The sequence below is a fragment of the Curtobacterium sp. ZW137 genome (assembly GCF_003762905.1).
Taxonomy (GTDB): domain Bacteria; phylum Actinomycetota; class Actinomycetes; order Actinomycetales; family Microbacteriaceae; genus Curtobacterium.
Window position 1 is genome coordinate 568963 of the sequence record NZ_RJKS01000002.1, and the last position, 55826, is coordinate 624788.

General features: G+C 72.1%; 58 protein-coding genes (2 of these 58 only partly in view). 24 read left to right on the forward strand and 34 right to left on the reverse strand.

Annotation, left to right across the window (positions count from 1 at the left end; translation table 11 throughout):
- The 3 genes in view from EDF55_RS07885 to glp are tightly spaced (each overlapping or abutting the next) and all read right to left on the reverse strand, a layout consistent with a single transcriptional unit that may run on beyond the window.
- On the reverse strand, positions 1–10 hold the beginning of the coding sequence (locus tag EDF55_RS07885; protein WP_123654339.1) for a molybdenum cofactor biosynthesis protein B. 503 nt of this gene lie to the left of the window's left edge; only the first 10 of its 513 coding nucleotides appear in the window; it begins with the start codon at positions 8–10; its stop codon lies beyond the left edge, outside the window.
- On the reverse strand, positions 7–495 hold the full coding sequence (gene moaC, locus EDF55_RS07890; protein WP_123654340.1) for a cyclic pyranopterin monophosphate synthase MoaC: 489 nt from the start codon (positions 493–495) through the stop codon (positions 7–9). The genes EDF55_RS07885 and moaC overlap by 4 nt, the downstream gene beginning before the upstream one ends.
- The gene (gene glp, locus EDF55_RS07895; protein ID WP_123654341.1) at positions 492–1763 is read right to left on the reverse strand and encodes a gephyrin-like molybdotransferase Glp; all 1272 of its coding nucleotides are present in this window, start codon (positions 1761–1763) and stop codon (positions 492–494) included. The genes moaC and glp overlap by 4 nt, the downstream gene beginning before the upstream one ends.
- Before the next feature lie 96 nt (positions 1764–1859).
- On the opposite strand from glp, the gene EDF55_RS07900 reads away from it, so the two are divergent.
- The 6 genes from EDF55_RS07900 (at position 1860) to EDF55_RS07925 (ending at position 6470) form a co-directional block, all read left to right on the forward strand.
- Positions 1860–2750: an MTAP family purine nucleoside phosphorylase gene (locus tag EDF55_RS07900; protein WP_260235858.1), complete on the forward strand. Its 891-nt coding sequence runs from the start codon at positions 1860–1862 to the stop codon at positions 2748–2750.
- Complete coding sequence (locus EDF55_RS07905) at positions 2747–3817, forward strand: NAD(P)-dependent oxidoreductase (RefSeq protein ID WP_123654343.1); 1071 nt, start codon at positions 2747–2749, stop codon at positions 3815–3817. The genes EDF55_RS07900 and EDF55_RS07905 overlap by 4 nt, the downstream gene beginning before the upstream one ends.
- A gap of 205 nt (positions 3818–4022) precedes the next feature.
- Complete coding sequence (locus tag EDF55_RS07910) at positions 4023–4745, forward strand: glycosyltransferase family 2 protein (protein ID WP_123654727.1); 723 nt, start codon at positions 4023–4025, stop codon at positions 4743–4745.
- Positions 4742–5428, forward strand: coding sequence for a DUF2064 domain-containing protein (locus tag EDF55_RS07915; RefSeq protein WP_123654344.1), 687 nt, complete (start codon positions 4742–4744; stop codon positions 5426–5428). Before EDF55_RS07910 ends, EDF55_RS07915 begins: the two co-directional genes overlap by 4 nt.
- Positions 5425–6093 carry a bifunctional 2-polyprenyl-6-hydroxyphenol methylase/3-demethylubiquinol 3-O-methyltransferase UbiG gene (locus EDF55_RS07920; RefSeq protein ID WP_123654345.1) on the forward strand — a complete coding sequence of 223 codons (669 nt, stop codon included), beginning with the start codon at positions 5425–5427 and terminating at the stop codon, positions 6091–6093. Before EDF55_RS07915 ends, EDF55_RS07920 begins: the two co-directional genes overlap by 4 nt.
- Before the next feature lie 131 nt (positions 6094–6224).
- Positions 6225–6470 carry a hypothetical protein gene (locus EDF55_RS07925; protein WP_123654346.1) on the forward strand — a complete coding sequence of 82 codons (246 nt, stop codon included), beginning with the start codon at positions 6225–6227 and terminating at the stop codon, positions 6468–6470.
- Positions 6471–6568: 98 nt separating this feature from the next.
- Here the strand turns inward: EDF55_RS07925 and EDF55_RS18755 are convergent, their stop codons facing one another.
- The 8 genes from EDF55_RS18755 to EDF55_RS07960 all read right to left on the reverse strand — a co-directional run bounded on the left by EDF55_RS18755 (position 6569) and on the right by EDF55_RS07960 (position 12181).
- Positions 6569–6709, reverse strand: coding sequence for a hypothetical protein (locus EDF55_RS18755; RefSeq protein ID WP_185017220.1), 141 nt, complete (start codon positions 6707–6709; stop codon positions 6569–6571).
- Positions 6706–7368, reverse strand: a complete 663-nt coding sequence (locus EDF55_RS07930; RefSeq protein WP_123654347.1) for a contact-dependent growth inhibition system immunity protein — start codon at positions 7366–7368, stop codon at positions 6706–6708. The genes EDF55_RS18755 and EDF55_RS07930 overlap by 4 nt, the downstream gene beginning before the upstream one ends.
- A gap of 234 nt (positions 7369–7602) precedes the next feature.
- The gene (locus EDF55_RS07935) at positions 7603–8199 is read right to left on the reverse strand and encodes a contact-dependent growth inhibition system immunity protein (protein WP_123654348.1); all 597 of its coding nucleotides are present in this window, start codon (positions 8197–8199) and stop codon (positions 7603–7605) included.
- 37 nt (positions 8200–8236) lie between these two features.
- Entirely contained in the window at positions 8237–8560 is a 324-nt protein-coding gene (locus EDF55_RS07940) for a contact-dependent growth inhibition system immunity protein (RefSeq protein WP_123654349.1), read from the reverse strand.
- 243 nt (positions 8561–8803) lie between these two features.
- On the reverse strand, positions 8804–9127 hold the full coding sequence (locus EDF55_RS07945) for a contact-dependent growth inhibition system immunity protein (protein ID WP_123654350.1): 324 nt from the start codon (positions 9125–9127) through the stop codon (positions 8804–8806).
- Complete coding sequence (locus EDF55_RS07950) at positions 9124–10917, reverse strand: RNase A-like domain-containing protein (RefSeq protein ID WP_123654351.1); 1794 nt, start codon at positions 10915–10917, stop codon at positions 9124–9126. Before EDF55_RS07950 ends, EDF55_RS07945 begins: the two co-directional genes overlap by 4 nt.
- On the reverse strand, positions 10914–11303 hold the full coding sequence (locus EDF55_RS07955) for a DUF6507 family protein (RefSeq protein WP_123654352.1): 390 nt from the start codon (positions 11301–11303) through the stop codon (positions 10914–10916). The genes EDF55_RS07950 and EDF55_RS07955 overlap by 4 nt, the downstream gene beginning before the upstream one ends.
- Entirely contained in the window at positions 11300–12181 is an 882-nt protein-coding gene (locus EDF55_RS07960; protein ID WP_123654353.1) for a DUF6177 family protein, read from the reverse strand. Before EDF55_RS07960 ends, EDF55_RS07955 begins: the two co-directional genes overlap by 4 nt.
- A 70-nt stretch (positions 12182–12251) precedes the next feature.
- On the opposite strand from EDF55_RS07960, the gene pgm reads away from it, so the two are divergent.
- Entirely contained in the window at positions 12252–13871 is a 1620-nt protein-coding gene (pgm, locus tag EDF55_RS07965) for a phosphoglucomutase (alpha-D-glucose-1,6-bisphosphate-dependent) (RefSeq protein ID WP_123654354.1), read from the forward strand.
- A 24-nt stretch (positions 13872–13895) separates the two neighbouring features.
- Here pgm and EDF55_RS07970 read toward each other — a convergent pair whose 3' ends face one another.
- Both EDF55_RS07970 and EDF55_RS07975 read right to left on the reverse strand, forming a co-directional pair.
- Complete coding sequence (locus EDF55_RS07970) at positions 13896–15173, reverse strand: glycoside hydrolase family 125 protein (RefSeq protein WP_123654355.1); 1278 nt, start codon at positions 15171–15173, stop codon at positions 13896–13898.
- 46 nt (positions 15174–15219) lie between these two features.
- A complete protein-coding gene (locus EDF55_RS07975; protein WP_123654356.1) occupies positions 15220–15981 on the reverse strand; it encodes an alpha/beta hydrolase in 762 nt (253 codons plus the stop codon).
- A 147-nt stretch (positions 15982–16128) separates the two neighbouring features.
- Between EDF55_RS07975 and EDF55_RS07980 the strand changes: the two genes are divergently transcribed.
- Both EDF55_RS07980 and EDF55_RS07985 read left to right on the forward strand, forming a co-directional pair.
- Positions 16129–18594 (forward strand): MDR family MFS transporter, encoded by a 2466-nt coding sequence (locus EDF55_RS07980; protein WP_123654357.1) that lies wholly within the window; start codon positions 16129–16131, stop codon positions 18592–18594.
- Between the two features lie 202 nt (positions 18595–18796).
- The gene (locus tag EDF55_RS07985) at positions 18797–19081 is read left to right on the forward strand and encodes a GNAT family N-acetyltransferase (RefSeq protein WP_123654358.1); all 285 of its coding nucleotides are present in this window, start codon (positions 18797–18799) and stop codon (positions 19079–19081) included.
- A 9-nt stretch (positions 19082–19090) separates the two neighbouring features.
- On the opposite strand, the gene EDF55_RS07990 is transcribed toward EDF55_RS07985, so the two are convergent.
- The 3 genes from EDF55_RS07990 to EDF55_RS08000 form a co-directional block, all read right to left on the reverse strand.
- Positions 19091–19420, reverse strand: coding sequence for a hypothetical protein (locus EDF55_RS07990; protein WP_123654359.1), 330 nt, complete (start codon positions 19418–19420; stop codon positions 19091–19093).
- A 191-nt stretch (positions 19421–19611) separates the two neighbouring features.
- Positions 19612–20661 carry a biotin/lipoate A/B protein ligase family protein gene (locus tag EDF55_RS07995; protein WP_123654360.1) on the reverse strand — a complete coding sequence of 350 codons (1050 nt, stop codon included), beginning with the start codon at positions 20659–20661 and terminating at the stop codon, positions 19612–19614.
- A gap of 77 nt (positions 20662–20738) precedes the next feature.
- Entirely contained in the window at positions 20739–21608 is an 870-nt protein-coding gene (locus EDF55_RS08000) for an alpha/beta fold hydrolase (protein WP_123654361.1), read from the reverse strand.
- Positions 21609–21649: 41 nt separating this feature from the next.
- Here EDF55_RS08000 and EDF55_RS08005 point away from each other — a divergent pair, with 41 nt between their 5' ends.
- A complete protein-coding gene (locus EDF55_RS08005; protein WP_123654362.1) occupies positions 21650–22579 on the forward strand; it encodes an acetamidase/formamidase family protein in 930 nt (309 codons plus the stop codon).
- Between the two features lie 362 nt (positions 22580–22941).
- Here the strand turns inward: EDF55_RS08005 and EDF55_RS08010 are convergent, their stop codons facing one another.
- Positions 22942–23694 (reverse strand): SDR family NAD(P)-dependent oxidoreductase, encoded by a 753-nt coding sequence (locus EDF55_RS08010; protein WP_123654363.1) that lies wholly within the window; start codon positions 23692–23694, stop codon positions 22942–22944.
- A 126-nt stretch (positions 23695–23820) separates the two neighbouring features.
- Here EDF55_RS08010 and EDF55_RS08015 point away from each other — a divergent pair, with 126 nt between their 5' ends.
- The gene (locus EDF55_RS08015; RefSeq protein ID WP_123654364.1) at positions 23821–24270 is read left to right on the forward strand and encodes a MarR family winged helix-turn-helix transcriptional regulator; all 450 of its coding nucleotides are present in this window, start codon (positions 23821–23823) and stop codon (positions 24268–24270) included.
- The gene (locus tag EDF55_RS08020) at positions 24267–25613 is read left to right on the forward strand and encodes an MFS transporter (protein WP_123654365.1); all 1347 of its coding nucleotides are present in this window, start codon (positions 24267–24269) and stop codon (positions 25611–25613) included. Before EDF55_RS08015 ends, EDF55_RS08020 begins: the two co-directional genes overlap by 4 nt.
- Before the next feature lie 117 nt (positions 25614–25730).
- Here EDF55_RS08020 and EDF55_RS08025 read toward each other — a convergent pair whose 3' ends face one another.
- On the reverse strand, positions 25731–26627 hold the full coding sequence (locus tag EDF55_RS08025) for an alpha-E domain-containing protein (protein ID WP_185017222.1): 897 nt from the start codon (positions 26625–26627) through the stop codon (positions 25731–25733).
- Positions 26628–26948: 321 nt separating this feature from the next.
- On the opposite strand from EDF55_RS08025, the gene EDF55_RS08030 reads away from it, so the two are divergent.
- Positions 26949–27149: a hypothetical protein gene (locus tag EDF55_RS08030; RefSeq protein ID WP_123654367.1), complete on the forward strand. Its 201-nt coding sequence runs from the start codon at positions 26949–26951 to the stop codon at positions 27147–27149.
- Here EDF55_RS08030 and EDF55_RS08035 read toward each other — a convergent pair whose 3' ends face one another.
- The 6 genes from EDF55_RS08035 to EDF55_RS08060 all read right to left on the reverse strand — a co-directional run bounded on the left by EDF55_RS08035 (position 27150) and on the right by EDF55_RS08060 (position 33616).
- On the reverse strand, positions 27150–28076 hold the full coding sequence (locus EDF55_RS08035; RefSeq protein ID WP_311317147.1) for an NAD(P)-dependent oxidoreductase: 927 nt from the start codon (positions 28074–28076) through the stop codon (positions 27150–27152).
- Between the two features lie 217 nt (positions 28077–28293).
- Complete coding sequence (locus EDF55_RS08040) at positions 28294–28977, reverse strand: M23 family metallopeptidase (RefSeq protein ID WP_123654369.1); 684 nt, start codon at positions 28975–28977, stop codon at positions 28294–28296.
- Between the two features lie 350 nt (positions 28978–29327).
- The gene (locus tag EDF55_RS08045) at positions 29328–29654 is read right to left on the reverse strand and encodes a hypothetical protein (RefSeq protein ID WP_123654370.1); all 327 of its coding nucleotides are present in this window, start codon (positions 29652–29654) and stop codon (positions 29328–29330) included.
- 115 nt (positions 29655–29769) lie between these two features.
- A complete protein-coding gene (locus tag EDF55_RS08050; RefSeq protein ID WP_123654371.1) occupies positions 29770–30501 on the reverse strand; it encodes a 1-acyl-sn-glycerol-3-phosphate acyltransferase in 732 nt (243 codons plus the stop codon).
- Positions 30502–30598: 97 nt separating this feature from the next.
- Positions 30599–32446: a DNA helicase RecQ gene (recQ, locus tag EDF55_RS08055; protein WP_123654372.1), complete on the reverse strand. Its 1848-nt coding sequence runs from the start codon at positions 32444–32446 to the stop codon at positions 30599–30601.
- Between the two features lie 9 nt (positions 32447–32455).
- Positions 32456–33616: a CPBP family intramembrane glutamic endopeptidase gene (locus EDF55_RS08060; RefSeq protein WP_123654373.1), complete on the reverse strand. Its 1161-nt coding sequence runs from the start codon at positions 33614–33616 to the stop codon at positions 32456–32458.
- 36 nt (positions 33617–33652) lie between these two features.
- Between EDF55_RS08060 and EDF55_RS08065 the strand changes: the two genes are divergently transcribed.
- Entirely contained in the window at positions 33653–34597 is a 945-nt protein-coding gene (locus EDF55_RS08065; RefSeq protein ID WP_123654374.1) for an EamA family transporter, read from the forward strand.
- Between the two features lie 18 nt (positions 34598–34615).
- Here the strand turns inward: EDF55_RS08065 and EDF55_RS08070 are convergent, their stop codons facing one another.
- Positions 34616–35050 carry a GNAT family acetyltransferase gene (locus EDF55_RS08070; protein WP_123654375.1) on the reverse strand — a complete coding sequence of 145 codons (435 nt, stop codon included), beginning with the start codon at positions 35048–35050 and terminating at the stop codon, positions 34616–34618.
- A gap of 109 nt (positions 35051–35159) precedes the next feature.
- Between EDF55_RS08070 and EDF55_RS08075 the strand changes: the two genes are divergently transcribed.
- The gene (locus tag EDF55_RS08075; protein ID WP_260235860.1) at positions 35160–35957 is read left to right on the forward strand and encodes a class E sortase; all 798 of its coding nucleotides are present in this window, start codon (positions 35160–35162) and stop codon (positions 35955–35957) included.
- Complete coding sequence (locus EDF55_RS08080) at positions 35954–36133, forward strand: hypothetical protein (RefSeq protein ID WP_123654376.1); 180 nt, start codon at positions 35954–35956, stop codon at positions 36131–36133. Before EDF55_RS08075 ends, EDF55_RS08080 begins: the two co-directional genes overlap by 4 nt.
- Before the next feature lie 90 nt (positions 36134–36223).
- On the opposite strand, the gene EDF55_RS08085 is transcribed toward EDF55_RS08080, so the two are convergent.
- From EDF55_RS08085 to EDF55_RS08100, 4 genes are all read right to left on the reverse strand, one after another.
- On the reverse strand, positions 36224–39241 hold the full coding sequence (locus tag EDF55_RS08085) for an AAA family ATPase (RefSeq protein ID WP_123654377.1): 3018 nt from the start codon (positions 39239–39241) through the stop codon (positions 36224–36226).
- Positions 39241–40410 (reverse strand): exonuclease SbcCD subunit D, encoded by a 1170-nt coding sequence (locus EDF55_RS08090; protein ID WP_123654378.1) that lies wholly within the window; start codon positions 40408–40410, stop codon positions 39241–39243. The genes EDF55_RS08085 and EDF55_RS08090 overlap by 1 nt, the downstream gene beginning before the upstream one ends.
- Before the next feature lie 109 nt (positions 40411–40519).
- Positions 40520–41662: a signal peptidase I gene (locus tag EDF55_RS08095; RefSeq protein WP_185017226.1), complete on the reverse strand. Its 1143-nt coding sequence runs from the start codon at positions 41660–41662 to the stop codon at positions 40520–40522.
- A gap of 120 nt (positions 41663–41782) precedes the next feature.
- A complete protein-coding gene (locus EDF55_RS08100; protein WP_123654380.1) occupies positions 41783–42382 on the reverse strand; it encodes a hypothetical protein in 600 nt (199 codons plus the stop codon).
- Between the two features lie 267 nt (positions 42383–42649).
- Between EDF55_RS08100 and EDF55_RS08105 the strand changes: the two genes are divergently transcribed.
- Entirely contained in the window at positions 42650–43264 is a 615-nt protein-coding gene (locus EDF55_RS08105; RefSeq protein ID WP_185017228.1) for a MarR family winged helix-turn-helix transcriptional regulator, read from the forward strand.
- Positions 43261–43770: a mycothiol transferase gene (locus tag EDF55_RS08110; protein ID WP_123654382.1), complete on the forward strand. Its 510-nt coding sequence runs from the start codon at positions 43261–43263 to the stop codon at positions 43768–43770. The genes EDF55_RS08105 and EDF55_RS08110 overlap by 4 nt, the downstream gene beginning before the upstream one ends.
- A gap of 135 nt (positions 43771–43905) precedes the next feature.
- Here the strand turns inward: EDF55_RS08110 and EDF55_RS19215 are convergent, their stop codons facing one another.
- Positions 43906–45084, reverse strand: a complete 1179-nt coding sequence (locus tag EDF55_RS19215; protein ID WP_395870105.1) for a DEAD/DEAH box helicase — start codon at positions 45082–45084, stop codon at positions 43906–43908.
- On the opposite strand from EDF55_RS19215, the gene EDF55_RS19220 reads away from it, so the two are divergent.
- Positions 45062–46015 carry a hypothetical protein gene (locus EDF55_RS19220; RefSeq protein WP_395870108.1) on the forward strand — a complete coding sequence of 318 codons (954 nt, stop codon included), beginning with the start codon at positions 45062–45064 and terminating at the stop codon, positions 46013–46015. The two genes, EDF55_RS19215 and EDF55_RS19220, sit on opposite strands and share 23 nt — an antisense overlap.
- Positions 46016–46272: 257 nt before the next feature.
- On the opposite strand, the gene EDF55_RS08120 is transcribed toward EDF55_RS19220, so the two are convergent.
- Positions 46273–47127: a polyphosphate kinase 2 family protein gene (locus EDF55_RS08120; protein ID WP_260235861.1), complete on the reverse strand. Its 855-nt coding sequence runs from the start codon at positions 47125–47127 to the stop codon at positions 46273–46275.
- A 98-nt stretch (positions 47128–47225) separates the two neighbouring features.
- On the opposite strand from EDF55_RS08120, the gene EDF55_RS08125 reads away from it, so the two are divergent.
- Both EDF55_RS08125 and EDF55_RS08130 read left to right on the forward strand, forming a co-directional pair.
- Complete coding sequence (locus tag EDF55_RS08125; protein WP_123654385.1) at positions 47226–48230, forward strand: alpha/beta hydrolase; 1005 nt, start codon at positions 47226–47228, stop codon at positions 48228–48230.
- 111 nt (positions 48231–48341) lie between these two features.
- The gene (locus tag EDF55_RS08130; RefSeq protein WP_123654386.1) at positions 48342–48599 is read left to right on the forward strand and encodes a hypothetical protein; all 258 of its coding nucleotides are present in this window, start codon (positions 48342–48344) and stop codon (positions 48597–48599) included.
- On the opposite strand, the gene EDF55_RS08135 is transcribed toward EDF55_RS08130, so the two are convergent.
- From EDF55_RS08135 to EDF55_RS08145, 3 genes are all read right to left on the reverse strand, one after another.
- Positions 48596–51703, reverse strand: coding sequence for an efflux RND transporter permease subunit (locus EDF55_RS08135; protein ID WP_123654387.1), 3108 nt, complete (start codon positions 51701–51703; stop codon positions 48596–48598). The genes EDF55_RS08130 and EDF55_RS08135 overlap by 4 nt on opposite strands.
- 46 nt (positions 51704–51749) lie before the next feature.
- Positions 51750–52400 carry a DUF6518 family protein gene (locus EDF55_RS08140; RefSeq protein WP_123654388.1) on the reverse strand — a complete coding sequence of 217 codons (651 nt, stop codon included), beginning with the start codon at positions 52398–52400 and terminating at the stop codon, positions 51750–51752.
- 96 nt (positions 52401–52496) lie between these two features.
- The gene (locus EDF55_RS08145) at positions 52497–53951 is read right to left on the reverse strand and encodes a PLP-dependent aminotransferase family protein (protein WP_123654389.1); all 1455 of its coding nucleotides are present in this window, start codon (positions 53949–53951) and stop codon (positions 52497–52499) included.
- Between the two features lie 61 nt (positions 53952–54012).
- Between EDF55_RS08145 and EDF55_RS08150 the strand changes: the two genes are divergently transcribed.
- The 3 genes from EDF55_RS08150 to EDF55_RS08160 form a co-directional block, all read left to right on the forward strand.
- Positions 54013–54687: a YitT family protein gene (locus tag EDF55_RS08150; RefSeq protein WP_221180732.1), complete on the forward strand. Its 675-nt coding sequence runs from the start codon at positions 54013–54015 to the stop codon at positions 54685–54687.
- An 86-nt stretch (positions 54688–54773) separates the two neighbouring features.
- A complete protein-coding gene (locus EDF55_RS08155; RefSeq protein WP_123654390.1) occupies positions 54774–55667 on the forward strand; it encodes a DUF4097 family beta strand repeat-containing protein in 894 nt (297 codons plus the stop codon).
- Positions 55664–55826: the 5' end (the start) of a PadR family transcriptional regulator gene (locus tag EDF55_RS08160; RefSeq protein ID WP_123654391.1), read on the forward strand. The gene runs 410 nt beyond the window's last position; the window shows 163 of its 573 coding nt (coding positions 1–163); it begins with the start codon at positions 55664–55666; its stop codon lies beyond the right edge, outside the window. Before EDF55_RS08155 ends, EDF55_RS08160 begins: the two co-directional genes overlap by 4 nt.

A 55826-nucleotide genomic window follows, 5' to 3' on the forward strand; every position in this document is an offset into this window, starting at 1 on the left:
GCGAGGTCATCGTGCGCTCCAGTCTCCGGACCGACCACCGTGCTTCTCGAGCACCCGGACGTCCGTGATCGTGGCCGTCCGGTCGACGGCCTTCACCATGTCGTACACGGTGAGCGCGCCGATGCTCGCCCCCGTGAGCGCTTCCATCTCAACACCGGTGCGCGAGGTCGTGCGCACCGAGACCTGCACCACGACGCGGTCGTCGGCGCCGGTGATGTCCACTTCGACCCCGGCGATCGGCAGCGGGTGGCAGAGCGGCACCAGGTCCGAGGTCTTCTTCACCGCCATGATCGCGGCGATCCGGGCGGTGCCGATCACTTCCCCCTTGGGCAGCGAGCCGTCGAGGATCCGTGCGACCACGTCGGGGCGGGTGACGAGGGTCGCCGTGGCGGTGGCCGAGCGCGCGGTGACGTCCTTCTCGGAGACGTCGACCATGTGCGCGCTGCCGTCCGCCCGGACGTGCGAGAGGCCGGTCTGATCAGCGGCGGCGGTCATCGGATGCTCCAGACGGTCAGGGGGTCGCCGGGTTCGACGGCCGCGGTGCCGACGGGCACGTGCACCAGGTGCGTGGCGTCGGCGTAGTGGGCGAGGAGGTGCGAGGACGGACCGCCGACGAAGTGCACGCGGCCGTCTGCGACCCGGCCGCGGCGGACCTGGTGCTTTCCCTCGGGCGAGGTTGCGGCGGACGCGGCGGGCAGGGTCTGGGTCGGGCGGGCACCGGGCATCCCTGCGGCGCGGGCGAGCACCGGACGCAGGAACACCTCGAACGAGACGAGCGCCGACACCGGGTTGCCGGGGAACGACACGACCGGGACGGGTCTGCCGGCGAACTCGACGGTGCCGAACGCCTGCGGTCCGCCCGGCTGCATCGCGACCGGGGTCACGGCGAGCCCGCGCGGCTCGAGGGCCTGGCGCACGACTTCGTACGCGCCGGCGCTGATGCCGCCCGTGGTCAGCACGAGGTCGGCCCAGTCCCCCACGGCGGTCTCGAGCGCGGCGAGGAACCGGGCTTCGTCGTCGGGCACCCGGACGGTCCGCGACTCCACCCCGACCTCGGCGAGGGCCGCCCGCAGCGCGACCCCGTTCGCATCGTTGATCCCGGCGCCACCACCGCCGCCGTCGCCGCCGCCCGGAGCCTCTGCCGAAGCCCCACCGAGCTCCGATCCCGTCGACACGACGAGCGCCCGCGGCCGACGGACCAGCTCCACGTGGGTCACCCCGGCGGACGCGAGCGCCCCGAGCACGGCGGGCGTCAGTGCGGCTCCGGCGTCGACGATCGTCTTGCCGACGCCGAGGTCCGACCCCGTCGCCCGCACGAAGGTGCCCGGGGCGAGGTCCGCCGGCACGTCCACCGATGCCAGCGACAGCGCCGCCGGGAAGGCCCCTGGCGGTGTGGCTTCCACCGGGAAGACCGCGTCGGCGCCGTCGGGGATGCGGGCGCCGGTCATGATCGGCGCAGCGCTGCCCGGTGCCAGCGGCGCGGGGACGACCCCGGCCGGGATCGGGGCGACGACGCGCAGCGTCGAGCCGGCGTCCGCGGCCCGCACCGCGAAGCCGTCCATCTGGCTGTTGTCGAACGGTGGGAGCGGGATCGGCGACCCGACGGCACGACCGAGCACGCGGTACCCGTGTCCCGCGCCGGTGTCGGCAGCGAGGTCGTCGACGGCCACGGCCTCCGGACCGGTGAACTGCAGCGCAGACGGACGCACCGCGGGCTCGACGAGCGCTTCGATGTCCTGCCGATGCTGACCGATCGATCGCAATGGTGCCTCCGAATGACTCGACGCGCGGCCCCCGAGGCGGCCCGTGTCAGTAGCGTAACGAGCGCGCACGACGCGCCCAGACGAACCGGAGGACCTGTGGAGAACGACCTGCCCGCCACCAACCCGACTGCGACCATCGGCGTGATCGGCGGCTCCGGCCTCTACGAGCTCTTCGCGCCCGGCACCGCCGACGAGCTCGACGTGCCGACACCGTTCGGGTCGACCTCGTCCCCGATCACCGTCGGGACGATGGCCGGCAAGCGCGTCGCGTTCCTCACCCGCCACGGCCGCGAGCACTCGGTCGCCCCGCACCGGATCAACCACCGCGCGAACCTGTGGGCGCTCCGCTCGCTCGGGGTCCGCGCGATCGTGTCCTCGAGCGCCGTCGGCGGCCTGCACCCGGACTACGCCCCGGGCACCTTCGTGGTGACCGACCAGCTCATCGACCGGACGTGGGGCCGCGCCGACACGTTCTTCGAGGACGCCGTCCAGCACCTGTCCTTCGCGGACCCGTTCGACCCGGTGCTCCGCCGCGTCGCGATCGAGGCCGTCGGTGCGCTGGACGTCCCGTTCCGCCCGACCGGCACGTGCGTCGTCATCCAGGGGCCGCGCTTCTCCACCCGCGCCGAGTCGGTGTGGATGCGCGAGGCCGGCGGGCACACGATCAACATGACGATGACGCCGGAGGTCCCGCTCGCCGCCGAGCTCGGGATCGGCACCGTGAACCTGTCGTTCGTGACGGACGCCGACGCGGGGCTCGCCCCCACCGAGGACGAAGCGGAAGCCGCCGCCGAGACCCCGGTCACCCACGCACTCGTGATGGAACGCCTGGCCCGCGCGAACGAGGTGATCGTCGGCGCCATCGGCTCGATCGTCGGCGCGATCCCGGACGACTTCACCCCACGCGAGCTCGTCCCAGCCGAAGCAAGCGAGCGCGCCGCGAGCGACCCCGCAGCGGACGAGCGCGTGACGGGCGCCTCGGCATGAGCCGCCTGCTCGTCACCGGCGGCGCCGGGTTCATCGGCTCCGCGATCGTCCGTCGCGCGATCGCCGACGGCCACGAGGTCCGCGTCCTCGACTCCCTCCGCGCCGACGTGCACGGCGACCCGCAGGCCGTCATCGCGGACCACGAAGCGCGGGGCATCGCGTTCGTGCACGGCGACGTCCGCGAGCGCGTGGCCCTCGACGCCGCACTCGACGGCATCGACGTGGTCTGCCACCAGGCCGCAAAGGTCGGCCTCGGCGTGGACTTCCAGGACGCCCCCGACTACGTCTCCAGCAACGACGCCGGCACCGCGTACGTCCTGGCCGGCATGGACCGGCTCGGGATCGGCCGCCTGGTCGTCGCGAGCTCGATGGTCGTCTACGGCGAGGGGGCGTACACGACATCGACCGGCGAGCCGGTGCGGCCGCCCGCCCGCCGCCGCGAGGACCTCGACGCCGGCCGCTTCGACCCGATCGGTCCCGACGGGCAGCCGTTGGTCCCCGGCCTGATCGACGAGTCCGCCGCCCTCGACCCCCGGAACGTCTACGCGCAGACGAAGGTCGCGCAGGAGCAGCTCGCCTCGTCGTGGGCCCGGGCGACCGGTGGCCGTGCCGTCGCGCTCCGGTACCACAACGTCTACGGCCCCGGCATGCCCGCCAACACGCCCTACGCCGGCGTCGCATCCCTGTTCCGCTCCGCGATCGCCCGCGGCGAGGCACCCCGGGTCTTCGAGGACGGCGCGCAGCGACGGGACTTCGTGCACGTGGACGACGTCGCCGGCGCCAACCTCGCGTCGATCGCCGCGACGGACGCACTGCCCGACGACTCCTTCCGGGCGTACAACGTCGGGTCGGGCACCGTGCACACCATCGGCGACATGGCCGCCGCGATCGCGGGCACGGCCGGCCTGGAGCCGGTCGTCACCGGCGAGTACCGTCTCGGCGACGTCCGGCACGTCACCGCCTCGTCCGCGCGGATCGCGGACGAGCTGGGCTGGCGCGCCGAGGTCGACTTCGAACGGGGCATGCGCGAGTTCGCGGACGCGCCGTTGCGCGCGGCCGTCCGCTGACGACCTGGTCGCCACCACCCACCGGACGGGAGGCACGGTGCCAGCCCGCACCGTGCCTCCCGTCCGGTGGTCCCCTGCCCACCACCGGACGCTTGCTGTGCGCGGACCGGACACGGGGTACGAGCATCCTGTGCGTCAGCGGCGACACTCCGGTTGCCTGGTGTGCATGGCAACCAGCTCCCGTCGAAACGGCCGACCGCACCGAATGGTCGACATGAACGTCGACGTGATCCTGCCGTGCCTGGACGAGGCGGACGCCCTGCCCAAGGTGATCGGCCGCCTGCCCTCCGGCTACCGCGCGATCGTCGTCGACAACGGCTCGACCGACGGCTCCGCCGAGGTCGCCCGTGCGCACGGCGCGCTCGTCGTCACCGAGACCCGACGCGGCTTCGGATCGGCCTGTGCCGCCGGCGTGGCCGCAGCGACGGCGGAGTACGTCGCGTTCTGCGACGCCGACGCGTCCATGGACCCCGCCGAGCTCCCGCCGCTCGTCGCCCGTGTCGCGACCGGCCGCGTCGACCTGGCGCTCGGCCGCCGCGTCCCCACCACCCCCGCCGCCTGGGCACCGCACGCGCGCTTCGCGAACCGGGTCCTGGCGGTCCTGATGCGCCGCGCGACCGGGTACCGGCTCCGCGACCTCGGCCCGATGCGCGTGATGCGCCGCGCCGACCTCGTGGCCCTCGACCTGCAGGACCGCCGCAGTGGCTACCCGCTCGAGATGGTCCTCGCCGCCCACGCCGCCGGCTGGCGCGTCGACGAGTCCGACATCGGCTACGAGCAGCGCATCGGCGACAGCAAGGTCACGGGCACGCTCCGCGGCACGATCAACGCGGTGCGGGACATGTCCCGGCTGCTCCGCAAGTACCGGCGCGACGGACGCACCCGTGTCGTCGCGCCGGCCCCCGTCGCCGAGGGGACGAACGCATGAACACCCCTGAGACCACCGTCGCGCCGCTGACCGTCGTCGTCATCGCGAAGGAGTGCCTGCCCGGCAAGGTGAAGACCCGCCTGACCCCGGCGATGACCCCCGAGGACGCAGCGCGTGTCGCTGCCGGCAGCCTCGACGACACCCTCCGCACCGTCGCCGCGCTCCCGGTCGCCCGCCGGGTGCTCTTCTTCGACGGCTCGGTCGTCCCGGACGCCGCGGCCGGCTTCGACGTCCTGCACCAGCCCGGCGGCGGACTCGACGAGCGCCTCGGCCACCTCTTCGACGCGATGACCGGTCCGACGCTCCTGGTCGGCATGGACACCCCACAGCTCTCCGCCGACGACCTCGCGCCCGTGCTGCACGACCCCGAGCGCGACGCCTGGTTCGGCCCGGCCGAGGACGGCGGCTTCTGGGCCCTGTACCTCCGCGAGCCGGACGGCACGCACCTGCGCGGCGTCCCGATGTCCCGGGACGACACCGGCGCCGTGCAGCGCGCACGGCTGGTCGACGCCGGACTCGACGTCGGCACCCTCGCCACCCTGCTCGACGTGGACACTGTGCCCGACGCCCGACGCGTCGCCGAGCTCGTCCCCGACTCCGCGTTCGCCGCGGCACTCGCCGCATCACTGACGTCGCCCCTCACCACGGCGACGACCCCCCTCACATCAGGAGGCACCCGATGAGCGACATCACCCAGGCCCCGGTCACGTTCGGCACCGGCGGCGACGAGCCGTACGCACGAGCACTCCGCTCCGACGGTCGCCTCCGCCTGACCGACCCGGACCGCCCGGACGCCGAGGTCACGCTCGACGTCGGACGCTGGAGCGCCGCTGCGGACCGTGTCGACCGTTCCCTGCTCGACGACGTCGACGGCCCCGTGATCGACATCGGGTGCGGTCCCGGGCGGATGCTCGTCGCCGCCCGCACGCTCGGCATCCCGGCGCTCGGCGTCGACGTCTCCGCCGATGCCGTCGCGATCGCACGGCGTGCCGGCGGCCGTGCCGTCCAGGGCTCCGTGTTCGACTCCGTCCCGGAAGAAGGGCGCTGGGACACCGCGCTCGTCCTCGACGGCAACATCGGCATCGGCGGCGACCCCACCGCCCTGCTCGAGCGCTGCCGGGACATCGTCCGCGTCGGCGGCCGCGTCGTCGTGGAGACGCACGTCGACCGCACGGCCGACCGTACGTACCGGGCGAGGGTGATCGACACCGACGGCCACGAGAGCGCCGAGTTCCCCTGGGCGGAGGTCGGCCTCGACGCACTGCACGGGCACGCCGCCCGTGCGGGCCTCGTCGCACGCTCGAGCTGGACCGTTGCGGGCAGGAGCTTCTGCGAGCTCATCGCCTGAGCCGCGCCGATGCAACCGGTTGTTTTGCATTACTCAAGACAACCGGGTACTGTTGGTGTCTCCAGCCGACGGCGTCAGGGCCGCCGACTCGGCGTTCCCCTCGACGCTGCCACCACATCGAGGAGACCACCATGACGAACAGCACCTTCCCGTTCGGCGGCGCCTTCGTGTCCGGACTCGGCGGACGTGACGAGCACGGCACCTACACCGGCTCCCGCTCCGACCGCTCGGTCGGCACCTACACGGGCGTGCCGGTCACCGGACGCCTCGGCCGTTTCGTGGACACCCAGTCCGCGCGACCGGGCACCGTCACCGCGTCGAACCGCACGGTCACCGGCTCGTTCCGCACCGCGACGGGATCGTTCCGCACCGCCTGAGCGCTTCGCGGCGACCGACCGCGAACGGCCGTCCACCCCGGGTCCTCCCCCCTTCGACCCGGGCCGGGCGGCCGTTCGCTCGTTCCGGGTCCTGGTCCTCAGGCCCCGGCGCCCGCAGCCTCGAGGCGCTGCGCGACCTGACGGAGCCACTCGCGATCGTCGAGGCCGTCCTCGGCCGACACCCCGTAGATCTCGGGCGTGCGGCGTGCGAGCTCCTGGTTTTCCTCGTACCGCTTCACAATCCGCGCTCCAGCCGTGCGACGAGCGCATCCAACCACTGCTTCGGCGTCATCCCGAGGTCCAACATCGGTGACAGCCCCGTTCCGACGTACCGCATGTATCCCTTGACCGCGTCATCGTCATCGAGCGCCGCTTGCAGGCTTCGTGCCTGTTCGAGGTATGCCCGTCGCGATTCGGGGGGAAGGTCGTCGAACGCATCGGCGTACACCGCTTCGACGTCGGGATGGTCGAGATTCCAGTCGTAGTTGAAGTACGCAGCCAGCAGGTTCACGATGCGGGGCGTGCGGAGCGCGAGTTCGTCGTTGCTCACGTCGACTGCCGGATCCTGCGGACCAGGCAGCTCAGCAAGGTCTCGGTCTACGTACGCGCGGAGCTGTTCGAGCCACGCGACCGGCGACAAACCCGTGTCGAGCGCTGGATCCAGGCCCGTGTCGAGGGTGTCGAGGACTGTCTGCACCCGCTCATCGGTCGTGAACGTCGATGCGATGACCCTCAGCTCGGTGCCGAGTTGCTCGACCCTGCTCCGGGGCATCCGTTTGAGCGCCTCGTCGTAGACGGCCTCCGCGGACTCGTGATCATCGCGCCAGTCGTAGTTGAAGTACCCACCCATCAAGGTTGAGAAACGTGGGAAGTCCTTCGTGAGTTCGTCGATGTCCACCAGGCTCATTTCGTCGGATACGAGGCGTGCACCTCGCAGAACGGGGACGGGGCAGTTGATCGGAGCACGACCCGCACCGTCCTCGCGTCGGACATCTCGTGCCCCTGCACCTTCGGGTCGTAGACCCTTCCGATCGAGCCCTCCGGCCGCATGGTGAAACCCTGCTTCTCCCGAAAGGACGGGATCGTCGCGAACTTCCTGCGTCCACCGTTCACTCGGTACTGGTCCTGGTCCTCAGACGCCGGCGAGCCCAGTCTCGACACGCTGCGCGACCTGACGGAGCCACTCGCGATCGTCGAGACCTTCCTCGGCCGGCACGTAGTTGCAGTCGAGCTCCACGAGTCGCCCGCCCAGTGCCGCCGCGTCGGGCAGGACCTCGTCCAGGTCACGGACGTCACCGAGCAGCGCACGCTGGTCGTCGTCGGAGCTGATCGCCAGGTAGTGCTCCAGGGCATCGGCAGCCCCGTAGGGTGCGTCGGCCCAGTCCTGGTGGAAGTAGGCGCCGACGAAGTCGTCGAAGGCGTCGAAGTTCGTCGCGGTGATGCTCGCGACCGCGGGGTAGGCCGTCAGCACCGTGTACCCGGCGGGACGGTCCGGTGCCGCGGTGAGCACCACCCGGACGGCGTCCAGGTCCTGGACCTCGCCGAACGGCATGCCGCGCCCGGTCACACCGCCGGGGACCGCGTAGACGCGGAGCGGCTTCGGGCAGTCATCGGCGACCCAGGTACGGATCCGCAGGTGGTTGGCGTCCAGGGCGTGTGCGACGATCCGGTTCGCGTCGTCGGTCCCGCCGGTGAACACCGAGGTCCCGGTCCTGACGGCATGGGGCATCACGTACTCCTCTTTCGTGCTGGTCGTGGGACGTCGATCATCCGCGCTCCAGACGCGCAACGAGCGCGTCCAACCACTGCTTCGGCGTCATCCCGAGGTCCAACATCGGCGACAGCCCCGTTCCGACGTACCGCATGTATCCCTTGACGGAATCGTCCTCACCGAGCTCTTGCTGGAGGAGCTTCGCCTCTTCCAAGTACACGTCGCGTTCGCGACCCTCAAGCTGGTCGATGGTCGATGCGTACACCGATTCCACGTCGGGATGGTCGAGATCCCAGTCTTGGTTGAACTCCGCTGCCAGCAAGTTGCGGACGCTGGGCGAACGCTCGACGAGCGCACGGTACTTCTCGATTCCACTCATTCAGGCGCAACTCTCGGGTGGGCGGTGAGGACGAAGTACGGCGGATTGCGGGACGGATCGTAACGAAGGACGGCCCGGACCACGGTCGTGTTACGCATCGGTGGCACTCCCTCCGGCTCGCAATCGCTGCCAACTCCGCGTCGAGCTCCGCGACCCTGTGCTCCACGGGCAGCGTGTAGACGCTCTTCGGTGTCTGCCCGTCCTTCCGCGAGCGGATCCCTCGGAGAGGGAGTTCATCGTTGCTCACGTCGACTCACCGATCCTGCGGGTCAGGGAACTCGGCCACTCGGCGAGAGGCACGCCGAGATGCACACTCGGAGCGAGCCCAGACCCGACGAAGTTCAGGAAGGCCTGTACCTCAGCTTCGGTCGTCAGCTCCCGCTCGAGGACCTGCGCCTCACGCAGGTACACGGCGCGCGCTTCGGGATCGAGATCGTCGAGAACGGATGCGTAAGCGGCTTCAGCATCCTCGAAGTCGAGGTCCCAATCGTAGTTGAACACTGCCCCGAGCAAGTTGCGCAGGTGCGGGATCTCGGCGACGACCGCGCGCCGTTCTGAGTCGTTCACTGGTCCAACGTCGCCTTCGGGTAGGTCGTGATCACTCGGTAGGGCGGTTCCGCAGTCGGGTCCCACCGCAGCACGACGCGGACCACCGTGTCGTCGTGCATGGGCGGCGTGCGTCCCGGGGCATAGCCCCGACCGACTACCCGGTCCGAAGGCCAGTCAAAGCCCTCGGTCCGTGTCGGTTTGTCGGCGACCTGATTGGCGTGGATCCATTCCTGGACCGCTTCGTGGTTGAAGTCAAGCGTGTTCGCGACCAGTTTGTCGACCTCGGACGTCTGCACGGTGAACACGCTGTTCGCGCTCTTGCCGCCGTTCCGCGAGCGGATCCAGTCGTCGAGCTCCTGCCCGTGCAGGTCCGGCCGGACGTGCCGCTCGAGGGTGTGGCCGCCCGCCGCCTCCGCGGCAGCCAACCCGCCCCCGTCGGTGAACGGCTGTGACTCGATGCCGTGCGGCAGCGAGGCCTCGTCATGCGGCCGCAGCAGGTCCGGGTGCTCGTCCGCGAACTGCGCCATCTCGCCGCGCAGCATCTGGTCGAAGGAGCCGTCACCCTTCCCGATCCCCGGCGTGAAGTCGTCGCTCCCGGTGTAGTCGCGGTAGGTCCGGTCGACCAGGTCGTGCAGTGCGTCGACGCTCTCCTTCGACGCACCGTGCTCCACCCAGGACCGGACGTCCCGGCTCAGCCCGTGCAGCCCGAGCTTCGACAGCCCCTCCGCCAGCTCCGTCGCCTTCGCGGTGTCCTTCGCGAGGCCGCCGGGCCCGCCCAGACCGAGCCCGAGCCCCATCGCGGCAGCTCCCGCAGCCGCGCCCGGGTGTTCCTGCGCCTCGGTCCACCAGTCGCCGAGCGCCTGCCCGGCGGCGTCGTGCGCCTTCGCCGCGTCGCCCTTCGGGTCGAGCGCGGCGTCGACCCACGCGTAGGGCGAGAGGAACAGCCCGAGTGTGGCCGCACCGTCGGCGAAGCCGCCCCACGTCGAGCCGAGGGTGTCGGTCGACCAGGCTCCCTGGTTGTCGAAGCCGAGCATGTGGATGCCGCTCTCGAGCGACTGCAGCAGCTCGTCCGTCGCGCCTTCGGAGAACTGTTCACCGCAGGTCTTGCCGTCTGCCGTGCCGGGTGTGCTCCACGGCAGGTCGACGCCGCGGGTGTTGAGGTCGTTCTCCGACGGAGCGACGTAGGCGCCCTCGAGGCTCGCTCCCGATGCCGTCTTGATCGCGGTCGCGCAGTCCGCCTGGGCCTGCTCGAGGAGCGCGACCTGCGCGTTGATCCGCCGGATGATGTCGTCGTTCTCGTTCCGGGTGACGATGTCCTCGTACCAGGGCACGGTGGTCTTCTCCGGGGGCGCGTCGGTCCGGGTCGCACCGTACGCGTTCCACGAGCCGTCCACCTGCGGCGCGGTCGTGGTCGAGTAGGGCGACGTCGCCTTCGGGACGCCGTGCTGCACCCGCGCGACGAACGCCGCCGCTTCGACGCGCAGGTCGTCGAGCTGCTGCTTCGGCCCCGCAGCGCTGGAGGCGTAGGTGTCGAGCGCCTTCGCGACGCCGCGTGCTGCCTTGCCGATCGCGTGGGTGTCGTCGGCGACGGGGTCCATCAGCGCGAGGGCCTGCCCCGACTCGGGTGCCTCGTAGACGCCGGCGAGCGCCTTCCACTTCGTCGGGATGTCGTCGGCGACGGTGCGCATCGACTCACCGCCGCCCGAGATCGTCGTCGCGGCGGCCGACACGGTCGCCAGGTCGAGTTCCGATCCGGGGATGCCGTCGGGGTCGACGAGGCCGTGGTCGCCGATCGCGACGCCGCTCACCGGCCGGCTCCGGGAACGGCCGTCGCGCCGTCCGCCCCGGCGGTCCGGACGAACAGGGAGACGTCGTGGGTCTCGTGCGCCGTGATGCCGGCGCGCTGGGATGCCGCCGCCATCTCGAGGTCGCCGCGGACGTAGGCGTCGACCGCCCCGTGGACGCCCTGGACTCCGCCGATGAGCCGGAACGTGACCTGGTCCACGTCGTCGCTGACCTGGTCGACGAAGGCCCCGAGCGCTTCGTTCACGACCGCACCGGCACCGCCGGACGCGTCGGCGACCCCCGTCTGCACGGACTGCAGCGCGGCCGCCGTGCCGTCGAGCGACGTCTGCATGCCGTCGAGCACCGACCGCACCCCGGCCGGGTCGATCTTCCAGCTCCCCGAAGTCATCGAACCTCCCCCGTTCGGATGCCATCGTCCCGTGCGGACGGGGTCCGGTGCAACCCGCTCCCACGGACGCCGCGTGCCAGTTCCGCTGCGGCCCGCCATCGATCCGGCTCGTCGCCGGCGAACCAGAACACGAGGCCCGGCGTCCGGGGCGAGCCGACGGGTCGCCCGCCGAGGTCCTCCGCCCGCCCCGCCAGGCCGCGAGCCCGCACGGCGCGGGCGCCGGCGAAGACCGCGAGCGGGGTCGTCGGTCCGCGGAGGACGGGGTCGGTGACCCCGTCGAGCCGTCCGCGGCTGGTGGAGAACAGTCCGGACTGCGGATGGCGACCGAGACTGACGGACTGGAGGCCCGCCTCCAGTCCGTGCCGCACCGTGCGTCGGTCATCGGTCGCCACCACGACGCGGAGGGTCTCGAAGACCGTCCGCGGTCCGCGTTCGACGACGAGGAGACCGCCGACGGTGCCGTCGGCACTGCCGACGACGACGGTGGTGGGTGCCGGTGAGCGCCGCTCCGCGTGCGCCGTCAGCTCCGACGGCGACCACGGCTCGGCGGACTCGTGCGGGGCGAACGTGACGGTGCGACCGAACGCCTCCAGGAACCGGGCGGGTGTCGCGCCGAGCACCAGTCGCCCCGACGGCGCGTGCTCGATCGTCAGGTCCACGTGCAACAGGTCCCCGACCGGTGCGTCCGGTCGTCCCGGTTCCCCGGACGGCCGCCAGCGGTACCCGTGCTCGGCGAGCAGGTGCAGCGCCGCCCAGGACAGCACCGCGCCGGGCGCCGTCTCGACGACACGCGTCCGCTCTCGGGCGACCCGCCCGAACAGCGCGGCGTCCGCGCGCACGACCTGCCCCATGTTCCCCCCGACCGCGATGCCACCCATCGCCCGACCCAGCGTACGCACGGGCGGTCACCCTCGAACGCCCCGGAGGTGCTGGTGCCAGGATGGGGGCATGAACGACCGCGCCGGAACACCAGCGACCGCAGACGACCTCGTCGACCTCGACGCCCTCATCGCCGCGTACTACGAGCGGGTCCCGGACGTCTCCGTCCCGGAGCAGAAGGTGGTGTTCGGCACGTCCGGGCACCGCGGGTCCTCGCTGGACTCCGCCTTCAACGACACGCACATCGCCGCCATCACGCAGGCGATCGTGGAGTACCGCCAGTCGCAGGGCACCGACGGCCCGCTGTTCATCGGCCGCGACACGCACGCACTGTCCGGCCCCGCCGAGCGCACCGCGCTCGAGGTGCTGGCCGCCAACGACGTGCACGTCCTCGCCGACAGCGACAACGGCTACGTCCCCACCCCGGCGCTCAGCCACGCGATCATCCGCTACAACCGCGCCGGCAACCCGGACACCGCGGACGGCATCGTGATCACGCCGAGCCACAACCCGCCGCGCGACGGCGGCTTCAAGTACAACCCGCCGCACGGTGGCCCCGCCGACAGCGACGCGACGTCGTGGATCGCGAACCGGGCGAACGCGATCATCGAGGGCGGCAACGCCGAGGTCAAGCGCACCGAGCACGCCACCCCGGACCGCTACGACTTCCTGCACACCTACGTCGCGGACCTCGAGAACATCATCGACATCGCCGCGATCAAGCAGGCCGGCGTGAAGATCGGCGCCGACCCGCTCGGTGGCGCGTCCCTGCCGTACTGGAACCTGATCCGCGACCACTACGGTCTCGACCTCACGGTCGTGAACCCGGACGTCGACCCGACCTGGTCGTTCATGACGCTCGACTGGGACGGCAAGATCCGGATGGACCCGTCGAGCCCGTCGGCGATGGCCTCCGTCCTGGCGCACAAGGACGACTACGACGTCCTCACCGGCAACGACGCCGACTCCGACCGGCACGGCATCGTCACGCCCGACGGCGGCCTGATGAACCCGAACCACTACCTCGCCGTCGCGATCGAGTACCTCTACGCCCACCGTCCCGCGTGGCGCGACGACGCGGCGATCGGCAAGACCCTGGTGTCCTCGAGCATCATCGACCGCGTCGCGGAGTCCCTCGGCCGTCGGCTGTGGGAGGTCCCGGTCGGCTTCAAGTGGTTCGTGCCCGGCCTGATCGACGGCTCCGTGGCCTTCGGCGGCGAAGAGTCGGCCGGTGCGTCGTTCCTCCGCACCGACGGCACCGCGTGGACGACCGACAAGGACGGCATCATCCTTGCGCTCCTGGCGTCCGAGATCGTCGCGGTCACCGGCAAGACCCCGTCGCAGCTCTACAACGAGCTGACCGAGCGCTTCGGCGCCCCGGTGTACCAGCGCGTGGACGCGGCGGCCTCGAAGGAGCAGAAGGCGCGCCTGTCGAAGCTCGACGGTGACGCGATCACCGCGGAGACCCTGGCGGGCGACCCGATCACCGCGAAGCTCTCGAAGGCCCCCGGCAACGACGCTGCGGTCGGCGGTGTCAAGGTCGTCACGGACAAGGCCTGGTTCGCCGCCCGTCCGTCCGGCACCGAGGACGTCTACAAGATCTACGCGGAGAGCTTCGTGTCGCAGGAGCACCTGGAGCAGGTGCAGCGCGAGGCGAAGGAGATCGTGGACGCGGCCCTCGGCGCCTGACGCGGTGCCGCTCGGCGGCGGGGGCTAGTCCTCCGCCGCCACCAGCGCCAGTTCGCAGAACATCGCGTCCGCCCACGAGAACCACGGGCGGGAGAAGCGCGTCGGGTCGTCGACGTCGAACGACTCGTGCATGTCCCCGGTCCCGGCGTCCGTCGCGACGAGCACGTCGAGGACCTCGCGCCGCCGTGCCGCCGATCCGGACACGAGCCCGTCCACGGCGAGCGCGATCGGCCACACCCGACCCGGCAGGGTGTGCGGACTGCCGATGCCCGCGGCGGCCGAGCCGGCGAACCAGAACGGGTTCGCCGGTGAGCGCACGAACTCCCGCGTCACCGTCCACACCGCGGGGTCGAGCACCGTCGGCGCCGAGAGCGGCAGGGACAGCAGCGACGGGGTGTTCGCGTCGTCCATGAGCAGCACACCGCCGAGCCCGTCGACCTCGTACGCGTAGACGTCGGCACCGGACGGGCCCGGAACGACGCCGTGCCGGGCGACCCCGTCGAGGATCGTCGTCCGCAGGGCGTCGGCGTCGGCAGCGAGCGCGCCGTCGTCCCAGACCTCCCGCGCGATCGCCGCGACGGCGAGCAGCGCCTCGGCGGCGAACAGGTTCGCGGGCACGTTGTACCCGTACGTGCAGGCATCGTCGGACGGCCGGAACCCGCTCCACGTCATGCCCGTGACCGCGACGGGTGTCCCGCGGCCGTCCCGGGCGAGCGTCTCGGTGGCCACCGCACCCGGCCGGACGAAGCGGTACGCGGACCGGTCGTGGTCGGTCTCGAGCCGCCACTGGTCGACGATCGTCCGGAACGCCCGGTGGGCCGTCGCGTCGAGGACGTCGACACGACCGGTCGACCGCCAGAGCGCGTGGGCGAACGTCACCGGGTACCCGAGGCTGTCCACCTCGTACTTCTGCTCCCACACGAGCGGGTCGGCGTTCAGGTCGTCCGGGTCGTAGTGCGCCCCGTTCGGCTCCCGGTTGAAGGAGTTCGCGTACGGGTCGTGGTCGATGAGCCGGAACTGCCGGCGGACCACGGCCCAGAGCAGGTCGGCGAGCGCCGGGCTCGCCGCCGTCAGCCGCAGGTACGGGGCCATCTGCGTGGTCGAGTCGCGGAGCCACATCGCCGGGATGTCGCCGGTGATGACGAAGGCACCGTCGTCGTCGAGTGAGATCGTCTCCCGCAGCGTCCGTCCGAGGGCCCGCTCCACGCGGTCACCGATGTCCGTCCCGAGCGTCGCCCGGACGCGGTCGGCCGCGCTCCGCAGGGTGGTCAGGACATGGTCGTCGAGGTGCGTCGTCGTCACGGCACCCACGGTAGCCACCGGTGGTCCCGTGGTGGGCACGCACCGGTCAGGAGGCTTGGGTCACCTCGTCGGTCAGCACGCGCTGGTCGTGCAGCCAGTTCTCGCAGAGGCGCGTCCACTGGGACGTGTGCGGCTCCCGCACGGCGGTGCCCAGGCCGTGGCGGCCGTGCGGGAAGACGTGCACCTCGACGGGCACCTCGTTCCGGACGAGCGCGTCCGCGTACGCGAGGGTGTTCGTCGCCCGCGTGACCCGGTCGTCCGCGGTCGTCCAGACGAACGTCGGCGGTGTCCGGGCATCCACCCGGGTCTCCATCGAGAGCTCGCGGCGCTCCCGCCAGCTCGGGGCGTCGCCGAGCAGTCCGGCGACCGGCCGTTCCCGCGTCGGGTGCTCCATGGTGATGACGGGGTAGTTGAGGACGCAGAAGTCGGGCCGGTCGAGCGTCGGGTCGTCGATGCCGTTCGCCAGGCACGCGGCGAGGTGGCCCCCGGCGCTCGACCCGACCACGCCGATCCGCCCGGTGTCGATCAGGAGCCCGGTGTCCTCCGCCGCCTGCCCGGAGCGCAGCCACGTGAAGACCGCGCGGGTCGCGTCGATCGGCGCCGGGTGCAGCGGCCCGACGGTCGCCGGCGTGCGGAGCGGGTAGCGGAACAGGACGGCGTGCACGCCGACGCTCGCGAACCACTCCGCCATCGGCTCCGAGCTCGGCCGCCCGTGCTCCTCGTAGCCCCCGCCCGGCAGGACGATCACCGCTGGACGTGAACCACTCCGGGAGGTCGGGCGTAGCGTGATCCCGTCGGGCGTGCTCATGACCGCGACCCTACTGTTCCTCGACGGATCGCTGCCGATCCACACAGGAAGCCGCACCGGCGCGGACCAACGCCTTGCGGCAGATGTAACTTTGCAGACAGCGCAAAATTCTTCACCATTGCGCTCCGGCACCGGGAGACCCTGCACATGACCCAGACGGCGACCGCACCCGCGGGACCGACCACGGCGTCCAACGTCGTGATGAACCACCGACAGATCCTGTTGGTGATCTACGGCCTGATGGCCGGCATGTTCCTCGGCGCCCTCGACCAGACCATCGTCGGCACCGCGATCCGCACCATCGGTGACGACCTGCACGGCCTCGACCAGCAGGCCTGGGTCACCACGGCGTACCTGATCGCCTCGACGATCACCACGCCGATCTACGGCAAGCTCTCCGACATCTTCGGCCGTCGCCCGCTGTTCCTCACCGCGATCGGCATCTTCATCATCGGGTCGTTCGCCGCGTCGTTCTCGACCTCGATGCTGATGCTCGCCGGGTTCCGCGCGCTCCAGGGCCTCGGCGCCGGTGGTCTGATGTCCCTGCCGCTGGCGATCATGGGCGACATGCTCGCACCGCGCGAGCGCGCCAAGTACCAGGGCTACTTCCTCGCCGTGTTCGGCATCTCCTCCGTCATCGGGCCGCTCGTCGGCGGGCTCTTCGCCGGCGCGGACCAGATCCTCTTCGTCGCCGGCTGGCGCTGGGTCTTCCTGATCAACGTCCCGATCGGCATCATCGCCCTCGGCATGGTCCTGACCTTCCTGCACCTGCCGAAGTTCGGCGACCGCGGGAAGCCGCGGATCGACTGGTGGGGCGCGACGCTCGTCATCGTCACCCTGGTGCCGCTCCTGCTCATCGCCGAGCAGGGCCGCACGTGGGGCTGGTCCTCCCCCGGAGCGATCGCCTGCTACGTGATCGGCGCGCTCGGGCTCCTCGGGTTCGTCATCGTCGAGCGGGCGATGGGCGACGACGCGATCCTGCCGCTGAAGCTCTTCGGGTCGCGCGTGTTCTCGATGTCCGCGATCCTGTCGGTGCTCGTCGGCTTCGGGATGTTCGGCGCGATGCTGACGATCCCGCTGTACCTGCAGATCGTGAAGGGCGTCACGCCGACCGAGTCCGGGTTCGCGATGCTCCCGATGGTCCTCGGCCTGATGATCTCCTCGATCGCCTCGGGTCAGATCATCGCCAGGACCGGCAACTACCAGGTCTTCCCGATCACCGGCACGGCGTTCACCGCCATCGGCTTCACGGTCCTGACCTTCTTGACCGCCGACCGGCCGCTGTGGTTCCTGATGCTCGGCATGTTCGGCATCGGCCTCGGGCTCGGGCAGCTCATGCAGACGCTCACCCTGGCCGCGCAGAACTCGGTGTCCCCGCGGGACATCGGCGTCGCGACCTCTGCGGCGACCTTCTTCCGCCAGATCGGCGGCACGATGGGCACCGCGGTCCTCCTCTCGGTGCTCTTCACCCTGATGCCGACGAACATCACGACGGCGATGCAGAACAAGTCCGACCTCTCCAGCGCGCTGAACGCCGCACTCACCCCCTCGGTCGCGAACGCGGCCGACAACAAGGGCGTGATGGACCAGATCTGGGACAAGATCGTCGACCCGGTGAAGAAGAACGTCCAGGACGGCCTCGACAAGGGCGCGGTCCAGGCGAAGGAGGCGGCCGACGCCGCCGTGACGAAGCAGGTCACCGCCGCCGTGCAGCAGCAGGTCGCCGCCGGCACCGTCCCCGCTGCCGCCGCGCAGTCCGTCATCACCGAGCAGGTCGCGGCCGCGAAGCCGGCGGCCGAGCAGCAGGCACTCGAGACCGCGGCGTCCAAGGCGAACGCCGAGGTCGTCGACGGCACGCTCCAGGTCGACTACTCGAACGCGTCCCAGCGTTCGAACGTCGTCGACGAGGTGACGCCGACGCTCATCAAGCAGCTCAAGAGCGGTGACTCCGCGGCCAGCTCGTCCTCGAGCTCCGCGACGAGCGACACGTCGTTCCTCAACGGTGCGGACAAGCGCCTCACCCGCCCGTTCCTCGTCGGGTTCAGCAGCTCGGCCGTCACCGTGTACTACGTCGGCCTCGCCGTGATCCTGATCGCCTTCGTGCTGACCTGGTTCTTCCGGGTGCCGCCGCTGCGCAAGACCTCGGCGCTCCAGGAGCAGGCCGACACCGCACGTGCAGCTGCTGCCGGCGGGAACGACGACGACGACCGGGACCGCCTGACCGTCGACGCGCAGGGCGCCGCAGCACGGTCGGGTTCGCTCGTGTCGCCGGACACCGGGTCCATGCACGTGGTCCCGACCTCCCCGGACGTGCCGGCGCAGCCCCGCTCGGCCCGGTCCACGGGGACGCCCGACGTGTCCGTGCTGCCGGAGGACGTCGCGGGTGACACCCGTGCGCCGCTGCCGGACGCCCCGACGCACGGTGCGCACTCGGCGGCTGCGCCGATCGACGAGCCCCCGACGTCGACCGGTGCCATCCGGACCCGGCGCGCCGCACACGCCGCTGCCCTGGAGGCGGACGCCCCCGCTGCCCCAGCCGGTGCTGCGGAGCCGAGCGGAGCCTCCCGGCTGGACGAGGGCGACCACCCGCACGGCCGCCACTCCGCGGAGTAGCGCGCCCGCGGTCCGCGCGCCCGCGCGCCCGCACGCCCGCACGCCCGCACGGCCGGGCCTACCGACGCGGAACGACGAAGTCGCTGTCGTACGACAGCGACTTCGTCGTTCCGCAGCGCGTGCACCCGTCGCGCACGCGGGACAGCGACGCCCACGCGGCCCCTCCACCGCGCTTCCGGGAACCGCGGGTACGGTCGTCCGCATGGCACTCGAGGTCCGGAACGACACCGAACAGCAGCAGTACTCCCTCGTCGACGACGGCGAGGTGATCGGCTTCGCCGCGTACGAGACCGACGACGACGAGATCCGCTTCGTGCACACCGAGGTGGACCCGGCACACCGCGGCGGTGGGCACGCCTCGATCCTCGTGCAGCAGGCGCTCGACGACGTCCGCGCAGGGTCCACACTCCGCGTCGTGCCCCAGTGCAGCTACGTCGCCGCGTGGATCGAGCGGCACCCGGACTACCAGGAGCTCACGACGCGCTGACGTCGCCGCTCAGTACGAGCGGTCGTGCGTGCCCGCACGGGCGTCGTGCCGGCCGCCACCCCGCACCGCCGGCACCTTGATGAGCACACTCCCGCTGAGCAGGTCGTGGTCGTCGTCGGCGGGCGTCGGCGCTTCCCGCGGGAGGCGCGACTGCCGTTCGTACTCGGCCTGCGTCTCGTGGCGGGTCGGGGCGAAGACCTCGTCCATCATCGAGATGACACCGCCGGATCCCCCGCTGCTGGTCGACTTGTTCGACAGGTCGATCCACCCCAGGCGATCGGCGATCCACGTCACGACGACCGCAGCGGCCACCGCCCCCAGGAGGATCAACCAGTTCACGCAAGCGAGGCTACGTGGCGCTCCGGGTCGCCGGATCAGCCGCGCGGGTGATTCTCATGATCCACATGTGTGGTTCATGGGGAGGACACCCACACTGGTTCCGCGGCGGTCGGGGTACCCCCCTCCCCCGGCCGCCGACCAACGCTTGCCGGTACCACAGAACCGCCGACGGCCCCCGGCCGCCGAGCGACTCACGGGACCCGCTCGAGCCACTCCCTCGTGGCGAACTTCGACGCGACGAGCTCCTGCGCTCGCGCCCGCTCCGCGTCCGTGACGTGCCCCGGCGTCGCGCCGTAGCGCTTCGTGAACGTGCCGATCAGCGACTCGATGATCGCCGCGCGGGACAACCCGGTCTGCGACCGCAGCGGGTCGACGCGCTTCGCCGCCGAGGTGGTCCCCTTGTCGCTCATCTTCTCGCGGCCGATCCGCAGGACCTCGACCATCTTCGCGCCGTCCATGTCGTAGCTCATGGTGGCGTGGTGGAGCAGCGCTCCGGTGCCGAGGCGCTTCTGTGCGGCGCCGCCGATCTTGCCCTTGGTCGAGGTGATGTCGTTGAGCGGCTGGTAGTACGCGTCGATGCCGAGGGACTTCAGCGCCTCGATCACCCACTCGTCGAGGTACGCGTACGAGTCCGCGAACGTCATGCCCTGCACGAGGTCCGTCGGCACGTACAGCGAGTAGGAGATGATCGCGCCGGCGTCCATGAACATCGCGCCGCCGCCGGAGATCCGCCGGACGACCTCGACGCCGTACTTCGCAGCGCCCTCCGGGTCGACCTCGTTCTTGAGGGACTGGAACGACCCGATGACGACCGCGGGCTGGTCCCACTCCCAGATGCGCAGGGTCGGCCCGCGGCGGCCGGCGCCGACCTCTTCCGTGAGGACCTGGTCGAGCGCGAGGTGCTCGTTGGGGCTGATCGGTCCCTCGTGGATGATCTGCCAGTCGTAGTCGTTCCAGGCCGATGCACGCGACAGGGCACGGCGGACGGCGACCCCGACGGACTCGGGCGTGAAGCCGAGCAGCACGGCGTCCTGCGGCAGTGCGGCGCGGACGGCAGCGGCGACCCCGGCGGCGTCCGTGGTGGCGGGCAGGCCGTTCACGGCGGCGTCGATCAGCGGGAGCGCGTCGTCCGGTTCGAGGAAGAAGTCACCCGCCAGCCGGAACTCCTGGATGGTGTCGTCGACCACTTCGAGGTCGACGACGACGAGCTTGCCACCTGGGACCTTGTACTCACCGTGCACGGTCCGAGCCTACGCCGCGACGGACGGGAGGCTCGTGGCGGCGCCGCCACGGGCCTCCCGTCCGACGCCACGCACCGTCAGTGCCCGACGACCCGTCCCAGCCACCCCACCAGGTCCGCGACCACCTCGTCGCGGTTCGTCTCGTTGTAGACCTCGTGCCGCGCCCCCTCGTACACCCGGACGGTCACGTCCGACAGCCCGCCGCGCCCCCGGTACGCCCGCGCAAGCCGTTCCACCGATCGGGGACCACCGAGCGTGTCGTCGGAGCCGACCTGCAGCAGCATCGGGACGTCGTGCGGGATCCCCCGCCGCGGCACACCGAGCAGCCGGACGGCGTCGGGGAGCCCGAACAGGCTGATCACGTTCGCCTCGACGACGAGCGGGTCGACCGACATGGCCTCCACCACGGCGCGGTCGCGGCTGAGCCACTCGAACCGCGTCGGCCCGGTCGCCGCGTGCCGCTTGTTGAGGTCGCCGCTGTTCATGAACCCGGGAAGTCGGTAGGCGCTGGCCGACAGGACGACGCCGTCGTAGGCCTCGCTCGAGGTGTTCACGATCCGCTGCGCCATCAGCGACCCCCACGACTGCCCGAACAGCACCAGCGGAACGCCGGGGGTCTCGTCCCGGGCGATCGCGGTCATCCGCTCGACGGCCGCGATCGCCGCCCGGAGCCCGCCGGGCCCGAGCTTGCCGAGCTTGGCGTGGTCGCCGTCCCACTGCCCGAGGCCGGTCCGCCCGTGGCCGCGGTGGTCGTTGGCGACGACGGTGTACCCGGCGCGGACGAGGTCCTGCGCGAGCCGTTCGTAGCGCAGCGCGTACTCACCGACGCCGTGCGCGATCTGCACGATCCCCTTCGGCCGGCCGGCGCGCCAGGTGGAGTAGACGATCTCGACGCCGTGCGCGTCGACGAACGAGGAGTCGCCGCGAGCAGCTGAGAAGGTGGGCACGGAAGCATCCTCCCAGACCACGCGCCTGCGAGGATCGGAGCGTGACCGAACACCGCATCGACGCCTCCCTCGAGTCCGCCATCGACGTCTTCACCGCGGAGCGCGCGCCCGTGCTCCGCGTCGGACCCGGCGACACCGTGACGGTCCGCACCCTGAGCGCCGCCGGCTACACCGAACGACAGCAGCAGCCCGGGGTCGACGTCCCGACGCTCCTCGACCCGCGCCGCGGCCACTGCCTGGTCGGCCCGGTCGCCGTCGCGGGTGCCCGTCCGGGCCAGGTCCTCGCCGTGCGGTTCGACGCGCTGGTCCCCGACGACTGGGGCTACACCGGCTCCGGCGGCGTCGACACCCCGGTGAACCGCGCGCTCGGGCTCGCCGACCCGACCTCCCGTGGGCCGCTCCTCTGGGAGATCGACCCGGAGCGGGGCGTCGCACGGAACCAGCTCGGCCTCGGGGTCCGCACCGCGCCGTTCCTCGGCGTCGTCGGTCTGCCGCCGGAGCCGTCCGGGGAGCACTCGACCATCCCACCGCGTGCGATCGGCGGCGGCAACATCGACTGCCGCGAGCTCGTCGTCGGCTCGACGCTGTACCTCCCGGTGACGGTGCCCGACGCGCTGCTGTTCGTCGGCGACGGGCACGCGGCGCAGGGCGACGGCGAGGTGTCCGGCACCGCGATCGAGTGCGGCATGACCACGACGATGACGCTCTCCCTGCTGGACACGGCTCCGGTCGAGGGCGTGCACGCGGACACCCCCGCCGGGCGCATCACGTTCGGGTTCGACGCGGACCTCAACACCGCGACGACGACCGCGCTCGACCGGATGGTCTCCTGGATCGCCGGCGAGCACGGCATCGGTCGCGCCGAGGCACTCGCGATGGCCAGCGTCGCCGTGAGCATGCGCGTCACCCAGGTCGCGAACCGGACGTGGGGCGTGCACGCGCTGCTCCCGCACGGCGCGATCCTCGCCTGACGGACGCGGCGGACGCGGTGGCTCCCGACGCGCGTTCCTTCCCATCGCGCCCGCCCTGGGAAGCCGAATCGCGCGTGGTGGGTGGGAACTTCCGACCTCCCACGCGCGATTCGACCACCCACGCGCGTTTGCACCCGCGGCTGGGCGATCGACGCGGGCACAGCACTGGACGGGAGGCCGTGCTCACGCTCCCGGAGTCGGGAACGTGAGCACGGCCTCCCGTCCGACGCGCGTGGTGCGCGTTCCTTCCCATCGCGCTCACGCTGGGAAGGCGAATCGCGCGTACGCAGTCGGAACTCCCGACTGCCTACGCGCGATTCGACCACCTCCGCGGGAAAGGACACCCCCGCGGCGGCACCACCTCAGTGGGCGGAGTAGCCGCCGTCCACCAGGTGGTAGCTGCCCGAGATGAACGAGGCCTTGTCGCTCAGCAGGAACAGCACGAGCGCAGCGACCTCGGCGTCGGTCCCGAGACGCTTCGCAGCGTGCTCGGACTCCAGCGCGGAGAGCTCCTCGGCGGACAGCGACGCGCGGACCAGGGGCGTGTCGATGAAGCCGGGGCCGACCGCGTTGGTGCGGACACCCTGCGCGGTGTACTCGAGCGCCGCGACCTTGGTGAGGCCGACGAGCGCGTGCTTGGACGCGACGTACGCGGCGTTCTGCGCGATGCCGACCGAGCCGAGGACGGACGCCATGTTCACGATCGCGCCACCGCCGGCCGCGAGGATCGCCGGGATCTCGTAGCGGAGCCCGTAGAAGACGCCGTCGAGGTCGACCGCGCGGACGCGGTCCCACGCGGCGATGTCGTACTCGCCGATCGGCTGCGGGGCGGCGCCGATGCCGGCGTTGTTCACCGCGAGGTGCAGCGCGCCGTAGGTGTCGACCGCGAACTGCACGGCCCGCTCGTTGTCGGCGGCGACGGCCGAGTTCGCCTCGAACGCGACCGCGGTGCCGCCCGCTTCCTCGATCGACGCGACGACGCGCTGGGCACCGTCGAGCTTGATGTCGGTGACGACGACCTTCGCGCCCGCGGTGGCGAGCTCCTTCGCGATGGCCTCACCGATGCCGCTGCCGCCACCGGTGACGATGGCGACCTTGCCCTCGAACTCGGACATTGTGTGCTTCTTCCTACTCGTTGATCGGCAACACGTGTTGTCTACGATCCAGAACCATACACCCGCATGGACAATTCCCGTCGGCAACAAGTTCGTTCGCTGAACTAATTTGCTAGGCTAACGATCATGACCATGTCCGACACCACGGAACGCGCCGCACCGCACCCGTCACTCAGCACGGACTTCCGCGTCGCCGTCAACCGGCTGTCCCGGACGCTCCGCGCGCAGAAGGCCGACTCGAGCGTCAGCGACGCGATGTTCTCCGCCCTGGCGCGGGTTCACCGCGACGGCCCGATGACCCTCGCCGAGCTGAGCCGGAGCGACGGGGTCACCCCGCCGTCGATGACGAAGACCGTCGCAGCGCTCATCGAGCGCGGCCTGGTGTCGAAGGGCGTGCACGGCGACGACCGGCGCAAGGTCCTCATCGGCGCGACCCCGGCCGGAGCCGACTTCGTGGTCGAGACCCGTCGTCGCCGCGACGACTGGCTCTCCCCGAGACTCGCCGCGCTCACGCCCGCCGAACGACGCGTCCTCACCGACGCCACCGAGATCATGAGGAGGCTGGCCCACCAGTGACGGCCATGTTCCGGTCCCTGTCGGGACGCAACTACCGCATCTGGTTCGCAGGTGCCCTGGTGTCGAACGTCGGCACCTGGATGCAGCGGACCGCGCAGGACTGGATCGTCCTGACGCAGCTGACCCACAACGACGCGATCGCCGTCGGCACCACGATGGCCCTGCAGTTCGGACCACAGCTCGTCCTGCTCCCCTGGACCGGCCTCGTCGCCGACCGCTTCGACCGGCGCCGCACGCTGATGCTCACCCAGGCACTCATGGGCCTGCTCGGGCTGGGGCTCGGCATCATGGTCGTCACGAACACCGCGACACTGCTGTCCCTCTACGGCTTCGCGCTGGCACTCGGTGTCGTCGCCGCGTTCGACACCCCCGTCCGGCAGGCGTTCGTCTCCGACGTGGTCACCGGCGAACACGTCGCGAACGCCGTCGCGCTGAACTCCGCGTCGTTCAACGCCGCGCGGCTCATCGGCCCCGCGGTCGCCGGCGTGCTCATCGCCGCGATCGGGTCCGGGTGGGTGTTCATCATCAACGCCGCATCGTTCGCGGCGGTCCTCTGCGCGCTGCGGTTCGTCGACCCGGAGCAGCTCGCCGACCGCGTCCGGGCCAAACGCGGCAAGGGCCAGGTCGTCGCCGGCTTCAAGTACGTGCGCACCCGGCCCGACATCATCGTCGTGCTCTGCATGATCTTCGTCGTCGGGACGTTCGGCGTGAACTTCCCGATCTTCACCTCGACGATGGCGCGGGTGGAGTTCCACAAGGGCGCCGGCGAGTTCGGTCTGCTCAACTCGGTGATGGCGATCGGATCGGTGCTCGGCGCCCTGCTCTCGGCCCGCCGCGAGCGTCCACGGATGCGCCTGCTCGTCATCGCCAGTGCCGGGTTCGGCCTGGCGTGCACCGCGGCGGCGTTCGCTCCGACCTACTGGACGTTCGCGATCGTCCTGATGTTCGTCGGTCTCGCGTCGCTGACCTTCATGACGACGGCGAACGCCCTCGTCCAGACCACGACCGCCCCGGCGATGCGCGGCCGCGTGATGGCGCTCTACATGGCGATCTTCGCGGGCGGCACCCCCATCGGCGCCCCGATCGTCGGCGCCATCGCGGACGCCGCCGGCCCCCGCTGGGCGATCGGCGTCGGTGCAGCCTCGGGTTTCGTCGCACTCGCCATCGCCCTGGTCTGGCTGGTCCGGCACGAGCACTTCCGCGTGCGGTACGACGCCGACAACCTGCTGCACATGGCGGTGACGCACTCGATCCCGGTCGTCGGGACCAGCGCGTCGCGTGCGGCGGTCCGGCACGACCTGGAGCGCGACGAGGCGGTGGCGGACCGGTCCAGCGCGGTCTGAGACGTCGCGTCGCGTCCAGGCGCCGGACGGGAGGCTCGGTGCCAGCCCGCGCCGAGCCTCCCGTCCGGTGGGTGGTGACCGTCAGTGCGTCGGTTCGGCTCAGTGCGTCGGTTCGGCTCAGTGCGTCGGTTCGGCGACCGCGAAGACGCGTTCGTCGAGCGCGCCGGCCACGCGCTCCGCGACCGCGGCCAGCCGCTGGCCCGCTGCGCGGGCCGCCTCGACGGCGTCGGCCGGCGGGATCGACTGCAGCGCACGCCGGGCATCCCGGAGGGCATCGAGCTCGTCGGTGACCACGGTCGGGGCCACGTCCGCGAGGCACTCCTCCGCGCGCAGGGTGAGGAACAGCATCGACCGCGGACTCCGGTCGTCGAGGAGCAGGAACGCCGCCGCCTCCGATGCGGGGGCACCGGGACGGGACTCGCGCTGGAACGCCTCGCCCGCGCCGCATGCCCGGAGCGCCGTGCTCCACGACGCCACCGAGGTCGGATCGAGCAGGTCCGACGCGAGCAACCGTGCCGTGGCGGCGCAGCGTGCGAGGGACCGGCCGAGCGTGAAGAACTCCCACACCTCGTCCCGGCTGGCATCGCCCTCGACGACCCCGATCGCGAGGGCGCTGCGCTCCCGGACCCACCCGAGGAACTCGTGCTCCCGACCCGCGGCGATCTTCCGCGGCATCCGGGACCTGGTCACGTTGAGGCAGTCCCAGAGCTCGGTCGACACGACGTCCCGGGCACGGCGGGCATCGTCACGGGCGACGGCGACCGCGCCGGCGATGGAGGCCGGTTCGTGCCGGTCGAGCGCGAGGGACTCGAGCGTGGCGGCACGGTCGAACACCGTCGACGGCCGCACGGGTGCTCCGGCGACGGTCCGGAGCTCGCGGGCGGTCAGGCGCTCCCCCGGTCCCGCGGCGGCCTCCGGACGGGCGAGGTAGACGTCGAGGAGCCGCGCGATCACGTCGGCGCGTTCGACCGATGCCCCCACGCGGAACACGCTCCCGGCGAGTCGGCTCAGCACCGCGGCTCCTGCATGTCGGAAACCTACTGACCTCGGATTGCAGCGGTGTTTCCGGGCCGCGTCACCGGTGTTGCGTGGTGCGCGGGCCGGGTGCGGGCGCGGCGGGTGCGGGGGCAGATGCGGTGGCGGCGGCGGATGCGAGCGATGCGACAAGCTGCGGAGTTCTGCGCCGCGCATCCCCCGGGTCCTTGTCGCTCGATGCGTGCTCATCGTGGCGAGCGACAACGCGCACACGAATGCGCGGCGCGAAGTCCGGGGCGGTGTCGCTTCCGCCGCCGAACCGCACCAGGAGCGTCGACCGCGCGAGCGTAGCCTGGGGCGATGACCGAGACGCGTCCGCACGAGCCCGAGGACGACATGCCCCTCGCCGAGCTCGACGCACGGGCCCGCGCCGACGCCGCACTCCGTCGTATCCGGGACGGCGGCGATCCCGCGCGTGAGGCCTTCGACCTCGCGAACACCATGAACGACGAAGCCGTCGGACGGCTCGGCGCAGCTCTCCGGCGGTGGCTCCGCCGCTAGCTAGCCCTGCGCCCGGTCCGGCTGGCCGTGGTCGGCCTGGAACGCCGTGCCGACCGCGGCGATGTCGTCCCCGCCGTGACCTGCCGCGCTCGCGTCGGCGTAGACCCGGCCGAGCGCGTCGAGCAGGGTCGTCGACACCCCGGCGGAGCGGGCCGCGTCGGTGATCAGGCCGATGTCCTTCCGGAGTCCGTCGAGCGCGAACTGCGCCGGGAACTCGCCCTTGAGCAGGGACTCGCCCTTCGTGTGGGCGTACGCGGAGTCACTCGCGGAGCCGTCGAGCGCCTCGAGGAACAGCGCCGGGTCGATCCCGAGCGCCTGCGCGATCGCGAGCGACTGTCCGGTCGCCGCGGTGATCGACGCGATCCAGGCGTTGGCGGCGAGCTTCAGCGCGGTCGCCTGCCCGACCTGGTCGCCCGCGCGGACGGTCTTCACGCCGATCGCGTCGAACACCGGGTCGATGCGGTCGAGCGTCTCGGCCGGTCCTGCGGCGAGCATCGTCAGCTTGCCCTGCTCCGCGGGGGCCTTCGTGCCGAGCATCATCGCCTCGACGAGGGTGATGCCGTACTTCGCGGCGATCTGCACCACGGTCTCGGTGCCGGCGACCCCGACCGTGGAGCTCTGCACCCACACCGCGTCCTCTGGAGCTTCTCCGGCTGCCTGCTCGAGGACGTCGACCACGGCGTCGGTGTCGAACAGGGTCAGCAGCACGACCTCGGCGTCCGCGACGGCGGCACCCGGGTCGTCCGCGACGGTCGCGCCGTGCTCTGCCAGCGGCAGCGCCCGGTCACGACTCCGGTTCCAGACCGTGACGTCGTGTCCCTCGCGGAGCAGCGACTGCGCCACTCCGGCTCCCATCGCCCCTGTACCCAGCACCGTCACGCGCACCTTGTGTCTCCGTCCCGCCGCGCGGCACGGTGCCGCCGGCACCTCGGACGGTACGCCCGGGGCACGCGGCGCCGGTCAGCTGGGTCCGGCGCGGCACGCTGCGCGCTCGGCGGCCGGAGTGGTGCGCGGAAGCGACAGTGGTCGCCGGCATCGCTCGTGACCTCTGTCGCTTTCCGGGACCACTCCGGCGGAGGGCTTGCGCGGGTCGGGCGGAGGGCCTGGGCGGGTCGGGCGGCGGGCGGCGGCGGGGCGGGGCGGGTCAGAGCAGGCCGCGGGCGCCGAGCCAGGTCGCGGGGTCGACGGGACGGCCGCCGATGATGACCTCGAAGTGCAGGTGTGCCCCCGTCGAGACCCCGGTGCTGCCGACGGCACCCAGCCGCTCCCCCGCGACGAGGGGTTGGCCGACGCGGACGTCGATCTGCGACAGGTGCCCGTACCGGGTCTGCGTGCCGTCGCCGTGCTGCACGAGGACCTGCTGGCCGTACCCGCCGGAGACACCCGCCGAGACGACCCGTCCGGGCATCGCGGACACGACCACCGTCCCGAGCGGCGCGGCGAAGTCGAGGCCCTGGTGGTTCGTCGAGCACGCCCCGCACCCGCGGACCCACCGCGCGCCGAAGCCGCCGGCGACCGGGATCGACCCGGCGACCGGACGGGAGGCAGGACCGGCGGTCGTGCCGACGGTCGTGCCAGCGGGTGCGGCAGCCGCACCCGCACGTCCGACCGAGAAGCCGTCCCGGGCGGTCGGGAGGCTCGCGGCGGCGGGCACGGTGAACTCCTGCATGTCGAACGCGAGCACGCCGACGTCGACGGTGCTCGCACTCGCCGGCTGTGGCGTGGCGACGGTGACGAAGAGACACGCGGCCACGGCGGTCGCGGTGACCGGGATCGCGCGGGCCGACTGCACCGCTCCGCCGAGGGCACGGAGCGGGGTCGTGACCATGCGGACGACGAGTGCGCCCGCGGCGAGGAGGTCGGCACGCGCGGAGCGTACCGGGCGACGGCTGCGACGGCTGCGACGGCTCGGGAGGCTCGGGGGCGCGACCCGCGGGGAGGCGGGCTCCCGGGAGGCGGGTCCGGGGGCAGTGGGTCCAGAGGCAGCGGGTCCAGAGGCAGTGGGTTCCGGGGAGGTGGGTTCCGGGGCGGCGGGAGGGGACACCGTCACCCCGGAAGACTGGGGAATGCGGGCAGCGGCAGCGGCAGCAGCAGCTGCGCGGTTCGCGGCGTCCCGGGCGGCACCACGCGGGCGCACCGGGAGCCCGGGGTTCGTCGTCATCGGGCAGCTGTACGCGGTCAGGCGCGCACGACGCCGTCGGCCGTGATCCGGTCGAGCTCGGCGACGACGGCGTCGACGACCGCGCGGGTGATCGCGTCGGCGACCGCTTCGACGAGGCCGAGCTGGTCGGCGCGGACGGCGTGCTCGTGTGCGAGGGCCGAACCGACACGGGCGGGGATCTCGTCGATGGCCGCGACGAGTGCGGCGGGGACGAACATCGACTGCGCCGACGGGACCGGAGCGGTCATCGGCGAGGTCGGAGCCGGGGTGAACGTCGCACGGGCCACGGCCGGTACGCCGTCGTGGTCACGGGCGACGGAGTCGAAGAGCGGGGTGGAGGACATGCTGCTGACCTTCCGATCACGTGCGAGGAGACCGGGTCGATTCGGACGACCCGGGTGTGCGCTGTGCACTCCGCACATCCTGCCAGCAATATTTCACATGTGCAATAGTCTACGGTCAGTCGGGTTCGACGGCCTCGATCGGGTCGTCCCGGTGCAGCACCCGGCGGACCCGCTCGACGATCGTGGCCGCCGGCGGGTTGTTGTAGGCGTTCGCCGGCTCCTGGCCGCTCATCGCCTGGATCGCGGCCATCACGGCGTCGGTCGCGTGCCGGCGGGCGCGACCGGACGACGCCTCGCCGTAGGTGGAGAGGTCGAGCGGCTTGCCGAACTCGATCGTGACGCGGGCGAGCTTCGGGATCCGGGAGCCGACGGGCTGCACGTCCTCGGTGCCGCGCAGGGCGACGGGGACGACCGGAGCGCCGCTCGTCAGTGCGAGCCACGCCACGCCCGTCCGACCGCGGTAGATCCGGCCGTCGAGGGACCGCGTGCCCTCGGGGTAGATCGCGAAGGCCTCACCCTCCTGCAGGCGTGCGAGGCCGAGGTCGAGGGCGTGCTGCGCAGCGGCACCCGCGCCCCGCTCGACGCCGATCGCGCCGATGCCGCCGAAGAACGCCCGGGACACGGCACCCCGGAAGCCCTTGCCGGTGAAGTACTCCTGCTTGGCGAGGAAGGACACCTTCCGCGGCGCCATGATCGTGATCGCCGGAGAGTCGATGAAGGACCGGTGGTTGCTCGCGAGGATCACGGGCCCGCGCTTCGGGACGTTCTTCCGTCCGATGATCTTCGGCCGCCAGACGACCCGGGCGAGCGGCGCCACCACGGCGCGACCGAGCACGGTGGCGAACATCGACGAACCGGACACCTGCTGCCTCCTCGGGGCGGGAGGTACCGAGTGTAGCCACGGGTCGGACGGGTACATGCCGCGATCGGCATGGACCAGCGGGTCAGTCGGCGGCGGCCACCACGTCGAGCACGGCGCGGCCGTACGACTCGAGCTTCGCGGCGCCGACGCCGGAGATCTCGGCGAGCTGGTCGACGTCGGAGGGACGTACGGCAGCGATGCCCCGGAGGGTGGCGTCGTTGAAGACCACGTACGCCGGGACCCCTTGCTCGCGGGCCTGACCGGCACGCCAGGCCCGGAGCGCCTCGAACAGCCCGAGCGCTTCCTGCGGCATGTCCGACACGACCTGTCGACGGGAGCGGCTGGCACGCGGGGCCTTCACCGGGTCGCGGCGCATCAGCACCTGGACCCGCCCGGCCAGCACCTCCGCGCTCGACTGGCTGAGCACGAGCGTGCCGTACCCGTCGCTCGACACGGTCGCGTAGCCCTGCGCCAGGACCTGCCGGGCGACGGTGCGCCATTCGCCCTCGGACAGGTCGGCACCGATGCCGAACGTGGCGAGGGATTCGTGCTGGAGCTCCTGCACGCGCGGTGACGCCTTGCCGACGAGGATGTCCACGAGGTGCGCGACGCCGTAGCGCTGTCCGCGTTCCCGGTCGAGCCGGACGATCGTCGACAGGAGCTTCTGCGCCGGCACGGTGCCGTCCCACGACTCCGGCGGCGCGATGCAGGTGTCGCAGTTGCCGCACGCCGTGGATTCCTGGCCGAAGTACGCGAGCAGCCGGACCCGGCGGCACTCGATCGTCTCGCAGAGCGCGAGCATGGCGTCGAGGTGCGCGCTCAGCTGGCGTCGGTGTGCGGCGTCGCCTTCGGACTGGTCGATCATCCGGCGCTGCTGCACGACGTCGTTCAGGCCGTACGCGAGCCACGCGGTCGAGGGGGCTCCGTCACGCCCGGCACGACCGGTCTCCTGGTAGTAGCCCTCCACCGACTTCGGGAGGTCGAGGTGCGCCACGAAGCGGACGTCGGGCTTGTCGATGCCCATGCCGAACGCGATCGTGGCCACCATGACGATGCCGTCTTCGCGCAGGAACTGCGACTGGTTCCGCTCACGCACCCGCACGTCGAGTCCCGCGTGGTACGGCAGCGCCGGGATCCCCTGGGCGACGAGCGCCGCGGCCGTGCGCTCGACCGAGTTGCGCGACAGGCAGTACACGATGCCCGCGTCGCCCTTGTGCTCCGTGCGGATGAACGTCAGGAGCTGCTGCAGCGCACCGGTCTTCGGTTCGATGCGGTACTGGATGTTCGGCCGGTCGAAGTCCGCGACGAAGTGTGCGGCGTCGTCGAGGCCGAGGCGGGCGGAGATCTCCCGGTGGGTCTGCGGTGTCGCCGTGGCGGTCAGCGCGATGCGGGGCACCGTCGGCCAGCGCTCGTGCAGGACGCTCAGCTCGAGGTAGTCGGGGCGGAAGTCGTGGCCCCACTGCGCCACACAGTGGGCTTCGTCGATGGCGAAGAGCGCGATGCGCGCCCGGTCGAGCAGCGCGCGGGTGTTCTCGAGCCGGAGCCGTTCCGGAGCGAGGTAGAGCATGTCGACCTCACCCTGCACGACGGCACGCTCGACCCGAGCACGCTCGTCCGGCCCCTGCGTGGAGTTGAGGAACGCCGCACGGACCCCGTTCGCCGCGAGGGCGTCCACCTGGTCCTGCATGAGGGCGATGAGCGGCGACACCACGACACCGACGCCGTCACGGACGAGCGCGGGCACCTGGTAGCAGAGCGACTTGCCGCCACCGGTCGGCATCAGGACGAGGGCGTCCCCGCCGCTGACGACGCGGTCGATGATCGCGGCCTGTTCGCCGCGGAAGTCGTCGTAGCCCCAGACCCGGTGCAGCACGTCGAGCGCGGCCGCGCGCGACGGGGTGACGGCCGCAGCGGCCTCGGTGGTGCTCATCCGCCCAGCCTACGGGCGACCAGCGACACCACCGGCGTTGTCCACAGCGTCCGCCGGACCAGCCCCGACCGGACCAGCACCGGCCGGAGCAGCCGCACCCACGGCACCGGACCCGGCCACCCCCTCGGAGCGAGCCGGCGAGTCGCGCCAGCCCGAGCCTCCCGGCCGGGTCCAGCGCTTGCCGCCTGCCCAGGCCGGCACCGCACCACGGAACCGGGGTGCCTCGGCACCCGGGAACGTGCGGTCCAGCTTCCGCCACCACGCGAGGAGCTCGACCATGCCCCAGTACGCCAGCGAGGTGGCCAGCGTCAGCAGCCAGCCGCCGATCGAGCCGTTCGAGGAGTCGAGGTCGACCTTGGACCACCCCGGCGCCTGCAGCACGAAGATCATGATGTTGTTGAAGGCGTGCTGGAGCACGGTTGCCTCGAGCCCACCGGTCCGGAGCACGATGACGGCCGCGACCAGGCCGAACGACCCGACGTCGAGGATCCCCCACACGTTGTAGCCGTTCGGGATGTGCAGCAGCGCGAACACCACGGTCGACACGGCCACCGCGACGACCGTCCCGACGATCCGCCACGGGATCCAGGCGCCGATCGTCTGCATCAGGAAGCCGCGGAAGATGTACTCCTCGGCCGCGCCCTGGAACGGCACGAGCAGGACGACGAGCACGATCGTCGTCGTCAGGGTGCCGAGCGACACCGTCGACTGGCCGATCTCGGCCGTGTTCCAGGCGAAACCACCGGCGAACGTGAACGTGCCGGCGGCCTGGAAGACGAACATGACCGCAGCGATCACCAGCGTCGGCAGCACGCACCACGCGGCCCAGCGCCAGCGGACCCGGAACCGCACCGACGACAGCGTGTTCGCCGGGCCGATCCGCGCGATCTTCACCGCGAGCAGGATCCCCGGCAGCAGCACCACGAGCGACACCAGCGACAGGCTCAGGATGATCGGGTCCGTGGGGTCGAGCGCTGAGTCCTGCAGACTCCGCTCCAGGTCGAGCAGCCCGTCCGGTCCCTGCGTCGCACCGATCGGCACGAAGTACGCCACGGTGATGAGGACCTGCGACACCAGGTACCACCCGGCGAGGAACGCGAGGGCGACGAGCGGACGCCACCAGCGCCAGCGGCCGGCGACGCGGAAGAGACGGTGGTAGGGAACGCTCACGCAGCGCAGGCTACCGGGCGGGGCAGGATGGGACCCGTGCTCACCGTCCTGCTCGGCCTCAGTGGCGCGCTCGTCTACGGGTTCGCGGACTTCCTCGGCGGACTGGCGTCCCGGCGCGTCCGACCGGTGACCGTGGCCGCGATCGGTGCGGCCGTCGGGATCGCGCCGCTGCTCGTCGGACTCGTCGTGGTCGGTGGGCGGTTCTCCTGGTCCGCGACCGTGTGGGGTGCGCTCGGCGGGCTGTCCGGTGCCGTCGGCGTGCTGCTGCTCTACGCGGCGCTCGCGATCGGGCCGATGAGCGTGCTCTCACCGCTCACCGCCGTCTTCGCCGCCGTCGTGCCCGTGCTCGTCGCGGTGCTCCGCGGGACCGTCCTCTCCCCCGTGGCCGTCGGCGCACTCGTCGTCGCCGTGGTCGCGGTGGTGCTCGTCGCCTCCGTCCCGGACCCCGGCGGAGCGCGGCTCACGACGCGCGGGGTGGTCGCGGCAGCGGTCGCCGGATGCGGGTTCGGCGGGATCGTGCTCGCGTTCAACGAGACACCCGCCGACTCCGGCGTCGCACCGCTGGTGGTGGCGCGAGTGCTGCAGGCGGTGCTGCTCGGCGCGGCGGCCCTGGTGTGGACGCGGGTCGCGTCTGCCACGTCGGTCACGTCTGTTCGGTCGGGAGGCTCGGCAGACCCCGCCGGGCCGGCGCCGGCGGGTGCGGTTCCCGGCCCCGGGTCCGCGGGGGCGTCCGTCCGGCGGATCGCGCTCGTGATCGTCGCGTGCGGGGTGCTCGACGCGCTGGCGAACGTGTTCATCCAGGCCGGGCTGCACTCGAGCACGGACCCGTCGACGCTCCCGGTGATGAGCGTGCTCAACGCGCTGTACCCGATCGGCACGGTGGTGCTGGCGGCTGTGGTGCTCCGCGAGCGGCTCACCGTTCTGCAGGCCGTGGGCATCGGGCTGGCGCTCGTGGCGTCGGTGGCACTCGCCCTGGCGTGACCGGCGGCGGCGCGCGGGTCAGGCGTCGGGGATGAGGCGTTTGCCGAGCGACACCGTGCGGTCGTCCGCGTAGCCGAGGGACTCGTAGAACCCGATCACGCGCTCGTTGCCCGCACGCACCTGCAGGTTGAGCTTCGGGCAGCCGAGGTCCGCGAGCAGCCGCTCGAACTCGGTCATGAACGCCCGCCCGAGCCCGGAGCCCTGCAGGTCCGGCCGCACCGCGAGGTAGTTCACCCAGCCCCGGTGCCCGTCGAAGCCGGCCATCCCGGCACCGACCACCACGCCGTCGTCGTCGGCGTCGACCGCCACCAGGAACAGCTCGGGCTGCACGGTCAGCTTCCGCGCGATGTCCTTCCGCGGGTCGTTCCACGGACGGACCAGGCCGCAGGACTCCCAGAGCGCGACGACGGCTTCGGTGTCGGCCGGGACGAAACGGCGGATGACCTGCTGCATCACTCCACGGTAACGGTGCTGTGGACAATGCCGTCATCGAGGCGTTCTCGTGATCTGATAGACCTGAGCGTCGTCCACCGCGACGTCTCACCACCGGACCAGGAGCCACGTGACCGCTCAGGAGACCCTCCCGCCGCGCCGTGGCGAGCGCCACGCTCGTCCTGAGCGACGGCAGCGGCCGCGCCAGACCGTCGGCGGCGCGATCGTCTCGCTCATCGCCGAACTCCTCATCGTCGCGGGCGCGATCACCGGCCTGTACGTGCTGTGGACGGCCTGGTGGACCGATGTCGTCGCAGTCCACGGACAGACCGCGCTCGTCAAGGACCTCGGACAGAAGGAAGCCGGCTTCGGTACCGGCGCAGAGCACCGGGGCACTGCACCGGTCCTCGCGGAACCGCCCGCCCTGTCCGACGTCTTCGGCACGATGCAGATCCCCCGCTTCGGCGCCGACTACGACCGTCCCATCGGTGAGGGCACCGACCGTGAGAAGGTGCTCAACACCGTCGGGCTCGGGCACTACCAGGACACCGCGATGCCCGGCGCTCCCGGCAACTTCGCCGTCGCCGGGCACCGAGTCACCTACGGCAAGCCGCTCAACCAGATCGCCGAGCTGAAGACCGGCGACGCGATCGTCGTCCGGGTGACCGACAAGGCGACCGACTTCGACGTCTGGTACGTCTACGAGGTCACCGACAGCCAGATCGTCACCCCCGACCACGTCGAGACGATCGCGCCGGTGCCGAACAAGCCCGGTGTCGCACCGACCGCGAGCGACCGCTGGCTGACCCTCACCGCGTGCCACCCGATGTGGTCCGCGAAGGAGCGGTACGTCACGCACGCGAAGCTCGACTACTGGATGCCCGCGTCCGAGGGCACCCCGAAGGAACTCTCGGAGACCGCCAAGTGATCTTCCCGTTCGTCTGGCGGATCCTGCCGGGTCCCACCGCGCTCAAGGTGCTCGAGCTGGTCGTGCTCCTCGCCGCGATCGTCTTCGTGCTGTTCACGTGGGTGTTCCCGTGGGTCGCGGCGGACATCCTGCCGCCGCCCGACGGCACCGTGGACACCTCGACCCCGACGCCCTGACGGCCTGACGCGCTGATGCGCTGACGCGCTGACGTCGACGCTGGCGCTGACGTCGCCCGCGGCCGCGGCCGGTGCGGCCTGGTCCCCGGGTCAGACGGTCGTGGTCACCCGCGAACCGCCGCCGGGAGCCCGCCGCACCGCGATCCGCTCCGGGATGCGCTGCTTGAGCTCCTCGACGTGGCTGACGATGCCGACCTGACGCCCGCCCGCCGTCAGCCGTGCGAGCTGACCGATGACGTCGTCGAGGGTCTCCGGGTCGAGCGTGCCGAACCCTTCGTCGACGAACAGGGTGCCGAGCGAGACCCCGCCGGCTTCGGCCTGGACGACGTCGGCGAGCCCGAGGGCCAGGCAGAGCGAGAACGTGAAGGTCTCACCGCCCGACAGGCTCCTCGGGTCACGCGTGGTGTCGGTCGTGTGGTCGCGCACGGCGAGCGCCAGGCCCGTACGGCGTGCCCGGACGCCGGATTCTCGTTCGTCCGAGGTCTCGAGCGTGAAGCGTCCGCCGAGCATCGACCGGAGCCGGTCGTTGGCGGCGGCGACGACGTCCTCGAAGCGGCGCATCAGCACGTAGGTGCCGAGCGTGATGCCGGTCGGGTTGTGCCCCGGCGCCCCGGAGGCGATGTCGGCGAGCCGGACGACGGCACGGCTCCGCGCCGAGGTGGACTCGCGTGCCGTGACCGCTCGGGTGACCTCGGTGGCGCAGCGCTCGGTCGCGCCGGCCCGATCCTCGGCGGTGACCGCGGCTCGGGTGGCGGCGTCGAGCACGGCAGCAGTGCGGGCCTTCTCCGCTCGGGCACCGTCGAGGTCGAGTGCCTCGGCATCGTCGTCGGCGGCGGCGACCACGGGCGGTTCGGCGAGTCCGGCGTCGACGACGGCGCGCTCGCGGTCGGCGTCGTCGACGTCGCGACGGAGCCTGGTCGTCTCCGCCGCGTCGAGCTGCGCAGCGCGCGCTGCCGCGACGTCCGGGAAGTCCTGGTCGGCGACGATGCGAGCGACCTCCGTCGCCCGCTCGTCCGCGACGGCGGTGGCAGCGCGGGCTCGTTCCTCGGCGTCGACCACGGCACCGAGCTCGGCGACGCGGCGGTCGAGCGCGGCGACGGCACCCGCCAGGTCGTCGGGAGCGGCAGGTGCGTCGGGCGCAGCGGGTGCGGTTGGCGCTGTGGACAGCGAGTCCAGCGCCGCCCGGACGAGGTCGGTGTCCTGGTCGAGTCGCTGCTCGTCGGCGGCGCTCGTCGCGAGGAGCACCTGGCGCCGGGCGTCGACGTCGTTGCGCTCCCGCTCGAGCGCCCGCGTCGCGTCGTCGTGCGCAGTGCGCTCCCGCTCGCGCTCCGCGACGGTCGTGGCCGCCGCCCGTGCGGCCCGGAGTCGTGCGGTGGCCTCGGTGTCACGACGGTCGATGTCCGCGACGGAGACCGATCCGACGACGGTGGCGAGACGGTCCTGCTCCGCACGCTCGAGCGCGAGGTCGGTCGCCGCATCGGCGAGCACGCTGTCGGCGCGCCGTGCTGCTGCTGCCGCTTCGTCGATCTGCGCCGGGGTCGGGTGGTCGTCCTGCGGCATCGCGACGGCCGGGTGCTCCACCGCGCCGCACACCGGGCAGGGATCGCCGGGCGTCAGGGCGGCCCCGAGTTCCCCGGCGAGCCCCGCGATCCGCCGTTCGCGGAGGTGCTGTTCGGCGGCCAGCGCTGCCGTGGCGGCTGCGCGGGCAACGCCGACCGCGGCTTCGGCGTCGGTGACCCGCGCGCGGACGGCGTCGAGCTCGGCGGCGGTCCGTCGGAGGTCCTGCACGGCGTCGACCGCTCGCTGGGCGGCGTCGGCGTCCCCGGCGGCTTCGGCTGCGGCACGCGATGCTTCGACGATGCGCGCACGTTCGGCCGGTCGGCGTTCGAGCGCGGCGTCGAGTTCGGCGAGCTGCTCGCGGAGTCGTTCCGCGTCCGCGACCGCGGTGTCGACCGCCGAACGGCGTCCGGGCAGCGACTCGGCGACGGGCACGAGGTGCCGGACGGCTCCGACTGCCTCGGCGAGCCGGTCCCGCACGCCCGCGGTGCCACCCGTGGTGCCGCCCGTGGTGTCCGTGTGGTGCACGCCGTGCCGCTCGCGCAGGGCGTCCCGCTCCTGCTCGGCCCGGGTGGCACGGGCCCGGGCCGCGTCGAGCCCGTCGGCGACCGCGGCGACCCGGGCGGCACGCTCCGCGAGGGCCAGACGCGCCCGCGCGGCGGCGACGGCGACGGCCCGGTCGTCGAGTGCGGCAGCCCGGCGGAGCAGTGCCGCCCGGCGCTCGAGCGCGGCGAGCCGGAGCACGACGGCCTGCTCGTGGTCGGCTGCGAGCTGCGCCGCGGCCGTGGCGTCGGAACGGGCGTGCGCGGCGGCGTCGGCCACCGCGCGGAGTTCGGTGACGACCGCGGGGACGTCCGGCTCGTCGGCGGCGGAGCGTCCCGATGCCTCGGCGAAGCGCGCGAGGGCGTCGCGGACACGGGCGTCCGCGGCGTCCACCTCGGCCGCGGCCGCACGGCGGCGGGCGGCGAGCTCATCGGCGGTGCGGTCGTAGATCTCGGTGCCGAACAGGGACTGCAGGAGCTTCCGGCGGTCTTCCCCCGGAGACTTCAGGAACCGCGCGAACTCGCCCTGCGGCAGCACGACGGTCTGCAGGAACTGGGCGCGGTCGAGGCCGACGATGCGCGCGATCTCCGCACCGACTTCCTGCGCGCGCGCCGAGACCGGTTCACCCGCCGGGTCTGCCGGGTCCGCGAGCCGGGAGAGCTGCGCCGACGACTGCTGCTTGACGGTGCCGGTGCCCCGCTGCTTCGGGCGGTCGTACTGGGGCGTGCGACGGACTCGGAACACCCCGGCACCGGTCTCGAAGACGAGCTCCACGAAGGGTTCGACCGCGGGGTCGGCGTGCTGGCTGTGCAGGCGGTCGTTGCTGGCGTCGGAGCCCGCGAGCCCGCCGTACAGCGCGAAGACGACGGCATCGATGATGGTCGACTTGCCGGACCCGGTCGGCCCTTCGAGCAGGAAGACCCCGGACGCGGCGAGCGCGGCGAAGTCGATCGTGACGAGGTCCGGGTAGGGGCCGATGGCGCGGAGTTCGAGGTGGTGCAGGTGCATCAGCGTGCGGCCCCGTCCTGTTCGGAGAGCGCGGCGGCAGCGGCTTCGTACGCTTCGCGGAGGACGACGAGTTCGTCGGCCGAGGGTGCGCCGCCGGTGGCGAACGTCACGAAGTCGGCAGCCACCTCGACCGGGTCGGACGTGGCGGTGACCGCACGACCGGCGGTCCGGGCCGGGGCGTCGGCGGGTTCGTGGGTGATGGCGAGGGCGTGCGGGAAGCGGTCCTTGACGCGGGCGTACATCCGCTCCGGGTGCACCGGGTCCGTCACGGCGACCCGCACCCAGGACTCGGCGTGCCGGGCGAACTCCCCCGACTCGATGGCGTCGATGCCGGCACGGACGTCGACGAGGGGCCGTGGCACCGGCGTCGGCAGCAGCTCGACGCTGACCGCACCGGTGGCGTCGAGGTCCACCAGGGTCACCGACTTCGTGTGGTTCCGCTCGCCGAAGGAGAACGCGAGCGGTGACCCGGCGTACCGGATGCGCTCGGAGTCGCCGACGCGCTGCGGCCCGTGAAGGTGCCCGAGCGCGACGTAGTCGATGCCGGCGAACGCCGACTCGGCGACCCGGTCGACGCCGCCGACCCGGATGTCCTGCTCACTGTCGCTCGGTTCCGCGCCGCCGACGAAGGCGTGCGCGACGACGACGCTGCGCGTGCCCGGCCGGTCGGCGAGGTCGGCGCGGACGCGGTCCATCGCGGCGCCGACGACGGCCTGGTGTGACCGGGCGAGGGGCTCGTCCGGCACGGCGGCGAGCGCGTACCGCACCATGTCGGGCTGCAGGTAGGGGATGCCGTAGACGGCGACCGGACCATCAGGGTCGTCGACGAGCACGGGGTCGCCGACGCGGGTCGGTTCGGCGAGGATCCGGACGCGCTGGTTCATGACGCCGGAGCCGAACCCGAGCCGGGCGGCGGAGTCGTGGTTGCCCGGGGTGACGACGACCGTGGCGACGGCGGCGAGCCGTTCGAGCACGGTGGAGAGCATCCGGACGGCGTCGACCGGCGGGATGGCGCGGTCGTAGACGTCACCGGCGATGACCACGAGGTCGACGGAGCGCTGCACGACGACCCCCACGAGGTGGTCGAGGAACGCCGTTTGGTGCTCGAGCAGATCGGCACCGAGCAGGGTGCGGCCCAGGTGCCAGTCGCCGGTGTGCAGGATGCGCATGTCCGTCACGGTAGTGCCGCCCACGGACATCCCCGGACACCGCGCCCCGACCTGTGGACAACCCGGCCGAGGACCAAGGACCGGAACCCGGAGCCAGCCGCTCAGCCGCTCAGCCGCAGGTGAGGTTCGTGCCGATGACCGCCGTCTTGATCTTCGCCGTCGACGAGCTGGTCGCGCTCCAGGTCCCGCCGAGGTTCGTCCGGACGTTCACGGTGACGGTCGCGCCGAGGCTGAGGATGCCGCTGCCGGCGACCCGCGCCGAGCTGGCGGACCCCGTCGCGGTCCCGACCACGGTCGTCCCCATCAGCACGTCGAACGACGTCGGGACCCCGGCGGCCCCGGGGTAGGTCCACCCGATCGTGACGGTGTTGTCGGCGTTGTTCGTGCAGGTGAGCGCCGTCACCGCGGTGGCCGTCGCCGTCGCGAAGCTCGTCGTCGGGTTGACCGTCGTCTTCGTCCACGGCGCGGCGACGGCCTGCGCGGGCAGCAACACGCCGAGTCCCCCGGCGACGAGCACGACGGCGGCGACCGCGCCGCTCCGGCGGAGCCGGCGCACCCGTCGGGCGCGACGGCGGAGTGCGCGACGCGAGCGGGGCCCGGCAACGGTGGACGCAGTCGAGGCGACGGGCGGGGCGGACCCGGTGGGAGCCTCCAGACCGTCGTCGCCGTCGGCACCGTCTGCGGGAGCGGAACCGAGCCGCCGCAGCGACCCGTCGATCGTGCCGAGGTACAGCATCGCGGTCAGGGCCAGCGCGAGGAGGACCACCTTGTGCCACTCGCCGTCCCGCAGCCAGACGATCGGCGTCCCGACGTACGGGATGCGCAGGAACGCGACCCCGTGCACGGCCGACCGCTCGATCGGGGTGGAGTCCCGCTGCGGGTTCGCGTCGCCCTTGGTGACGAGCGTCCCGGCGGCCCCGGCCTTGACGTACCGGTGCATGCGGAGGTGTCCCGGCTGGTCCGGGTCGTCCGCGAGCAGGACCTGACCGAGCCGGAGCTGCGCCGGCGCGACGGGACGGGACACGACGACGTCGCCGGGGACCAGCCGCGGCTCCATCGACCCGGTCATGACCGTGGTGGGCTGCCAGCCGATCACGGCCGGTGCGGCCGCCCAGAGCGCCAGGCCGAGGAGCGTCGCGACGACGCCTCGGGCGAGCGTGGCGACGACGACACGCCCCCAGTCGGCGGCGTCCCTGAGCGCATCGTGCGGTGCACGCGGTGCGTGCGGTCCGCTGACCTCGATGCTGACCATGGCTGCCTTCGACTGGGGGCGTGCTGTGTGTGGCGGACGGGCCCGCATCGGGTGCGGTCCCGGTCGTCATGGAGGGATCCGGCCGGGCACGCTGCGCGCGCGCCCGGAGGGGTCCGGGCCTCAGCTGTTCTGGGCCTCCCACGTGAGTCCGAGGGACGCGGTGCCGCCCTGGATCGTGTTCGGGGCGGCGGTGGGGACCGTGTAGGTCACGCGGTAGACCTTGGACTCGGACGCGGAGCCGGTCGGTGCCCACGTGCCGACGCCGGTGGCGAAGTTGGTGGAGGCGGAGCCGAAGGCGGCGACCGTGCCGCTGTAGAGCGTGCCGCTCGTGGTGGCCGGGGTGAAGCCGGTGCAGGAGCCGAAGCCGCCGCCGGTGCCCTGCTCGATGGTCAGGTTGATGTTGGATGCGAGGTTGTTCGTGGTCGCGGGGTTGGTGCCGTAGAGCTTGACGGTCGAGGCGAGCGAACCGGTCGAGGTGACCGTGATGCAGTTCGCGCCGGTCGAGCCGGGCTTCAGGCCGGTCGCGGTGAAGAGCGCGGTGTTGTTGTCGTCGTCGCTGAGGGCGACGGTGCCGGCGGTCCAGTTGCTGGTCGGGTTCACCGTGGTGGCGGAGAACGCCGAGTAGGAAGCCGTCGAGACGACGACACCCGAGGCGACGAGGGCGGCGGGGATGGCGATCCAGGCGGCGAGACGAGCGGCGCGAGGGGTGACACGGGACATGGCGGTACTCCGAGAGGAAGAAGAGGGCTGATCGGTGGGTTCGGCCGGACCCGCGGTGGTTGGCCGCGCTTCGTGCCGTGGTGATGCCGTACTGGTTGGTACGACGATCAAGCTACTTTGTTGCCGTGTTGCTCACAAGCCGTGGCATACCCCCACTGTTGGGGGTAGTTCAATCACTGAGATACTTGTTCAATGAGCAGCACGGCGGCATCCCCGTGTCGCCTCGCCGATCGTGCCTGCGATCACCACCCGAGAAGAGCCCGCCCGATGACGGACACCCGCATCACCGCAGCCCCCGCCTCCACGGCGGCGTCCGCGATCCCCGCTGCTCCGACGTCCCCGGTGGACGCGCCCGTCGTCGACGCGCCTCGCTCCGCCGGCACCACCGACGGCGTCGAGGACTCCGACCTCGGACGACTGATGACCGCGTTCCGGCTCATGCAGACACAGCACGCACGCGTCCTCAACCACGAGAGCGTCGCCCGGGGGCTCAACCCGACGGACAGCCGCTTCGTGTTCTTCCTCGCCGCTGCGGACGGCGCCGGTGTCACCCCGAAGCAGGCGAGCGAGTACCTCGAGCTCTCCACTGGTGCCATGACGTCGCTCATCGACCGGCTCGAGAAGCGCGCGCACATCGAGCGCCGCCCGAACCCGGACGACCGCCGCAGCATCCTCCTGCACCTCACCGCCTCCGGCGAAGCCGTCGCGAAGCAGATCGGCGCCGTCTACTCCGCCGCGTTCCGCGAGGTCGTCGCACCCGCCGAACGAGCGGCCGTCGCCGACGCCTTCGCGCGCATCGGCGACGCCCTCGGCCGCCGCTCCGAGGGCGACGCGTCTGCTCGTCGCTCCGACTCCGGGACGGGCGTACGTTCGGGGGCATGACCCCCAGCGACCTCCTCATCGAAGCGTTCTCCCGCGTGCCCGACACCGTCGGCCGTGCCCTCGACGGGCTCTCCGAGGACCAGCTCGCATCCCGCCCGGGTGCCGGAGCGAACACGCTCGCCTGGCTGGCGTGGCACATCGCACGCGGGCAGGACGCGCAGATCGCCGGCCTCGCGGGCACCGAGCAGGTGTGGACCGCGGACGGCTGGTACGACCGGTTCGGGCTGCCGTTCCCCGCGGAGGCGCTCGGCTACGGCATGTCCCGTGACGACGTCGGCCGCGTCCGCGCCTCGGCCACGCTGCTGAACGGGTACCTCGGTGCGGTGCACGCGCGCACGGTCGAGTACCTCCGCACGCTCGGTCCGGATGACCTCGACCCCGTCGTCGACGACGCGTGGGACCCGCCGGTCACCGCCGGCGCACGGCTCGTGAGCATCCTCGACGACTGCGTCCAGCACGCGGGTCAGGCCGGGTACGCGCGCGGGTTGCTGTTCTTCAACCGCTGACGGATCAACCGCCGGGAGGCCCGGCTCGGCTCCGCCAGACACCGCTGAGTCCACGAGACACCTCCGGCACGACGAAACGCCGCCATCGCTGGCGGCGTTTCGCGTGCACCGGGGCGTCTCGCGGAGACTGGACCGTCAGCGGGCGGCGAGCTCCGCGACGATGCCGTCGCCAGGCGCTGCCTGGACCAGGTCCGCCTCGATCTCGGCGCGCTCGAGGATGCCCTCGATCTTCCGGATGCGGCCACGGGGGACGATCGTCACGACGGTGCCCTCCTTGCCGGCACGACCCGTGCGGCCCGAGCGGTGCATGTACGCCTTGTAGTCGTCCGGCGCATCCGCCTGCACGACGAGCGAGACGTCGTCGACGTGGATGCCGCGCGCGGCGACGTCGGTCGCGACGAGGACGTTCACGCGGCCGCTGGTGAGCAGCTGCAGGTTGCGCGTCCGTCGCGACTGGTTGAGGTCGCCGTGGAGCGAGGTCGCGCGGATGCCGGCGTCCTCGAACTGGTCGGCCAGACGCTCGGCGTAGGCACGGGTCCGGGCGAAGACGATCGTCTTGCCGTCACCGGCGACGAGCTCCTCGAGCAGACGGTCCTTCTCGCGCTGCTCGACCACGAGCACGCGGTGGTCGATGGTCGAGGACGCCTGGTCCTCACCCGCCACCTCGTGCACGCTCGGCTCGTGCAGGAACTGCTCGACGAGCGCCGCGACCTGGGTGTCGAGCGTCGCGCTGAACAGCAGCTTCTGCGCGCGGTTGCCCTCGGGGGTGACCTGCGCGGTCGCCTCGAGGATCTCCTGCACGGGCTCCAGGAACCCGAGGTCGCACATGTGGTCGGCCTCGTCGAGCACGGAGATGACGACCTCGCTGAGGTCGAGCTTCCCCTTGTTCATGAGGTCCTGCACGCGACCGGGGGTGCCGACGATGATGTCGACGCCGCGCTCGAGCGCGCCCTCTTGGCGGCCGTACGGGACGCCGCCGTAGATCTGCGTCGTGAAGAGCCCCACCGAGCGGGCGATCGGCTGCACCGTGCGGTCGATCTGCAGGGCGAGCTCACGGGTCGGCGCGAGGATGAGCGCACGCGGGGCGCGGCCCATCTTGCGCTTCGTGCCGCCGCCGTTCTCCATGAGCTTCTCGACGAGCGGAGCACCGAAGGCGATGGTCTTGCCGGAGCCCGTGCGGCCACGGCCGAGGACGTCCTTGCCGGCGAGCACGTCGGGGATCGTCGCGGCCTGGATCGGGAACGGGCTGGTAGCGCCGAGCTCACCGAGGGCACGGGAGATGTTGCCGCCGATGCCGAGGTCGGCGAAGGTCACGCCCTCGACGTCGGCCGCGACGGTGGCCTCGGCCTGGAGCTTCTCGAGCTTGACGTCGTCGGCGGGGACGAAGTGTCCACGCTCGGTGTCGTCGCGGTCGAACTTGCGCGGAGCGCGGTCGTCGCGGTCGAACTTGCGCGGAGCGCGGTCGTCGCGGTCGAACTTGCGGGGCGCACGGTCATCGCGGTCGAACTTGCGCGGCGCACGGTCATCGCGGTCGAACTTGCGCGGCGCACGGTCATCGCGGTCGAAGCTGCGGCGCGGACGGTCGTCCTGGTCGCGACGGGGCGCGCGGTCGTCACGGTTGAACGAACGGGGCGCACGGTCGTCGCGGTCGAAGCGACGCGGGGCACGGTCGTCGCTGTCACGACGGGGCGCACGGTCGTCACGGTTGAACGAGCGCGGAGCGCGGTCGTCACGGTCGAAGCGACGCGGGGCACGGTCGTCGCTGTCACGACGGGGCGCACGGTCGTCACGGTTGAACGAACGCGGAGCACGGTCGTCACGGTCGAAGCGACGCGGGGCACGGTCGTCGCTGTCACGACGGGGCGCACGATCGTCACGGTTGAACGAACGCGGCGCACGGTCGTCACGGTCGAAGCGACGCGGGGCACGGTCGTCGCTGTCACGACGGGGCGCACGATCGTCACGGTTGAACGAACGCGGAGCACGGTCATCGCGGTCGAAGCGACGCGGGGCACGGTCGTCACGATCGCCACCGCGTGCCGGACGGCCGGCGCCTCGGGGCTCCCAGCTCGAGCGGGCGGGGTCGCGCGGCTCCCAGTTCGGGCGGCTCGGACGCTCGCCCTGCGAGGAGCGGTTGCGACGGTCGTCGGCGTCCCAGCGCTGCTTCTGGCGCGGCGCGGACGGGTCGGCGGCGCGGAAGCCGCGGTGCTTGTTGCTGCGTGCGGCGGGGGTGCCGTTCGGGTGACGGACACGGTCGGAGGCGCGCGAGTTCGCGCCCTTGTCGTACGGGGCCATAGCTACTTTCCGGGGTGCGGACATGCCACGCAGCCCGGCAGCGACATCGGCGGGGGCGGTTCGTGGTGAGGGGGTTCATCCCGTCGTCGAATCGACGTGATTCCAGCCCTCGAACTACACAACACCCAAACACGTCCGCGGCTCGCAGCCGCGGTGTCGAAGGCCGACCGAGCGAGTCTACGTGACGACCGGCCAGGACACCACCCCTCAGGACTCGGCCAGGCGCTGCCGCTGCTCCGCGACGTCGAAGTCCGCGGGCGGCCACGAGAGGTGCATGTCCTCGAGCGCGCGGAGCAGCAGCTGCTGGACGGCGAGCCGGGCGTACCACTTCCGGTTCGCCGGGACCACGTACCAGGGCGCCACTGCGGTCGACGTCCGGTCGAAGGCGATCTGGTAGGCCTCCTGGTAGTCGTCCCAGCGCAGGCGCTCGTCGATGTCAGCCGGGTTGAACTTCCAGTGCTTGTCGGGGCGGTCGAGGCGGTCCCCGAGTCGAGCGCGCTGCTCGTCCTTGGAGATGTGCAGCATCACCTTGACGATCGTGGTGCCCTGCTCGGCCAGGCGGTTCTCGAAGTCGACGATCGCACCGTACCGACGCTCGATCTCCTCCGGCGGGGCGAACGCCCGAACGCGCTGGATGAGGACGTCCTCGTAGTGCGAGCGGTCGAAGACGCCGAGCTGGCCCGCGCTCGGGAGCTCCCGCTCGACGCGCCAGAGGAAGTCGTGCTCGCGTTCCTCGGCCGTCGGCGCCTTGAAGCCCGCGTAGTGCACGCCGTTCGGGTCGACGGCACCGACCACGTGGGACACGATGCCGCCCTTGCCCGCGGTGTCCATCGCCTGCAGGACGAGCAGCACGCGCCGCTGGTCCCCCGCGGTCGCCGCGGCCCAGAGGCGCTCCTGCAGGGCGGAGAGCCGGTCGGCGCCTGCCGCCACGGATTCGAGTCCGTCGATCTTCCGTCCGGGGAACCCCGGGGTGCCGTCCGGGTCGACGTCAGCGAGTCGGAACCCCTCGTCCACGCGGAGGAGCGGTTCCGGATCGGCGTTCCAGGCCTTGCGTCGGCTCACGGGTCCTCCTGCATCGACGGTGGTGTGCCGCTCATCCTGGCACCACGAGGTGAACGGCGTCATGCGTCGCGCAGCACCTCGGGATACCGTTGTCGGCGATGAGGTCAGGCCGTCGCACACTGATCGCGCTCGTCGCCGCGGTCGTGGCGCTCGGCGCGATCGCTTCGTGCAGCTCGGATCCGACCGGTGACGAGAACACCACGGTCACCGCCGACCCGGTGATCTACCCGCTCTCGCTGCGGTACCACGGCATCGACGTCGTGCAGGACGTCCCCTACGGCACCGACCGCCTGCAGCAGCTCGACGTCTGCCTGCCCGCGGACAGCGCACCCGAGACCACCGCCACGCCCTCGGCCGCGGCGACGTCGGCCGCGGACGCTGACGCGCCGGCGGAGTCGTCGTCCCGTCCCGCGGTGCTGATGATCCACGGCGGGAGCTGGTCGCACGGCGACAAGGCCACCGCCGCGTACCGCTCGGTGTGCAAGTACCTGGCATCGGCGGGCTTCGTCACGTTCAACGTCGACTACCGCCTGGCGCCGACGGACCCCTTCCCCGCCGGCCTCGACGACGTCCGGCGCGCCCTCGACTGGGTGTACCGGCCGACGACCCTCGCGACGTACGACGTCGACGTCGACCGGATCGGGGTGTTCGGCGGCAGCGCGGGCGGGAACCTCGCGGCGCTGCTCGCGGTCGAGGACCACCAGTCCACGGCCTACGCCGAGGGGGACCGGATCCGCGCGGTCGTCGACCTCAGCGGGCCGACGGACCTCACCGGACGCTCGACCAGGTCCGACGGGGTGTCGGCGTCGTTCCAGCGGAAGCAGCTGCTCTACCTCGGTTGTTCCACGTACACCTCGTGTCCCGCGGCGGCCCGGGCGTCACCGACGGACGACGTCACCGCGGACACCGCCCCGTTCTTCATCGGGCACTCCACGCACGAGTTCATCCCGCTGTGGGAGTCGCAGGACTTCGCGGCGACGCTGCGCTCCCACGACGTGCCGGTGACCTTCGTCGCGGTCAAGGGCACCGCGCACTCGATCGCACAGCTCGACGAGGCGATGAGCAAACGCGTGGTGGCGTTCCTCCGGCGCCACCTGGGCTGACGACCCCGGCCGAACCGGTCCGTCACAGCGCCGACGTCGGCTGTACCCCGGGCGGGTGCCACCCGGACTCGGGACTGCCCCCGGACGGGTCCCCGGACGGAGACTTCCGGTGTGACCGACACCTCGACCCGCCCCGCACGCACCGCGACGACCTGGGACCGACACTCCCCCGTCCGGACCGCCGCGGAGCTGCTCCTCGGGGTGTCCTTCTTCGTCACCGTCGCCTTCGCGGGCTACGGCGCGGCGACCGGGCACACCTCGCTCGTCGCCCAGCTCGGCGCGATCGCGTTCCTGACGACGCTCACCTGCGTGCTCGTGTCGTGGTTCAGCGGTGCCGGCGCCCCCGACGAGGACACCAGCGGCCGCTAGACCTGCCCCGCTCGACGGTCCGCCCGGCGCTCCCGCACGCGCTCGACCAGGAAGTACAGCCCCGGCAGCACGACGAGCGTCAGCAGCGTCGAGGACACCAGACCGCCGATCACGACCAGTGCGAGCGGCTGCGAGATGAAACCGCCCTGTCCGGTGAGCCCGATCGCCATCGGCACGAGCGCGAAGATCGTCGCCAGCGCCGTCATCAGGATCGGGCGGAGTCGTCTGGTCGCCCCCTCGATCAGGGCCTCGCGCACGCGGAGCCCCCGCCGTCGGTACTGGTTGACGAGGTCGATGAGGACGATCGCGTTCGTCACGACGATGCCGACGAGCATGAGCACGCCGATCAGGGACGCCACACCGATCGGGATCCCGGACACGATCTGCAGCAGGATCGCCCCGGTCGCGGCGAACGGCACCGACACCAGGAGCAGCAGCGGCTGCAGCAGGCTCCGGAAGGTCGCCACCATCACCACGTAGACGATGAGGATCGCGACGAGCGCGGCGAGCAGCAGCTGGCTGAACGCCGACGACTGGCTCGAGGCCACCCCGCCGATCGTCGCCGACGCGCCCTTCGGCAGGTCGAGCTGGTCGACGGCCGAGGTCACCGCCGTGACCGCGGCGCCGAGGTTCGCGGAGTCCGGCGTGACGGTGATCGTCGCGGTGCGGACTGCGTCCGACGTGGTGACCGTGGTCGGACCGTCGGCCTTCTCGACCGTGGCCACGTCGGACAGCGGGACCGGCCCGGTCGAGGTCGGCACGGACAGCGAGCGCAGGGCGTCGACGGTGGTCGGCGGCTCCGGGTCGGCGATGTAGACGTCGAGGGAGGCGTCGTCGATCTCGACCGTGCCGGTGTCCTGCGGCGAGACCGCGGCGGCGACGATCCCGCCGACCTGCGTCTCGGTGAGCCCGAGCGCCGCGGCCTGCACGCGGTCCACCCGGACGGCGAGGTACGGCTCGGCGGCGGAGAGGTTGCTCGACGCCCCGGTCGTGTGCGCGACGTCCTCCAGGCTGTCGAGCGCCTTGTCCGCCGCGGTCTTCAGCTGCGCCTGGGTCGGTGCGGTGACGTCGACCTCGATGTCGCTGCTGCCGCCGAAGCTGCCCCCGGAGGACGAGAGCGCGATCTCGCCGGCACCGCTCAGCGCGTCGAGCCGCTTCCGGGTGTCGGACTGGATCCGGGCCTGATCGGCGTCCGAGTCGGTGGTGACCGCGTACTGGATCGACGCCGTCCCGCCGCCGCCGAACGCCGCCTGGATCGACTGGCCGCTCGACCCGATCGTGGTCTGCACGGTCTCGACGCCGTCCACCGCCCGCAGCTGCCGCTCGACCTTGCGCGCGGCGTCGGACTGCACGTCGAGCGAGGTGCCGGGCGCCAGGTCCTGCGTCACCGTGAACGTGTTCTGCCCGGAGTCGCCGAGGTAGTTCGTCTTGACGAACGGCAGCGCCGCCGCGGTCCCGCCGAGCACGAGCACGGCGAGCACGACGACGAGCGCCGGGAACCGGAGGACCCAGTGCAGCACCGGCAGGTACCCACGGCGGAGTCGGTCCGGCGCACCGGCGTCGTGGAGGTCGGCGGCGGAACGCAGGGTCGAGTCCGTGGCGGACGCCGGCGCCACCGTGCCCGCGTGCTTGTGCCCCTTCGGCGCGCGGAGGAACCAGTACGCCAGGACCGGCACGATCGTCAGCGCGACGAGCAGCGACGCGATGAGCGCCATCGTCACGGTCAACGCGAAGGGCCGGAAGAGCTCCCCCACGAGCTCGGCGACGAAGGCCACCGGCAGGAACACCACGACGGTCGTCAGCGTGGACGCCGTGACCGCCCCGGCGACCTCCCGCACGCCGTCGAGCACCGCCTGTCTGCGGTCCACGCCCGGTTGCAGGTGCCGCTTGATGTTCTCGATGACGACGATGGAGTCATCGACCACGCGGCCGATCGCGATCGTGAGCCCGGCGAGCGTGATGATGTTCAGCGTGTAGTCCGCCGCCCGCATGCCGATCGCCGCGAGCAGCACCGAGGTCGGGATCGAGATCGCCGTGACGATCGTCGACCGCACGGACAGCAGGAACACCAGGATCACGACGACGGCGAACCCGAGGCCGAGCAGGCCCTCTTCCGCGAGGGAGTCGATCGACTGCTGGATGTACGGTGCCTGGTCGAAGACGACCGTGAAGCGCGGGTTGCCGTCGATCTTCGACTCGATGTCGGGCAGGGCGGCGCGGACCGTCTTCGACACGTCGACGGTGTTCGCCTCCTGCGTCTTCGTGATGGAGATCGTGAGCGCCTGTCGGCCGTCGACCCGGCTGATCGACGTCCGGGGCGACTCGGTGATCGCCACCGTCGCGACGTCGCCCACCGTGGTCGCAGTGGCGCCGCCGGTCAGGGGCAGCGCCTCGATGTCGGCCACGGACGCGATCCGCTGCCCGGTCTGCACCGAGAGCGTCGAGCCGTCCTGGGTGATGGTGCCGCCGGGGATGAGCGTGCCGTTGTCGTCGAGGGCGTCCTTGATCGCGGTCTCGGACAGGCCACGCGCCGCGAGCTCGTCCCGGTCCGGGGTGATCAGGACGCGGCGCCCGGGGTTGCCGTACACGTCGGCTTCGCGGACGCCGTCGAGCTTCTCGAGGTCGGGGATCGCCGTCGCGGTCAACCGGTCGACGAGCTGCTCCTGGTTCCCGCTCGCGGACACGGCGAGCTGGATCACCGGCAGGTCGTCGAACGACCCCGTGACGATCTGGGTCTGCACGGAGTCGGGCAGCGACAGCGCGTTCACGACGGTCTGGATCTTGTCCTCGGCGCTGGCGAGGTTGGAGCCGTAGTCGAACTCGGCCGACACCACGCTCTGCCCGGTGGAGGACGTCGCCGTCGTGGACTTGAGGTCGGGCACCGCCTGGATCCCCTGCTCGATCTTCGTCGAGACGTCGTTCGACACGACTTCCGGGGTGGCCCCCGGGTAGGCGCTGACGATCGCCACCTGCGGGAACTGGACACTCGGGATGAGCTCCTGCTTGAGGCTCCACAGCGAGATGCCGCCGAAGATCGCGACGACGATCGTCACCAGCGCGATGAGCGCGCGGTTCCGCAGGCTGAAGACCGAGAGGAGGTGCACGGTCCGATCCTCGCAGGATGCGCCGACACCGGTTCGCTCGCTCCGGCTACCCGCCGACCGCCAGGTACGCGACGAGCACCCCGACCGTCCCGACCACCCCGACCCCGAGCGCGACGACTCGGCCGATCGGCGACCGCGCGAGCACCACCCCCAGAGCGACGACGAGCACCCCGACGACGATCTCGACGATCCAGGACGACGCACCGGTCGACGACGCCACCCGCAGCAGCGCACGCACGCCCTCACCGACGAGCACCGCCCCGGTCACCCCGTACGCCGCGCCCCGCCAGCGTGCATCGCGGGAGCGGACGAGCACGGCGACCGCGCCGGCGAGCACCCCCGCTGGGACCGCCATCAGGACCCAGAAGTTCGTGATCGCGAGGACGTCGGGGAACCCACGGAGGTTCGACGTCGCCCAGTACCCGACGTGCATCAACTCGAGGACGACGACCCCGCCCACCATCGCCAGCGGCATCCCGACGCGGCCGCCGCGCACGCCGGCGACGAGCAGCAGCGCCACGGCGACGAGGAACCACGGCCCCGCAGCGTTCGACGCCGTCGCGAGCCCCGGCACGCCCTGCCCGTACGACGTGAGCACGCCGGCCAGCAGTGCGCCGCCGAGCACCATCGAGACCCGGGCGGCGACCGGCACCGCGGGGACCGGCGGGACGGGCGGAGCGGAGATGATCGGGGTCATGCCTCCAGCATGGTGAGCGCGCCGCGACCGGACATCACCCGAAGGACCCAAACCCGACGGACCGAGATCAACCCACAGGATGACCCACGGCGCCGCTCACACCACCGCGGCCAGGGACCCCCGCACCTCGGCCGACGATCCCCCGGTCCGCGCCCACGCCCGCTCCAGCACGTCCACCAACCGGGTCCGGTCCGCGGGCGGCATCGTGAACGGCACCCGGAGGAACCGTTCGAACCCGCCGTCCGGCCCGAAGACCCCGCCGGACGCGAGCACCACGCCCTCGGTCCGGGCGGCGAGCACCAGCGCGCTCGACACCGGGCGTCCGAGCCCCACCCACGTCGTCAACCCGCCCGCCGGCGACGGGACGTCCCACTCCGGGAGCCGCGCTCGGAGCGCGCCCACCACCTCGTCGCGACCTTGTCGCAGGGACTCGCGCCGAGCCTCCAGGACGGCGTCGGTCCGTGGCACCAGCTCCCGCGCGACCAGCTGGTCGAGCACCGGCGTGCCGAGGTCGCCCGTCGGACGGGCGAGCAGCAGTCGCTGCAGCAGGTCCGGCGACGCGCGGATCCAGCCGATCCGCAGGCCGCCCCAGAAGACCTTGTCGGCCGACCCGATCATCACCACGGACGCGCCGGACCCGGCGGCAGTGGCCGCCAGCGGCGGCGAGGCGACCCCGTCGATCCGGAGCTCGCCCATGGTCTCGTCCGCGATCACCGTCGTCCCCACCGACGCGGCGATGGACAGCAGCGTGTCCCGGGCGTCGGCGGACATCGTCGCCCCGGTCGGGTTGTGCAGCTCCGGCATCACGTAGGCGACGGACGGTGCCGAGCGCCGGAGCGCCGTCTCGAGCACCCCGACGTCCCAGCCGGTCCGGGAATCGACGGGCACGCCGATGAGCCGGCCGCCGGCCTCGCGGAAGGCCTCGTGCGCGTGCGGGTACGTCGGCGACTCGACGAGCACGGTGTCGCCGCGTCGGACGAGCACCCGGGCCAGCAGCGCGATCGCGTGTTGCGCGCCGATCGTCACGACGATCTCGGACGGCGCGGTGGGCAGGCCGCGCGCGGTGTAGCGCTCGGCGATCGCGGTGCGGAGTCCCGGGTCGCCGACGGTGTCGTAGCCGATCCCGGCGAGCGCCGCGGGCACGTGCCGCACCGCCCGTTCGACGGCTTCCGCCACCCCGGGTGCGGAGTGCATCGCCGCCTTCCGCAGGTCGAGGACGTCCCCGGTCACGACCCCGCCGAGGCGCTCCGGGTCCGGCCGACCGGCGAGGTCGCGTGGGAGTTGCACGACGCTCCCCGATCCGCGGAGCGACAGCAGGAAGCCGTCGGACCGCAGACGCGCGTAGGCGTTGGCGACGGTGGTCCTGGACACCCCGAGCGTGTCGGCGAGCCCACGCTCCGCCGGCATCCGCGCCCCGAGCGGGATCCGCCCGTCGATGACGAGGACGCGGATCGCGTCGGCGAGGGCCTCGTAGGCGGGTGCGTCGGCGCCGTCGCGCCACTCGTGGAGGAGCAGGGCTGCGGAACGGGCGCTGAGGAGGACCGGGGTCATGCGATCCACGCTAGCCGAATTGGCTCTCGACCGGCAGTCCAATCAGCGCGAGCATCGACGCATGTCCCGCCCCACCGCACTCACGCTCCGCTTCGCGCAGCTCTTCGTCGGCCTGTTCCTCTACGGCGCCTCCACCGCGCTGCAGGTCCGCACGGTCGTCGGCGTCAGTTCGTGGACCGTGCTCACTGAGGGGCTCGAGAACGTGGTGCCGTGGTCGTTCGGGCTGATCACCGTGGTGTCGAGCGGCGTCATCCTGCTCTTCTGGATGCCGCTCCGCCAGAAGCCCGGCATCGGCACCCTGCTCAACGCCCTGGCGATCGGCCCCTCCGCGGACCTCGTGCTCTGGCTCGTGCCCACCCCGGACGGCCTGCTGGCCCGCATCGGCCTGTTCGTCGCCGGACTCCTGCTGCTCGCCCTCGCCACCGCGTTCTACATCGGCGCCGGCTTCGGCACGGGCGCGCGCGACGGGCTGATGGTCGGTGTGCACGAGCGGTTCGGGTGGCCGATCTGGCTGGCCCGAACCGTGATCGAGGTCACCGTGGTCATCGTCGGGTGGTTCCTCGGCGGGGACGTCGGCGCGGGCACCGTGATCGCGGCGTTCGTGATCGGCCCGATGGTCCAGCCCCTGATGCCGGTCTTCCGCCGGTTCCCGTGGTCGCCGGAACGCGCGGGTCACGTCTCCACCGGACGGGAGGCACGACTCGCCCCCGCCACGGAGCCCACGGCCGTCCCGTGATTTCTCCAAATCCCCTTGCGGCTCCGCGAGACGCGATATAACGTGTCGGCAACAGACGCGATACATCGCGAGTTCGAGGAGACAACATGGCTCAGGAGAAGTGGCTCGTCGAAGAGCCCAAGGTCATCGACACCGGCATCGTCCGGTCACTGCGCGTCGGCCTCGTCGGCGGGCAGGTCGACGTCGTCGCACACGACGAACCCACTGCGCGGGTGGAGGTCCACAGCGTGTCCGGCAAGGCGCTCAAGGTGGAGCTCGACGGGGACACCCTCACCGTCGACCACCCGCAGATCCGCTGGGACGACCCCATCGGGTTCCTCAAGTCGTTCCGCGGCAAGGCCCACGCCGACGTCAGCATCCTGGTCCCGCGCGACGCCGGGGTCACCCTCGGCGTGGTGTCGGCCGGCGCGCTGCTCTCCGGCACGAACCGCGGCGCGACGCTGAACACCGTCTCCGGGGACCTCGTCGTCGACGGGGTCGCGGGTGACGTCACCGTCAACGCCGTCTCCGGCACCACGACCATGCGCGACCTCGACGGCGCCCTCACCGTGCACACCGTCTCGGGCGACGTCGTGGCCACCGGTGAGATCCCGCGCTTCTCGGCCGACGGCGTCTCCGCGGACGTCGTGCTCGACCTGCACGGCACGCCGGACTCCGCCCGCGTGAACACCGTGTCGGGCTCGGTCAGTGTCCGGCTCGAAGACGGCGTGCCCTTCCAGTGCACCGTCAGCACCGCCTCCGGCAAGCTGCAGTTCGACGACGCCGAGATCAAGGGCGTCCGCGGCTCCTACGTCAAGCAGGGCGGTGAGCTCTCCGGCGCCTGGCTCGACCTGCGCGTGAACTCGGTTTCCGGGGACATCGCGGTGCTGCACGCGCCGCCGGTGGCCGCCACCTCCCCGGCCGACACCGACACCACCACGACCGCCGGGTTCCCGTCGGCCACCACGTCCGTCGTCGACGAGAGCGAGGCACCCGAATGAGCCCGGTATTCGCGCACGGACACCTGCGGCTGTACCTGCTCGTGCTGCTCGCCGACCACCCGATGCACGGGTACGAGGTCATCCAGGCCCTCGGCGACCGCTTCGGCGGGACGTACGTCCCGAGCGCCGGCACGGTCTACCCGCGCCTGGCGAAGCTCG

What these genes read in the sequence shown, in the direction of transcription:
- moaC (WP_123654340.1), bottom strand. Translation starts at nt 495, where the DNA reads ATGACCGCCGCCGCTGATCAGACCGGCCTCTCGCACGTCCGGGCGGAC.
- EDF55_RS07905 (WP_123654343.1), top strand. Translation starts at nt 2,747, where the DNA reads ATGAGCCGCCTGCTCGTCACCGGCGGCGCCGGGTTCATCGGCTCCGCG.
- EDF55_RS07910 (WP_123654727.1), top strand. Translation starts at nt 4,023, where the DNA reads ATGGTCGACATGAACGTCGACGTGATCCTGCCGTGCCTGGACGAGGCG.
- EDF55_RS07915 (WP_123654344.1), top strand. Translation starts at nt 4,742, where the DNA reads ATGAACACCCCTGAGACCACCGTCGCGCCGCTGACCGTCGTCGTCATC.
- EDF55_RS07920 (WP_123654345.1), top strand. Translation starts at nt 5,425, where the DNA reads ATGAGCGACATCACCCAGGCCCCGGTCACGTTCGGCACCGGCGGCGAC.
- EDF55_RS07925 (WP_123654346.1), top strand. Translation starts at nt 6,225, where the DNA reads ATGACGAACAGCACCTTCCCGTTCGGCGGCGCCTTCGTGTCCGGACTC.
- EDF55_RS07935 (WP_123654348.1), bottom strand. Translation starts at nt 8,199, where the DNA reads ATGCCCCATGCCGTCAGGACCGGGACCTCGGTGTTCACCGGCGGGACC.
- EDF55_RS07940 (WP_123654349.1), bottom strand. Translation starts at nt 8,560, where the DNA reads ATGAGTGGAATCGAGAAGTACCGTGCGCTCGTCGAGCGTTCGCCCAGC.
- EDF55_RS07955 (WP_123654352.1), bottom strand. Translation starts at nt 11,303, where the DNA reads ATGACTTCGGGGAGCTGGAAGATCGACCCGGCCGGGGTGCGGTCGGTG.
- EDF55_RS07960 (WP_123654353.1), bottom strand. Translation starts at nt 12,181, where the DNA reads ATGGGTGGCATCGCGGTCGGGGGGAACATGGGGCAGGTCGTGCGCGCG.
- pgm (WP_123654354.1), top strand. Translation starts at nt 12,252, where the DNA reads ATGAACGACCGCGCCGGAACACCAGCGACCGCAGACGACCTCGTCGAC.
- EDF55_RS07975 (WP_123654356.1), bottom strand. Translation starts at nt 15,981, where the DNA reads ATGAGCACGCCCGACGGGATCACGCTACGCCCGACCTCCCGGAGTGGT.
- EDF55_RS07980 (WP_123654357.1), top strand. Translation starts at nt 16,129, where the DNA reads ATGACCCAGACGGCGACCGCACCCGCGGGACCGACCACGGCGTCCAAC.
- EDF55_RS07985 (WP_123654358.1), top strand. Translation starts at nt 18,797, where the DNA reads ATGGCACTCGAGGTCCGGAACGACACCGAACAGCAGCAGTACTCCCTC.
- EDF55_RS08010 (WP_123654363.1), bottom strand. Translation starts at nt 23,694, where the DNA reads ATGTCCGAGTTCGAGGGCAAGGTCGCCATCGTCACCGGTGGCGGCAGC.
- EDF55_RS08015 (WP_123654364.1), top strand. Translation starts at nt 23,821, where the DNA reads ATGACCATGTCCGACACCACGGAACGCGCCGCACCGCACCCGTCACTC.
- EDF55_RS08030 (WP_123654367.1), top strand. Translation starts at nt 26,949, where the DNA reads ATGACCGAGACGCGTCCGCACGAGCCCGAGGACGACATGCCCCTCGCC.
- EDF55_RS08040 (WP_123654369.1), bottom strand. Translation starts at nt 28,977, where the DNA reads ATGGTCACGACCCCGCTCCGTGCCCTCGGCGGAGCGGTGCAGTCGGCC.
- EDF55_RS08045 (WP_123654370.1), bottom strand. Translation starts at nt 29,654, where the DNA reads ATGTCCTCCACCCCGCTCTTCGACTCCGTCGCCCGTGACCACGACGGC.
- EDF55_RS08050 (WP_123654371.1), bottom strand. Translation starts at nt 30,501, where the DNA reads ATGTTCGCCACCGTGCTCGGTCGCGCCGTGGTGGCGCCGCTCGCCCGG.
- recQ (WP_123654372.1), bottom strand. Translation starts at nt 32,446, where the DNA reads ATGAGCACCACCGAGGCCGCTGCGGCCGTCACCCCGTCGCGCGCGGCC.
- EDF55_RS08070 (WP_123654375.1), bottom strand. Translation starts at nt 35,050, where the DNA reads ATGCAGCAGGTCATCCGCCGTTTCGTCCCGGCCGACACCGAAGCCGTC.
- EDF55_RS08085 (WP_123654377.1), bottom strand. Translation starts at nt 39,241, where the DNA reads ATGCACCTGCACCACCTCGAACTCCGCGCCATCGGCCCCTACCCGGAC.
- EDF55_RS08090 (WP_123654378.1), bottom strand. Translation starts at nt 40,410, where the DNA reads ATGCGCATCCTGCACACCGGCGACTGGCACCTGGGCCGCACCCTGCTC.
- EDF55_RS08095 (WP_185017226.1), bottom strand. Translation starts at nt 41,662, where the DNA reads ATGGTCAGCATCGAGGTCAGCGGACCGCACGCACCGCGTGCACCGCAC.
- EDF55_RS08100 (WP_123654380.1), bottom strand. Translation starts at nt 42,382, where the DNA reads ATGTCCCGTGTCACCCCTCGCGCCGCTCGTCTCGCCGCCTGGATCGCC.
- EDF55_RS08105 (WP_185017228.1), top strand. Translation starts at nt 42,650, where the DNA reads ATGACGGACACCCGCATCACCGCAGCCCCCGCCTCCACGGCGGCGTCC.
- EDF55_RS08110 (WP_123654382.1), top strand. Translation starts at nt 43,261, where the DNA reads ATGACCCCCAGCGACCTCCTCATCGAAGCGTTCTCCCGCGTGCCCGAC.
- EDF55_RS19220 (WP_395870108.1), top strand. Translation starts at nt 45,062, where the DNA reads ATGCCGAGGTCGGCGAAGGTCACGCCCTCGACGTCGGCCGCGACGGTG.
- EDF55_RS08125 (WP_123654385.1), top strand. Translation starts at nt 47,226, where the DNA reads ATGAGGTCAGGCCGTCGCACACTGATCGCGCTCGTCGCCGCGGTCGTG.
- EDF55_RS08140 (WP_123654388.1), bottom strand. Translation starts at nt 52,400, where the DNA reads ATGACCCCGATCATCTCCGCTCCGCCCGTCCCGCCGGTCCCCGCGGTG.
- EDF55_RS08145 (WP_123654389.1), bottom strand. Translation starts at nt 53,951, where the DNA reads ATGACCCCGGTCCTCCTCAGCGCCCGTTCCGCAGCCCTGCTCCTCCAC.
- EDF55_RS08150 (WP_221180732.1), top strand. Translation starts at nt 54,013, where the DNA reads ATGTCCCGCCCCACCGCACTCACGCTCCGCTTCGCGCAGCTCTTCGTC.
- EDF55_RS08155 (WP_123654390.1), top strand. Translation starts at nt 54,774, where the DNA reads ATGGCTCAGGAGAAGTGGCTCGTCGAAGAGCCCAAGGTCATCGACACC.